Below are 56,734 nucleotides of genomic sequence, written 5' to 3'. Positions count from 1 at the left end.
AGAAGGTGGAAGAACAGTAGGCTCAGGAGTTGTTACTTCAATAGTTAAATAATAAGAATTAGAATATATAAAGACATCAATTGATGATAAATTATCATAATAAAAGCTTTTATTATTAAGGGGAAGAGGACGCTCTTCTCCTTTTAAATTTAATAAAAATCATTCCGATATAAAAATAATGACCTTAGATTTTTTAATTGTAAAATAATAAAAAAAATACTTGTCAAAGTAAAAGAAATGTTGTATAATTTAGAAGTTGTAATGTGGTAACAGCGATGAGGTAAGAGGTTGCCGGACTTCCGGGTAATTCTTCACCGAGCATGTCCTGATCTTGAATCGGGCGACGGAGTTCCTGTGATTGTTCCATGCAATTATTGCATGCAACACCCGGAACAGTTTACAGAACATCCGCTGTTGCACGTAAGAAGTATAGCGTGCGATGAAAAGGAGGGAATATTAATGGTAAAGCAAAAAATCAGAATCAGATTAAAGGCGTTTGATCACAACATATTAGATCAATCAGCTGAGAAGATCGTTCAGACAGCTAAAAGTACAGGAGCTAAAGTAGCTGGTCCAGTACCACTACCTACAGAGAAAGATATAATCACAATCTTGAAAGCTCCACACAAATACAAAGATTCAAGAGAGCAATTTGAAATAAGAACTCATAAAAGACTAATAGATATAATTAGTCCTTCACCTAAAACTGTTGATGCTCTAATGAGACTCGACTTACCAGCTGGTGTTGATATCGAAATAAAATTATAAGCGTACATATAAAGTGCGATGAAACGCATTAGTGCAATTCACTGTGCGTAAGTAATAGATAACTATTACTAACTATTATGATCACTGCTGTGGTCCGCTAATAAGTAGGAGGTGTATTTTCATGAAAAAAGCAATAATGGGTAAAAAACTTGGTATGACTCAAATATTTGATGAAAATAGAAGGGTTGTTCCAGTAACAGTTGTTGAAGCAGGTCCATGTGTTGTTATTCAAATTAAAACTGTAGAAAATGATGGTTATAATGCAATTAAAGTTGGTTTCGGTGACATAAGAGAGAAGTTAGTTAACAAGCCAATGCAAGGACAATTTAAAAAAGCAGGATCACCTTTAAAAAGATTTGTAAAAGAATTCAGATTAGAGGACGTAAGCACTTATGAAGTAGGTCAAGAATTCACGGCAGATATATTTGCTGCTGGAGAAAAAATTGACGTATCAGGAATCTCAAAAGGAAAAGGATTCCAAGGTGTAATTAAAAGATGGAATGCTTCTAGAGGACCTATGAGTCACGGATCTAAGTTCCATAGAGCAGTTGGATCAATGGGAGCATCTTCTGATCCATCAAAAACATTTAAAAACAAACATATGCCAGGTCACATGGGTCATGTTAAAAGAACAGTAATAAATCTTGAAGTAGTTAAAGTAATGCCTGAAAAGAACATTATACTAATTAAAGGTGGAATACCGGGACCAAACAAAGGCACAGTTGTAATAAGAAACGCTGTTAAAGCGTAACCTTAGAGAAAGGAGGATGCAGAATGCTTACATTAGATATATTAAATAAACAAGGACAAAAAGTTGGAGATATTGAGTTGAATGAAAGTTTATTTGGAGTTGAGATCAACACGGATGCTATGCACCAGGTTGTATTAGCACAACTAGCAAATAAAAGACAAGGTACTCAATCATCTAAAACTAGAGCTGAAGTTCGAGGCGGTGGTATTAAACCGTGGAGACAAAAAGGAACTGGTAGAGCAAGACAAGGTTCTATTAGAGCGCCACAATGGATACATGGTGGTATAGTATTTGCTCCAAAGCCAAGAGATTACCGTGTTTCAGTACCAAAGAGTATGAGAAAAGTTGCATTTAAATCTGCTTTATCATGTAAAGTGGTTGCTAATGAAATGATGGTTATAGACAATTTAGATTTTGATTCACCAAACACTAAAGCAATGATAGAAGTTTTAAAAGCTTTTGATGCTAAGAAAACTTTAATAGTTGTTGAAGAATCAAATCAAAACGTTTATAGATCAGCAAGAAACATACCTGGAGTACAAGTATCACCAGTAAATAATTTGAATGTTTATGACATACTTAAGTATGAAAAATTCATAGTTACAAAGGATGCTGTATCTAAAATTGAGGAGGTGTATATATAATGAAGCTAACTAGCCATGATATTATAAGAAAACCAGTAATTACTGAAAAAAGTATGGCTGTAATGGCTGATAAAAAATACACCTTTATAGTTGATATTCATGTTAACAAAACTCAAGTTAAAAAAGCAGTAGAGGAAGTATTTGGAGTTAAGGTTGAAAACGTAAGAACACTAAGAAATCTAGGTAAAACTAAGAGAGTTGGAGTTCACGTTGGAAAAAGAGCCGACTTTAAAAAAGCTATTGTTACTTTAACAACTGAAAGTAAGACAATTGAGTTTTTTGATGGAATATAATTATTAAGCAGGTATTGGCAGAAGCCAGATAAGCGAAAAGAAGGAGGGAAATCAGATGGCGATTAAGAAATTTAGACCTACCACACCTTCGAGAAGAAATATGACTATGGCAGACTTCGTAGAAATAACTACCGATAAGCCACACAAAGCACTTCTTGTAAGTCAAAAAAGATCAGGTGGTAGAAATAATCAAGGTAAAATAACTGTACGTCACCGTGGTGGTGGAGCAAAACAAGCATACAGAATAATAGATTTCAAGAGGAATAAAGATGGTATACCAGCAAAAGTTTCTACAATTGAGTACGATCCAAACAGATCTGCTTATATAGCGCTTGTTGCATATTCCGATGGTGAAAAAAGATACATAATTGCTCCGATTGGATTAAAAGTTGGGGATGTAATTGTATCAGGTGCTGATTCAGACATAAAGGTTGGAAATACTCTTCCAATAATCAACATACCTATCGGTTCTACTATTCATAATATAGAACTACAGGTTGGAAAAGGTGCTCAACTAGTAAGATCTGCAGGTTCTTCTGCTCAGCTTATGGCTAAAGAAGGAGAATATGCTCAAGTTAAACTTCCAAGTGGAGAAGTAAGATACATTAGAGTAAAATGTAGAGCTACAATTGGAATAGTTTCTAACGCAACACACAGTATTGTTAACATAGGTAATGCAGGAAGAAAAAGACACTTAGGCTTTAGACCTACAGTGAGAGGTTCTGTAATGAATCCTAACGATCACCCACACGGTGGTGGAGAAGGTAAATCACCTATAGGCCATGCTAGTCCGATGACTCCTTGGGGTAAACCAGCATTGGGTTATAAAACAAGAAAAACTAAGAAGTACTCTGACAAATTTATTGTTAAGGGAAAAAATAAGAAATAGTTTGGGGAGAATTTAGATTCTCTTCGAAACTATGATTATGTTGTATGAAGGGAGGCCACAAAAGTGAGTAGATCTATTAAAAAAGGACCTTATGTACAAGAGATTCTGTTAAGCAGAATAAACGAGATGAACAAAAACGGCGAGAAAAAAGTAATAAAGACTTGGTCAAGAAGTTCTACTATTTTTCCGCAAATGATAGGGCACACTATCGCAGTACATGATGGAAGAAAACATGTACCAGTTTATGTTTTAGAAGATATGGTAGGACATAAGTTAGGCGAATTTGCGTTAACTAGAACATTCAAAGGACACATTGATAAAGAAAAAACAAGCAGAGTAAGATAGTCTGGGAAGGAGGAAACAATCGATGGAGGCTAAAGCTATAGCTAAATATGTTAGAACGTCCTCAATGAAAATCGGGATTGTTCTTGATTTAATAAGAGGTAAAAATGTAAATGAAGCTTTTGCTATATTACAATACACTCCAAAAAATGCAGCTGAAGTAGTAACTAAAGTACTTAAGTCAGCTGTAGCAAATGCAGAAAATAACTTAAACTTAGATGTTAATAGATTATACGTTGCTAGTGCCTATGCATGTCAAGGTCCAACACTTAAGAGATTTAGACCACGTGCACAAGGAAGAGCTTATAGAATAAGGAAAAGATCTAGCCATATAACTATAATAGTGACAGAAAGATTATAAGAAGGAGGGATATAGCGTGGGACAAAAAGTTAATCCACACGGCTTTAGGGTTGGTGTAATAAAAGATTGGAGTTCTAAGTGGTATGCAGATAAAAAGAACTTTTCAGATAATCTTGTTGAAGATTATAAGATTAGAGAATTTTTAAAAAGCAAACTTTATTCAGCTGGAATTTCTAAAATTGAAATTGAAAGAGCTGCTAAAAGAGTTAAAATTAACATACACACTGCTAAACCAGGAATGGTTATTGGTAGAGGCGGCTCTGGAATTGAAGTTATAAAGCAAGACATGAAAAATCTTGTAGCAGATAAAAACGTTCTAATTAACATAGTAGAAGTTAAGTTTGCTGAAAACAATGCTCAACTAATGGCAGAAAGTATAGCTTCTCAATTAGAGAAGAGAATTTCTTTTAGAAGAGCTATGAAACAAACAATACAAAGAGCTATGAGAACTGGTGTTAAAGGAGTTAAGACTGCTTGTGCAGGAAGACTTGGCGGAGCAGAAATAGCTAGAACAGAACACTATCATGAAGGTACAATTCCACTACAAACTTTGAGAGCTGATATAGACTATGGATTTGCAGAAGCAGATACAGTATACGGCAAAATCGGTGTAAAAGTTTGTGTATATAGAGGAGAAGTGCTTCCTACAAAGAAAATCGTTAAGGAAGAAGTAAACGCGTAGAAGTGTAAGGAAGGAGGAATAAGACATGTTAATGCCTAAGAGAACTAAACATCGTAAGGTTCATCGTGGTAGAATGAGAGGAAAAGCTACAAGAGGAAACTTTATTGCATACGGTGATTATGCATTACAAGCTACAGAATGTGGTTGGATTAAAAGTAATCAAATAGAATCTGCCAGAGTTGCTATCAATAGATATGTAAAAAGAGGGGGAAAGGTTTGGATTAAGATCTTCCCTGATAAGCCTGTAACTGAGAAGCCAGCTGAAACTCGTATGGGTTCCGGTAAAGGATCAGTAGAGTACTGGGTAGCAGTTGTTAAGCCAGGTAGAGTCTTATTTGAAATTTCAGGAGTAACAGAAGAAGCTGCTAGAGAGGCAATGAGACTTGCTTCACACAAACTTCCAATTAAAACTAAGTTTGTAACTAGAAAAGATTTTGAGGAAATGGGTGGTGAAGTCAATGAAGGCTAACGAATTAAAAGAATTAAGAGAAAGTAATCCTCAAGATTTACAAGTGAAGATGTCTGATTTAAAGGCAGAGTTATTTAACCTAAGATTTCAGTTAGCTACAGGACAACTCGAAAACCCTATGAGAATCAAACAAGTAAAAAAATCTATAGCCCAAATTAAGACCATCCTTAGGCAAGAAGAAATAAGGGCTTTTGAACAGTAAAACTGAAAGGAGGTTACTCTTGTGGAAAGAAATAACAGGAAAACGAGAATAGGTAGAGTAGTTTCGGATAAAATGGATAAGACAATAGTTGTTGCAATAGAAACAAAAGTTCGTCATCCATTATACGGAAAAATAATAAATACAACAACAAAATTTAAGGTTCATGATGAAAATAATGAAGCTAAAATTAATGATAAAGTTTCAATTATGGAAACTAGACCATTATCTAAAGATAAAAGATGGAGAATTACTGGAATAGTTGAAAAGGCTAAATAATGTTTCAGTTTAACTACTGAAAGGAGGATATTTGATATGATACAACAGCAAACTAGATTAAAAGTTGCAGACAATTCTGGTGCAAAGGAAATTATGTGCATTAGAGTGTTAGGTGGATCCAAGAGAAAATGGGGAAACATCAGCGATGTTATAGTTGCCAGCGTAAAAAGTGCAACACCAGGCGGAGTTGTTAAAAAAGGTGAAGTTGTTAAGGCAGTTATAGTTAGATCAGCAAAAGGTTTAAGAAGAGCAGATGGAACATACATCAAATTTGATGATAATGCAGCTGTTATTATAAAAGATGACAAGAACCCAAAGGGAACTCGTATATTCGGACCTGTTGCAAGGGAGTTAAGGGATAAAGACTTCAATAAGATCTTATCACTAGCGCCTGAAGTTCTATAAGATAGGAGGTGTCTAAAATGGCAGTTAAAAAAGTGCACGTAAGAAAAAATGATACGGTTATGGTTATTTCAGGTAAAGATAAGGGCAAAATAAGCGAAGTCTTAGCTGTATATCCTAAAACTGGAAAAGTCTTAGTGAAAGATGTTAGTGTAGTTACAAAACATCAAAAGCCAAGCAAACAAAACATGCAAGGTGGAATAACTCACAAAGAAGCAGCTATTAATAGCTCAAAAGTTATGTTATATTGCACAAAATGCAAAAATGTAACTAGAATAAATAATAAAATTTTAGAAGATGGAACTAAGGTTAGAGTATGCAAGAAGTGTGCAGAAACATTTTAATTTCTGAAAGGAGGTTTAACATATGAGTTCAAGACTACAAGAAAAATATGAAAATGAAGTAGTTCAAGCGTTAATGGAAAAGTTCGGATATAAAAATATTATGGAAGTTCCAAAGCTTGAAAAGATAGTTTTAAATATGGGAGTTGGAGAAGCTAAAGATAATTCTAAGGTATTAGATGCAGCTGTTAGTGATATGCAACTTATCGCAGGACAAAAACCAGTTATAACAAGAGCAAAGAAGTCAATAGCTAACTTTAAACTAAGAGAAAACATGCCAATAGGTTGTAAAGTTACATTGAGAAAAACTCAAATGTTCGAATTTGCTGATAAATTAATGAACGTTGCATTACCTAGAGTTAGAGATTTTAGAGGAGCTTCTTCTAAAGCATTTGACGGAAGAGGAAATTATGCTATAGGAGTTAAAGAGCAGCTTATATTCCCTGAAATAGATTATGATAAAATTGATAAAATAAGAGGAATGGATATAATATTCGTTACTACTGCAAAGACAGACGAGGAAGCAAGAGAGTTATTAAGATTCCTTGGAATGCCATTTGCTCAATAATAAGGAGGGAATCACGTGGCACGTAAGGCATTAATAGAAAAATGGAAAAAAGAACCTAAGTTCTCAACTAGAGCTTACACAAGATGCAGACTTTGTGGAAGACCACATTCTGTATTACAAAAATTCGGTATATGCCGTATCTGTTTTAGAGAACTTGCACACAAGGGAGAAATTCCTGGTTGCAGAAAAGCAAGTTGGTAATTAGAACATTCTAATGAAAGGAGGCACGAAAAATGGTTATGACTGACCCAATCGCAGATTTGCTAACGCGTATAAGAAATGCAAATGTTGTTAGACATGAAATAGTAGAAGTTCCTTCTTCAACTATAAAGAAGGAAATTGCAAATATAATGCTTCAAGAAGGATACCTTAAGAATATTGAAGAATATAATGATGGCGTTGTTCCAATGATGAGACTTGCAATGAAGTATGGTCAAAATAAGGAAAGAGTTATCACAGGTCTTAAAAGAATATCAAAACCTGGACTTAGAGTATATTCTAAAAATGAAGATATCCCAAAGGTACTGAACGGACTGGGAGTTGCTATAATATCAACTTCAAAAGGATTAGTTGCAGATAGAGAGGCTAGAAAATTAGGCTTAGGTGGAGAAGTTATTTGCTACATATGGTAGTATAATAATTTTTATAACTGATAAAATTGATTTGTTATCTACATAGTGATAATAGATGATTTATGTAAAAGCAAGATTGTTCTATACTTAGAGAAATATACAGTCTAAATAATCATGAGTTATTTAGTACTTAAAGGAAATATATGAGTCATAACAATAAATAATTGTTATGTGATTAAAAAGAATACAGGAGGTGTAAGTATGTCAAGAATCGGAAGACTTCCAATAGCTATACCTAATGGAGTAACTGTTACAGTTTCACCAACTAATGTTGTGAATGTAAAAGGACCAAAAGGTGAGTTAACTCAAAACATGAGTGTTAAAATGAAGATAGCTATAGAAGACAATATATTGGTAGTTACAAGACCAAGCGATGTTAAAGAGCATAGAGCTCTTCATGGACTTACAAGATCATTAATAAACAACATGATTATTGGCGTAACGGAAGGATACCAAAAAACTCTTGAGTTAGTTGGTGTTGGTTACAGAGCTGCATTAAAGGGAACTAAAGTATCATTAAATCTTGGATATTCACATCCAGTTGAAGTAGATGCAGTTCCAGGAATAGTATTTGAGTTACCTGATCCTAACAAGATAATAGTAAAGGGTATTGATAAACAATTAGTTGGAGCTGTTGCGGCTGAAATAAGAGCTTGGAGAAAACCTGAACCTTATAAAGGAAAAGGAGTTAAATACTCTGATGAAGTTATAAGACGTAAGGAAGGCAAGACAGGTAAATAAAGTAGGAAGGAGTGAATGATGTGTTCAAGAAAGAAGATAGACAAAAAGCAAGAGTTAAGCGTCATCTTAGAGTTCGTAAGAAGATTTCTGGTACAGCTCAAAGACCTAGATTAGCTGTATATAGAAGCGATAAGAACATATATGCTCAAGTAATAGATGATGTTGCACAAATCACATTAGTTTCTGCTTCAAGCATAGATAAAGCTTTCGAACAAAAGTTGGGAAGTAATAAAGAAGCAGCAAAATTAGTAGGAAAAATGATTGCTGAAAGAGCACTTGAAAAAGGAATAGATGAAGTAGTATTTGATAGAGGCGGATATGTTTACCACGGTAGAGTACAAAACCTCGCTGAAGGAGCAAGAGAAGCTGGACTTAAATTCTAAGAGAAGGAGGAAAACACATGAAAATAGATCCTAGCACATTAGACCTTAAAGAAAAAGTAGTTAATATAAATAGAGTTGCTAAGGTTGTTAAAGGTGGAAGAAACTTCAGATTCAGCGCATTAGTTGTTGTTGGAGACGAAAACGGACACGTTGGCGTTGGAATGGGCAAATCTGTAGAAATTCCTGAAGCAATCAGAAAAGGCATAGAAGATGCTAAAAAGAACTTAGTAAAAGTGGCTATGGTTGGAACTACTACTCCACATACTATTGATGGTAAGTTCGGTACTGCAGTTGTACATATAATGCCTGCTGCAGAAGGTACAGGAGTTATTGCTGGTGGTCCAGTAAGAGCAGTTCTAGAATTAGCAGGATTAAAAGATGTTAGAGCTAAATCTTTAGGTTCTAGTAATCCAAGAAATGTTGTTAACGCTACTATCCAAGGTTTAGAACGTTTAAGAACAGCTGAAGACGTTGCTAAATTAAGGGGCAAGACAGTAGAAGAAATTTTAAGATAGGAGGAGATAACCGTGGCTAAAGTTAAATTAACATTAGTAAGAAGCTTAATTGGTAGAAAAAAAGATCATATTGCTACTATTCAAGCTTTAGGATTAAGAGGAATAGGAAAAAATGTTGAGCACGAGGAAACTCCTCAGATCAAAGGTATGATTAACAAAGTTATATATCTATTAAAAGTAGAGCAAATAGAAGAAGTATAAAACGAGGAGGTGTTGACATGAAACTTCATGAGCTAAAACCTGCAGAAGGTTCAAGAAAATCTTCTAAGAGAATTGGTAGAGGTACAGCTTCAGGCTGGGGAAAATCTGCGGGAAAAGGTCAAAAAGGGCAAAACTCTAGATCTGGTGGCGGAACAAGACCAGGATTCGAAGGAGGTCAGATGCCTTTATACAGGAGAATACCTAAAAGAGGTTTTACAAATATTTTTGCAAAAGAATATTCTTGTATAAATGTAGATAGACTGAATATATTCGAGAATGGTACAGAAATTACACCAGAATTGCTATTAGAGATGAGAGTTATTAGAAAAGTATATGATGGAGTTAAAATACTTGGAAATGGTAACTTAGAAAAGAATTTAACTGTAAAAGCATCAAAATTCTCTAAAGCGGCAGCTGAAAAGATTGAAGCAGCTGGAGGAAAAGTTGAGGTGATATAAATGTTATCAACCCTACGTAATGCCTGGAAGATCCCAGATTTAAGAAAGCGAATGATGTTCACACTACTTATGGTTGTAATCATTAGGATGGGTATCTTCATTCCTGTTCCTGGTGTAGATGCTAGCAAGCTTGTAGACCTAACTAGTAATGGAGGCACATTATTTAGTTTTTACGATATGCTTTCAGGTGGTGCATTTCATAAGTTTAGTATTTTTGCAATGGGTGTTGGCCCATACATTAATGCATCGATTATAATGCAATTGCTTGTAATAGCAATTCCGTACTTAGAGCAACTTTCTAAAGAAGGACTTGAAGGACGTAAAAGGATACAAGATTATACGAGATATGCTTCAATAGTACTTGGTGCGTTACAAGCATTTGGTATGTATGCAATTATTTCAGGTACAGGAGCATTCTCAGATAGATCTAGCTTAGCCATATTTTTAGTGGTACTAACGATGACAACTGCATCAACATTTTTGGTGTGGATAGGTGAACAAATCACTGGAAAAGGTATCGGTAATGGTATTTCATTAATAATTTTCATTAATATTATATCTGGGTTACCTTCAACGGTGTATAAAATTTCTGAACTTCAAAAGGCAGGAACCATAAATTTTGTAGAGGTTATAATGTTTATTGTAGTAGCTATAGCATTATTAGTTGCAGTAGTAATAGCAAGTTTGGGTGAACGAAGGATTTCTGTTCAATATGCTGGAAAAGCTGTTGGCAACAAAGTATTTAAAGGGCAATCAACACATATTCCAATTGGTGTAACGGCATCTGGAGTTATCGGTATAATTTTTGCAATGTCAGTGATGACATTCCCGGAAACACTAGCACAACTTAAACCGACATCATCAATTTCTAAGTTTATTGTGGGAAGCCCTTGGAGTATATTTGAAAGAAATAGTTGGAAATATGCCTTGGTGTATTTTGTATTAATAGTATTCTTTACATGGTTTTATACTCAAGTAACGTTTAAACCAGATGAGATGGCTGAAAACATGCATAAATCATCTGGATTTATACCAGGTATTAGACCAGGAGAGCATACTGCAATTTACATCGATAAGGTGTTGACTAAGGTTTCAATACTTGGAGGAACTTTTGCGGCTGTTATAGCAATATTCCCTATTATTATTGAGGGATATACTAACTTTAAGGGAATATACTTTGGAGGAACAATGTTACTAATAATGGTAAATGTTGCGCTTGAAACTTTAAGACAATTAGAATCACAATTAGTAATGCGTCACTACCAGGGATTCCTTAAATAAAAATTTACCAGGAGATGATACTATGAGAATAATCTTGTTAGGTCCTCCGGGAGCCGGAAAAGGAACGCAAGCAAAATCCATAAGTAACAAGTTATCCATACCACATGTATCAACTGGGGATATATTCAGAAAGAATATTTCAGAAAAAACCCCCCTTGGAATCGAAGCTAAGAAACATATTGATAAGGGGCATTTAGTTCCAGATGAATTGACTATAGATATAATCAAGGATAGATTAGATAATGAAGATTGCATTAATGGGTTTTTACTAGACGGCTATCCAAGAACAGTAAATCAAGCTGAAGCCTTAGAAACTTTATTAAAGGGAAAAGGTCATTGCATTGATACTGCACTATTAATAAAGGTTCCTAGAGAATTTATTCTTACAAGAATGACTGGTAGAAGAGTTTGTCTTACCTGCGGTGCTAGCTATCATGTTATATTTAACCCTCCTGAAATGGATGGAAAATGTAACTTGTGTGGAAGTGCTTTGGTGCAAAGAGCTGATGACAGTGAAGTTACTGTAAATGAGCGGTTAGACATATATGATGCTCAAACCGAGCCACTTATAAAGTACTATGGTGACAAAAACTTATTATCAGTGGTTGATGGAACACAAGCAATTAATAGCGTATTTGAAAGTATCTGTGGTATCTTAGGTGAGATTAAGAAGTGATAAACATAAAAAGTGATATGGAAATTGAGTATATGAGAAATGCAGGTAAAGTGGTTGCTGAAGCTCTTGCAATAATTGAACAGGTAATAAAACCTGGAATATCCACTGTGGAAATAGATAATTTAGCTGAAGAGTTCATAATAAAACAGGGTGCTAAGCCATCTTTTAAGGGTTATTTTGGGTTTCCAGCTTCCATATGTACATCAGTTAATGATGAAGTGGTGCATGGAATTCCAACAAACCGGATTTTACTTGAAGGAGACATAATTAGCATAGATTGTGGAGCCATGTTAAATGGTTATCATGGGGATGCTGCTAGAACTTTTCCAGTAGGGGAAGTATCAAAGGAAGCTACAATGCTTATTGAAATCACTAGAAATAGTTTTTTTAAGGGTGTTGAAAAAGCTATAATCGGCAATAGATTATCAGATATATCTGCTGCAATTCAGAATTATTCTGAAGAGCATGGATACTCTGTAGTTAGGGATTTTGTAGGTCATGGAATTGGAAAATCAATGCATGAAGATCCGGAGATTCCTAATTATGGCACTCCAAGTAGAGGTCCTAAGTTAGTTCATGGTATGGTACTTGCAATTGAACCTATGATAAATATAGGGAAGCATTATGTCAAAGTAAAATCTAATGGATGGACAGTAGTAACAAGAGATGGCAGCTTGTCTGCTCATTACGAAAACACTGTTGCTATTTTAAAAAGTGGCCCTGAGATATTAACTTTGAACTAATAGAGGTGAATGATTTGGAGCAAAATAGCCTTGTAGGTAAGGTGGTAAATTCTAAAGCGGGAAGAGATATGCACAGAAGTTTTATTGTTGTAGGAATACTAAATAGTGAATATGTGTATATTTCTGATGGAAAGTTAAGAAAGATTGAAAAACCTAAAAAGAAGAAGGTTAAACATCTAAATTTTACTGACACAGTAGCTGAAGAAATTAGAGGTATAATTTTATCTGAAAAACAGGTTACTAATTCTAAAATTAAAATATTTTTGCAGTCTGCAGATATTGGTAAGGAGGTTTGATTACCTTATGTCAAAAGATGATATAATTGAAATGCAAGGTGTGGTATTAGAAACTTTGCCTAATGCAATATTTCAAGTTGAGCTTGAAAGTGGGCATAAAATACTAGCTCATATTTCAGGTAAGTTAAGAATGAATTTTATAAGAATATTACCAGGCGACAAGGTTACAGTAGAACTTTCTCCATATGATTTGACTCGTGGGAGAATAACTTGGAGAGATAAGTAATAAGGAGGGTTAGCTATGAAAGTAAGACCATCAGTTAAACCTATGTGTGAAAAATGTAAGATTATTAAAAGAAAAGGAAGAGTAATGGTTATCTGTGAAAATCCTAAGCATAAACAAAAACAGGGTTAATAGGTTTTATCTAAAAGTTATATAAATAAATATTAAATATCAAGATTAGTATATTTTAGGTGCGGCTGACAGTAAAATAACGATTTATTTTACTGACCTGAAATTTAATATATTAATAACAAACCGTCATTGCATCATTTTATATGTTACAGATGTTAAAAAAATTATAACAACAAGTACCTAGGAGGTGTAAACAGCAAATGGCAAGAATAGCAGGTATTGACCTACCAAGAGAAAAAAGAATTGAAATAGGTCTAACATATATATTTGGTATAGGATTACCAAAATCACATGAAATTCTTGAAGCTACAGGAGTAAATCCTGACACAAGAGTTAAAGACTTAAGTGAAGAACAAGTTAACGAACTTAGAACATACATCAACAAGAATTTTTTAATTGAAGGTGACTTAAGAAGAAAGGTTGCATTAGATATAAAAAGATTAATGGAAATTGGATGTTATAGAGGAATAAGACATAGAAAAGGTCTTCCAGTAAGAGGACAAAAGACTAAAACTAATGCTAGAACAAGAAAAGGCCCTAAGAAAACAATGGCGGGTAAGAAGAAATAGTAAGGAGGGAATGTAATGGCTCAAAAAGTTAAAAGAAGTAGAAGAAAAAAAGAAAGAAAAAATGTTGAGCACGGTTGTGCACACATAAAGTCTACTTTCAATAATTCCATCGTTACACTTACAGATGCAGCTGGAAATGCTTTATCTTGGGCAAGTGCAGGTGGATTAGGTTTTAGAGGATCAAGAAAGAGTACTCCTTTTGCAGCTCAAATGGCAGCAGAAACTGCTACAAAAGCAGCAATGGAGCATGGATTAAAGAGTGTTGACGTATTCGTTAAAGGACCCGGAGCAGGTAGAGAAGCGGCAATTAGATCACTTCAAGCAGCTGGATTAGAAATAACATTAATTAAAGATGTTACACCGATTCCACATAACGGATGCAGACCACCAAAAAGAAGAAGAGTATAGAAATAGGAGGTGTAATTTGAATGGCAAGATATACTGGAGCTACTTGTAGACTTTGCAGAAGAGAAGGTATGAAGCTAAACCTTAAGGGTGATAGATGCTTTACAGAAAAATGTGCATTTGCAAGAAGAGGCTATGCACCAGGACAACATGGACAGAGTAAGAAAAAAATGTCTAACTATGGATTACAATTAAGAGAAAAACAAAAAGCTAAGAGAATATATGGAGTACTTGAAAGCCAATTTAGAAGATACTATGAAAAAGCTGACAAGTTAAGAGGTATAACAGGTGAACACCTATTAAGACTTCTAGAAGTGAGACTTGATAACGTAGTTTATAGATTAGGTTACGGAAATTCAAGACAAGAAGCAAGACAATTAGTAACTCACGGACATTTCTTAGTAAACGGTAAAAAGGTAGATATTCCTTCTTATAGTTTATCAGTAAATGAAGTGGTATCTGCATGTGAAAAGAGCAGAGCTACTGAGAAGTTTAAGGTTTTCCTTGAAAATCCTAAAACTTTACCAAATTGGTTAGAAGCTAACTTAGAGAAGTTTGAAGGAAAAGTTATAGCACAACCAACTAGGGAAGATATAGATGTCCCTGTTAATGAAACGTTAATCGTAGAGTTATACAGCAGATAATCATTAATATAGAATCAGTTGCCCTCATAATAAGTTGCCAATTAAAAAAAAGGAGGGTTTAGTATGTTAGAAATAGAAAAGCCAAAAATAGAGTGTGTTGAAACTGCTGAAGATGGTTCATATGGTAAGTTTATAATTGAACCATTAGAAAGAGGTTATGGTATAACTTTGGGTAATGCATTAAGAAGGATTCTTCTTTCTTCATTACCGGGAGTTGCTACAAGTGCAGTTAAGATTGATACAGTACTTCACGAATTTTCCACAGTTAAAGGTGTTAAAGAAGATGTTACAGAATTAATTCTAAACATCAAAAGCTTAGCATTAAAAATGACTGGAGAAGGTCCTAGAACAATATATATTGATTCTAAAGGACCAGGAGTTGTTACTGGAGCAGATATCAAAACTGATGGTGATATAGAAGTTGTAAATAGTGATTTACATATAGCAACATTAGATGATAATGCTAAACTATATATGGAACTAACTGTTAACAAAGGTAGAGGATATGTGTCTCAAAGCAAAAATAAGACAGATGAATTACCTATAGCTACTATACCAGTAGACTCAATCTATACTCCAGTTAAAAGAGTAAACTTTACTGTAGAAAACACTAGAGTAGGCCAAGTAACAGATTATGATAAATTAACTATTGAAATTTGGACTAATGGAACAATTAGACCTGATGAAGCTATTGGTTTATCAGCTAAAATTCTTATCGAACACTTTAAGCTGTTTATGACATTAACAGATCATGCTGATAATGTTGAAATAATGGTGGAAAAAGAGGAAGATAAGAAAGAAAAAGTTCTTGAAATGACTATCGAAGAATTGGACCTTTCTGTTAGAAGCTATAATTGCTTAAAAAGAGCTGGAATTAATACAGTTCAGGAACTAACTGAAAGATCAATGGATGATATGATGAAAGTAAGGAATTTAGGAAAAAAATCACTTGAAGAAGTTGAACAAAAACTTCAAGCACTAAGCTTGAACTTAAAGCTAAGTGAAGAGTAAGGAGGTAAACACATGGCTATGTACCGTAAATTAGGACGCTCAACTGACCAAAGAATTGCGATGTTTAGAAGTCTTACAACTAACTTGTTGAAATATGGAAAAATTGAAACTACTGTGACTAGAGCAAAAGAAACTAGAAAGTTTGCTGAAAGAATGATAACTCTTGGTAAAAGAGGCGATCTTCATGCAAGAAGACAAGCGCTTGCGTTCGTTACAGAAGAAACAGTAGTATCAGATTTATTTGAAACTATTGCTCCAAAATACGCTGAGAGAAACGGCGGATATACTAGAATAATCAGAGTGGGTCCAAGAAGAGGCGATGCAGCAGAACTCGCTATAATTGAATTAGTATAGTTTGAGCAGTGGGGATTAAGTGGAACAAACTTAGTCCCCATTTTGCTATTGATATTTATGCTTAATATTCATATTTATTTATATATGTAGGGAGTGACACTTATGGGTGAAAAAATGGTTATATGTAATAAACTTGTTTATAAGTACCCTCAAAGTGAAAATGAACAACCAAAGGTTGCCATAGATGGACTAAATTTAGAGGTAAACAAGGGTGAATTTTTAGTAGTACTAGGTCATAATGGCTCAGGAAAGTCAACTTTTGCTAAACATGTAAATGCATTATTAGTACCTACTCAAGGGGAAGTCTATGTAGATGGACTTCAAACTTCTATAGAAGGCAATCTATGGAGCATTAGGAATGTAGCGGGGATGGTATTCCAAAATCCGGATAACCAAATCGTTGCAACTATTGTGGAAGAGGATGTTGCATTTGGTCCGGAAAACTTAGGAGTAGAACCTAAGGAAATCAGAAGACGAGTGGATGAATCATTAAAAAGTGTACAGATGTATGAGTATAAAAAACACGCTCCACATTTGCTTTCAGGTGGACAAAAACAAAGGGTAGCTATTGCTGGAATTCTTGCTATGATGCCAAAATGCATTGTATTCGATGAACCTACAGCCATGCTGGACCCATTTGGAAGAAAAGAAGTTATCAGAACGATAAAAGAAATAAACAAAACACATGGTATAACAATAATCTTAATAACTCATAACATGGAAGAAGCAATAGAAGCAGATAGAATTGTAGTTATGGATAATGGTAAAATTGTAATGAGTGGAAAGCCTAAAGATATATTTAAAAATGTGCCAGTTATGAAGGAAATAGGTTTAGATGTCCCACAAGTAACAGAACTAGCATATGAACTTAACCAAAATGGTGTTAATATAGAAACAGATATATTAACTATAAATGAGATGGTGGATGCATTATGTCAATTAAAATAGAAAACTTAAATTATATATATATGCCAAAAACTCCTTTTGAAAAGAAAGCTATAGATGATGTTTCTATAGAAATAAAACAAGGAGAATTTGTAGCCCTTATTGGACATACAGGCTCAGGCAAATCTACATTAATACAGCACATAAACGGATTGTTAAAGCCAACTTCAGGTAGAATATTAATAGACGACGTAGATATTACAAAGAAAAATATAAAACTTACGAATATAAGAAAGAAAGTTGGACTAGTATTTCAGTATCCTGAATATCAACTTTTTGAAGAAACTATTGAAAAAGACATTTCTTTTGGACCACAAAATTTAGGTCTAGATAATGATGAAATAAATAGAAGAGTTCAGAGAGCTATGAAAACTGTTGGGATGAACTATGAAGATTATAAGGATAAATCCCCCTTTGAAATAAGTGGTGGTCAAAAGAGAAGAGTGGCTATTGCAGGAGTAGTGGCTATGGAGCCCAATATCTTAATTCTAGATGAACCAACTGCTGGACTTGATCCTAAAGGAAGAGATGATATTCTAAGTAAAATTGTAGAACTATACGAAGAGAATGATATGACTATAATTTTGGTATCCCATAGCATGGAAGATGTGGCTAAGGTTGCAAATAGAGTTATAGTGATGGATAGTGGGAAATGTATACTAGACGGAACACCAAAAGAAATATTCAAGGAAATAGAGCTTTTGGAAAGAGTAGGGCTTGCAGTACCACAGGTGACTTACTTAATTAGAGAATTACGTAATAAAGGGTTTGATATACCTGAAGACATATTTACATTAGAGCGAGCAAAAGAAGAGTTACTTAGATTATTTAAAAGCAACTAGTATAAATTTTTTGTATGAATAAGAAATCATATACAAAATAGCAATATGTGCTTCTTATAATACATTGGAGGAATTTGTATGATAAAGGATATTACAATAGGTCAATACATACCAGGGGAGTCTTTTGTACATAAATTAGATCCAAGATTAAAGATACTAATATCTCTATTATTTATTATTGATCTATTCTTAGTAAATAATTTTAATGGCTATTTATTTGTACTTATATTTATTGTAGTTACAATACTAATAGCTAAATTACCTTTTAAGTATGTCTACAAAGGCTTAAAACCAATTTTTGCAATAGTACTTATTACCGCAGTATTGAATATTTTTATGACTAATGGAGAACATTTAGTTTTTCAGATTGGATTCATAAAGGTTTATAGGGAAGGTTTAATAACCGCAGCATTTATGATAGTTAGATTAGTGTTTTTAATTATTGGAACATCAGTATTAACACTAACTACTTCCCCAATAGAGTTAACTGATGGAATAGAGAATCTCTTGAATCCATTTAAAAGAATAGGTATACCAGCTCATGAATTGGCAATGATGATGACTATTGCATTAAGGTTTATACCTACCCTTATGGATGAGACTGATAAAATTATGAAAGCACAAATGGCAAGAGGTGCTGATTTTGAGTCTGGTAATTTAGTAAAAAGAGCTAAAAGTTTAATTCCTATTTTAGTACCATTATTTATAAGTTCTTTTAGAAGAGCTGATGAGCTGGCAATGGCTATGGAATCAAGATGCTATAAAGGTGGAGAAGGAAGAACTAGAATGAAAGAATTAAACATAACAAGAAGAGATTACCTTGCTAGTTTGGTGTTTGCACTGCTATTTGTTATAACCATTTTTAGCAGAACGTAATAAGATGCTAAAGTACAAAGGAAGTGAATCATTGAGAAATATAAAGCTTACAATGGAATATGATGGAACCAACTATGCAGGATGGCAGAGGCAACCAAGTGCCATAACTATTCAAGGGGTAATTGAAAGGGCCATTGAGGAAATCACAGGAGAAGAAATTGAAATTATAGGTTCTAGCAGAACGGATGCTGGAGTTCATGCAAAAGGGTATGTAGCTAATTTTCATACTAATAGCAAGATATCTATAGAAAAATTTACAGGAGCTATCAATAGTAAGCTTCCCTTAGATATTGTAATTTTACACTCTTCTGATGTACCGTATGAGTTTCATTCAAGGTATAATAGTACAGGAAAGAGATATAGTTATGCTATACTTAATAGGCGTGAAGCAGTTGCAGTTGGTCGTAATTATTTATATCATCACAAATGGACATTAGACACAGAGTCAATGAAAGAAGCTGCTGGGTATTTTATAGGTACCCATGACTTCTCCGCATTTAAAAATCTTGGTAGTTCAGCCAAAACTTCTGTACGGACCATCTCGGAGCTTCAGATTACAAAAGATGAAGATTTGATAAAGATATATATTGCTGCAGATGGATTTCTTTATAATATGGTGAGAATAATAGTGGGTTCACTAATTAGGGTTGGAGAAGGAAAGATTAAGCCTAATGAAATTAAAGATATAATTGAATCAAAACAGCGATCAAAGGCTGGAAAATCCGTTCCACCAGGTGGGCTATGTTTGGAAGAAGTGTTTTATTAAAATAAAAATAATAAAACCGGAATATCCTATGCAAAAACATTGACACACCCGGTAGAATGTATTATAATTATTAATGTTTGTATATGTTATCGTGTAATAAGATCCACTAGCCCCGGATCTTTAGCATAGAAATTAAAATTGTTAAAAGTTCAGGGAGGGAAAATAATGAAATCATACTTAGCAAAACCATTAGAAGTAGAAAGAAATTGGTTCGTTGTAGATGTAGAAGGACTAGTTTTAGGAAGAGCAGCAAGTCAAATAGCAGCAATATTAAGAGGAAAGCATAAGCCAACATTTACACCAAATGTTGATACAGGAGATTTTGTAATAGTAGTTAATGCTGACAAAATCGTTTTAACAGGTAAGAAATTGGACCAAAAGATGTTAAGACATCACTCTTTTTATCCAGGTGGATTAAAAGAAGTTCCATATAGAGTTGCTTTAGTTAAAAGACCTGAGTTCATATTTGAAGAGGCAGTAAGAAGAATGCTTCCAAAAGGACCATTAGGTCGTCAAACAGCTAAGAAATTAACTGTATACAGAGGACCAGAACATAAAAATGCAGCACAAAATCCACAAACATTAGTGCTTAAATACTAATCGAGTTCGAAGGGAGGAAATATAATGGCAAAGGTTCAATATTTAGGAACAGGAAGAAGAAAGAAATCAGTTGCGAGAGTTAGACTTGTACCTGGCGAAGGTAAAATTACTATAAATAAAAGAGACATAACAAACTATTTTGGATTAGAAACATTAATGCTTATAGTTAATCAACCATTAGTATTAACTGGAACTAAAGAAAAGTTTGATATTTTAGTAAATGTTCACGGTGGTGGATATACAGGTCAGGCTGGAGCAATAAGACACGGAATTTCTAGATCTTTACTTAAAGCTGACGAAACACTAAGACCAGAGCTTAAAAAAGCAGGATTTTTAACAAGAGATCCAAGAATGAAAGAAAGAAAGAAATATGGTCTTAAAAAAGCAAGAAAAGCATCTCAATTCTCAAAGAGATAATATTCTTGTATTTAAGAAGGAATATGCACTTATTAAAGGTGCATATTCCTTTTTTATATTATATGAGTTTGTGTACAAAATTATGTAGATAAGTTCAAATCCCATTAATGGAACTATTTTAAAAGAATTACCACAAGTACATCAAAAAGTAAATATAATTTATGTTATGTTTATGTTAAGATTCTTAAAATATATGTTAAATATGATGTAAATTGCTTAACAATTAGGTAGAAGATATAGTATTATTATATGGTAATTTAATATCAATAATAGAGTTAAGTATGGAGGGATTTCATGTATGTTGTAAATATAATTATTGGTCTTTTTGGAGGGTTGGGGTTATTCCTATATGGAATGAAAATGATGGGTGATGGTTTAGAAAATGCTTCGGGTGAAAAACTAAAGAAGATATTCGAGAAAATCACATCTAATCCAATTAAAGGTGTAGCAACAGGGGCTATAATAACAGGAATTATCCAAAGCAGTAGTGCAACTACAGTAATGGTTGTGGGCTTTGTTAATGCAGGGCTTATGAATTTATATCAAGCAGCTGCAGTGATTATGGGAGCAAATGTAGGAACTACGATAACTGCTCAGCTAATTGCATTTAAACTTGATAATATAATACCTATATTTTTAGGAATAGGTTCTCTAACAATATTATTTTCAAAAGGTAAAAAAGGTAAAGAAGCAGGAAACATTATATTAGGATTCGGTATTCTTTTCCTAGGAATGGAATTAATGAAGAATGCTATGTCTCCACTAGCAGATTCACCAGCCTTTGTAACCTTGATAGTTAAGTTAGAGGGAAATACTATACTGGGAATCCTAGTAGGTGCATTGATGACTGCAGTAATACAAAGTTCATCAGCGTCAACAGGTATTTTAGTGGCAATAGCTTCTACTGGGGCACTCCCACTGACAGTTGCAGTGCCAATTTTATTTGGTAATAATATAGGTACTTGTGTAACGGCTTTATTATCCAGCATAGGAACCTCTAAAACAGCAAAAAAAGCAGCTTTAATACACTTGTTTTTTAATATATTTGGTACTATAATTTTTATTCCATTAATTAATCCATTAGTAAGTCTTGTGCAACACTTATCACCTGGAGGAGTTTCCGACATAAAAAGACAAGTTGCAAATGCTCATACTATCTTCAACATTACGAATACAATAATAATGGTTCCATTTATAAAATATCTTGTTTTACTTGTTAATAAATTAATACCAGGCGAAGATGAAATAGAAACTATGGGTGTAAATTATATTGATGAAAGATTGCTAGAAACTCCAGTTATTGCGGTTGGGCAAACAACTAAAGAAGTAGTTAGAATGGCTAACTTAGCAAAAGAAAATGTGGAACTAGCTGTGATGTGTTTTATGAATAATGATGAAAAATCAATAAAAACTGTTTATGATAATGAAAAACTAATTAATTTACTGGAAGGTGAAATTACATCCTTTTTAGTGAAATTATCAAGTACAGAGTTATCAGAACTTCAAACTAATATAGTAACTTCTATGTTCCATGTAGTAAATGACATTGAACGTATAGGGGACCATGCAGAAAACTTAGCAGATTTATCTAGTGAAAAGATTCAAAAGAAACTAGAGTTTTCAAGTGAGGCTAAGGATGAATTAGAAGGCATGTTTAAATACATAGTTAATGCATTGGAAGTAAGCATCGAAAGTTTTGAAAATCAAGACTTAAAAAAGGCAGCATCAATTATGGCAATAGAAGATAGAATCGACAGTTTGGAAAAGGAATTACGCGCTTCACATATACGTAGGCTAAATAGTGGTGGTTGTAATGCTACAGTTGGAGCTGTATTCCTAGATGTTATTAGTAACTTTGAGAGAATAGGAGATCATGCAACCAATATTGCCGAAGTAGTAATAAACAAATAATCATAATTTAAGTTGTAATAATATGCTATGAAAGGGTATCAGCTAAGATTTTTAGTTGGTGCCTTTTTTATTTTACTAAGAATTATATTAATACCTATATTTATACATCTGAAGTAAGAATAGAAATGATAATAAATCACCTAGGAGTTGAATAAGATTAACGATAGAAATAAATAAAGGGTGGGTGCATTGAAATACAGAAATAATAAATTAATAGCAGTAGTAATAGTAATTTTTGCTGGAATGGTCGGTTTGTTGGGGTCAAATTTAAACTTTGCAAAAGAAGCAATGAAAACCAATAAAGAGTTACAAGTAGGGGACAAGATTATACTTATTGATGCTGGTCATGGGGGAATGGATGGTGGAGCAAGTTCCAAAAGTGGTACTACAGAAAAAGATATTAATTTAAGTATAGCAACAAAACTTAAAGAGAGTTTGCAAAAGATAGGATATAAGGTGGTTATGACAAGAGAGGTTGGTACGGAACTCTACTCAACTGATGGAACTATAAGACAAAGGTATAATGAAGATTTAAAAAGAAGATGCGATTTAAAGAAATCTAGTAACTGCGACATGTTAATTAGTATTCATTTAAATCATTTTTCTGAGAGTAAATATTATGGAGCACAAGTATGGTATTCAAGTTATAAAGATAGCATTACGCTTGCAGGTATAACACAGAAAAATCTTAGAGTAGATTTAGACCCTAGCAACAAGAGGGTGCAAAAGCCTGCTAAAAATTCGTATAAGATACTTAGGGAATATGATACTATGCCTGGTATTATTGTTGAATGTGGATTTTTATCAAATTACGAAGAAGAACAAAAATTAAAATCAGAAGAATATCAACAAAAAATTGCAGACACTATAATCAAATCTGTAGGAGAATTTTTTAATAATATTTCAGTGGACTAAAAAATTATAATAAAATAGGTTTTGATAATGGGGAGGGAGGCGTAATATTCTAGGAATATGCCTCCTTATTATTTGAATGGACTTTTTAAGTAAAGCCAATTGTAAATGAGCATATATTAGGGATGACATAACAAGGCTTCTAGAAATTGAAATCAAGAGCAAATAGCAAAAAAACTAAGAATAAGCTAGAATAACAAGTGTAATTTCAGTAAACAACTAAAAATAACAATAAACGATTATAAACCGATGATTGTAATGGATTGGTCCACATGGTATCCTATAGAAGGTAGTGGACTAGTCCATTAATCCAATATGCTTTGGGAGGGATTTTTATTAACATCGAGATAAATAAAAAGAGTGGAGTACCACTTTATATACAAGTAAAAAAACAGATTATGGATGAAATAAAAAAGGGAACTCTCAAGGTTGGAACGAAAATGCCTACAGAAAGAGAATTGTCTCAAGGTTTAAAGGTAAGCAGAAATACTATAAGTACTGCATATAATGATCTAGAGCAAGAAGGTGCTTTAAAATCCTATCAAGGAAAGGGCACTTTTGTAGTTGAAGAAGCTGTATCTTGGGAGAACCATGATATCAAGAAAAAGATAATGAGGTTTGTGGACTGGGGGTTAGAGGAAGCATTAGAAATCGGAATGAACCCAGAAGAGTTTTTAGATATAGTTAAACAAAGGGTAAATGAAAAGAAGCAAATAATGGACAAGATTGTTGCGGTATATGTAGAGTGCAACATAGAACAAGCCATAATGTTTAGTGGTCAGCTTAGTAAGAATAGCAATATGAACGTAATGTATGTAACGGTCAGTGAGTTAGAAAAGATGGATAAGAACACTAAAGACAAGATTGAAAGTGCAGAATTTATAATAACTACATTCAATCACATTAATAAAGTTACAAGGTTAACTGAGGGACTTAATAAGGAGATTTTAGGAGTTGCAATAACTCCAAACTTAGAACCAATAGTTAAAATTGCTAGATATGGTGCAAATACAAAATTCGGATTCATGTGTATCTCTGAAGAATTTATGTTTAAGATAAAGGGAGCATTGGAAAGGGCAGGGTTATCTGAAGTTGATATAACATACTCGAATACTACTGATGAGAATGAGATTAAAGATATAATTGAAAGATCAGATGTTATGATAGTATCTCCAGGTAGGTATAAAGATATTAAAAATTTAAATTCTGATAATAAGGAAATAATTCAATTTTTATATAGTCTTGATGATGGCTCGGTAAAAGCGCTTAGGTCAAAGATTATTGAAATAAAGTTCAATAAATAATATATTAAAAAAAACAACAAACTATTAGGAGGCTTTTTAAAAATGGAAAAAAAGACTTTAATTCTAGGAGTAATAGGATCAGATTGTCATGCTGTTGGAAATAAGATTTTAGATTATGCTTTAACGGAAGCTGGTTTTAATGTTATAAACATAGGCGTGCTATCACCACAAGAGGATTTCATAAATGCAGCCGTGGAAACTAATGCTGATGCTATAATAGTATCTTCATTGTATGGTCACGGAGAAATTGACTGCAGAGGTATGCGAGACAAATGTAATGAAGCAGGCTTAGATGGAATATTCCTTCTTGTAGGTGGAAACATAGTTGTTGGAAAACAAAATTGGGAAGAAGTATACAATAAATTTAAAGCAATGGGATTTGATAGAATATATCCACCAGGAACATCATTAGAAACAACAATAAATGATTTAAGAGAAGGATTAGGTATATCATAAAATTAATTGAGGTGTTGTAAGTGGATGCATATTTACTTATTGATTTTGGAAGTACATACACAAAACTAACTGCTGTAGATTTAGAAAAAGAAGAAATAATTGCTACAGCTAAAGACATAACTACAATTCAAGATGACATAATGATAGGATTTGAAAAAGCCTATTCTAAAATAGAAGAAATACTTAAAGATAAAGAAGTTAACTTTATTAATAAGTTAGCATGCTCCTCAGCCGCAGGAGGCCTTAAAATGATAGCAATTGGTCTAGTTCCAGATTTAACAGCAGAGGCTGCTAAAAGAGCGGCACTTGGAGCAGGGGCTAGAGTATTAAAAGTGTATAGCTATGAATTGACTTTGGATGAAATTGAAGAAATTAAAAGTTCAGACCTAGATATTATATTGCTTGCAGGTGGAACCAATGGTGGCAATAAGGAATGTATAATACACAATGCAAAAATGCTTGCTGATAATAAAGTTAAATTACCAATAGTCGTAGCTGGGAATAAAGTAGCAAGCGATGAAGTAAGAGAAATATTCAATGAAGCTAAAATGTATTTTAGCATTACTGAAAATGTAATGCCAAGTTTAAATGTACTAAATGTAGAGCCAGCCAGAGAAGAAATTAGAAAAGTATTTATGGAAAAGATAATAGATGCTAAGGGACTAAGGAATGCAGAGGATTATGTAAAAGGTATTTTAATGCCAACTCCAGCTGCTGTACTAAAAGCTGCAAGGATATTGAGCCTAGGAAGTGATGAAGAAAAAGGCCTAGGAGATTTAATAATCGTTGATATTGGTGGAGCTACAACAGATGTACATTCTATGGCAGATGGTGAACCTACTAAAGTAGGAGTTAATGTACGTGGACTTGAAGAACCTTTTGCTAAAAGAACCGTTGAAGGGGACCTTGGTATGAGATACTCAGCGGTTTCACTAAGAGAAGCAGCTGGTAGCAGGAAAATGAGAAAATATTTAGGTGATACAGAAAGAAAAATTGATATTGATGCAAATTGTAAGTATAGAATAGAGAATGTAAAAATGGTTCCAACTACAGAGGAAGAAATACATTTTGATGAGGCTATGGCAAAAGTAGCTACAGAGTTATCAATGGAAAGGCATGTAGGGACAATTGAAAGTGCATACACACCAATGGGAGCTATGTATACTCAAATAGGAAAAGATCTTATGGAAGTGAAGTATATGATAGGAACAGGTGGGGTGCTAGTGCATAGCCATAATCCACAAGATATTTTAAAAGCAGGAGCATTTGATGCTGAAAATCCAATGTATTTAAAGCCACGAAATCCAATGTATTTGATTGATAAAACTTATATTTTATCGGCCATGGGATTACTTGCTAAAGATTATCCGGATAAAGCTGTTAGAATTATGAAAAAGTATTTAGTGAAAGTATAATATTAGGAGGCAATTTTAATGGAATTAAGAAATAAAAAATGGACTAATGATGAGTTCTTTGAGGTTAGAAAAGAAGTATTAAACCAATGGTCAACAGGTAGCGAGGTAGATTTAGAAGAAGCCATAGAATACAATAAAAAAATTCCTGACCATAAAAACTTTGCGAAAAAATTAGTTAAAGCTAAAGAAGAAGGTATAACACTTGCACAACCAAGAGCTGGGGTTGCGTTAATTGACAAGCATATCGAATTATTAAACTTTTTAGAACAGGAAGGTGGAGCAGATTTGCTACCATCAACAATAGATAGTTACACAAGACAAAATAGATATGATGAATGCGAAGTAGGAATAAAGGAAAGTATAAAGGCAGGAAGATCTCTACTAAACGGATTTCCAGGAGTTAACCATGGAGTTAAAGGCTGTAGACAAGTTTTTGAAGCAATAAATGTTCCATTAGAATCAAGACATGGTACTCCAGATGGAAGATTATTAGCTGAAATAACTCATGCTTCAGGTTGGACTTCAAATGAAGGCGGCGGTATTTCTTATAATATCCCATATGCTAAAAATGTAACCTTAGCAAAAACAATTTTGGACTGGCAATATTGTGATAGACTTGTTGGTTTTTATGAAGAACAAGGAATATCTATTAATAGAGAACCTTTTGGACCACTAACAGGAACTTTAGTTCCACCAAGTACATCAAATGCCATTGCAATAATCGAAGCTTTACTTGCTGCAGAGCAAGGAGTTAAAAACATTACAGTTGGATATGGTCAGTGCGGAAATTTAATACAAGACGTAGCAGCTATAAGAGCATTAGAAGAGCAGTGTGACGAATACTTAAAAGCTAATGGTTATAAAGATATATATATAACAACGGTTTTACATCAATGGATGGGAGGCTTCCCGGCAGATGAAGCAAAAGCTTTTGGAGTTATATCTACAGGAGCTGCAACAGCTGCACTAGCAGGAGCAACAAAAGTTATAGTTAAAACTACTCATGAAGCTATAGGAATTCCTACAAAAGAAGCGAATGCTCAAGGAATAAAAGCTACAAAGATGACTTTAAACTTATTAAGAGGTCAAAGAATGCCTATGTCTCAAGAGCTTAAAACAGAGATGGAAGTAATAAAAGCTGAGACAAAGTGTATGATAGACATGATATATGAAATAGGAAAAGGAGATCTAGCTACAGGATCAGTTAAAGGCTTTGAAATGGGAATTATTGATGTTCCATTTGCACCAAGTAAATATAATGCTGGTAAAATGATGCCTGCAAGAGATAATAATGGAGCAATAAGATATCTAAAGTTTGGTAACATACCATTTACGCAAGAATTAAAGAATTTTAATATGAAAAAACTCGAAGATAGAGCGAAATTCGAAAATAGAGAAGTAAGCTTCCAAATGACAATAGATGATATATTTGCAGTAGGAAAAGGTGTTCTTATAGGAAGACCAGAAAAGAAATAAATAATTAATAATTATATTAAAAATTATAGAAGGATAGGCTTAACAATTGATAATTGTTAAGTACTTATAAGGAATACAGGAGGCTTAACAATTGATAATTGTTAAGTACTTATAAGGAATACAGGAGGGATAATATGAAAATTATTGATGTGGTATGTTCAACAGGAAGAACAGGATTTTATTTTGACGATCAAAGAGCTATAAAAAAGGGTGCAGCGCATGATGGATTTACATATGTAGGTGAAGCAGTAACAGAAGGATTTACATCTATTAGACAAGCAGGGGAGTCAATATCAGTAATGCTTATACTTGAGGATGGTCAAGTAGCACATGGAGATTGTGCAGCAGTACAATATTCTGGAGCAGGCGGAAGAGATCCATTATTCCTTGCAGAAGATTTTATACCAGTTATAGAAAAAGAAATAGCACCAAAATTAATAGGTAGAGAATTAGAAAGCTTTAAAACACTTGCAGAAGAGTTTGACCACATGTTAGTTAATGGTAAAAGGCTTCATACAGCAATAAGATATGGAGTAACTCAAGCTATTCTTGATGGTGTAGCTAAAGCTAAAAAAGTAACTATGGCAGATATTGTACGTGATGAATATAACACTGGAGTAGACATTAAAAGAATTGATATTTTCACACAATCTGGGGATGATAGATATGATAACGCAGATAAAATGATTATAAAAGGTGCAGACGTAATGCCTCACGCTTTAATAAACCATGTTGCTGATAAATTAGGTAATAAAGGTGAAAAATTACTTGCTTATGTTCAGTGGTTAAGTGCTAGAGTATTAAAATTAAGAACTAGTGAAGATTATAATCCAGTATTCCACATAGATGTATATGGAACAATTGGAGTTGCATTTAACAATGATATAAAAGCTATGGCTGATTATATTGAAACCTTAGGAGAGGCTGCAAAACCATTCCATTTAAGAATTGAAGGACCAATGGACGTTGAGCATAGAGAAAGACAAATGGAAGCATTAAGAGATTTAACAGCTGAAATTGATAATAGAAACATTAACGTAGAACTTGTTGCAGACGAATGGTGCAATACATATGAGGATATAGTATTGTTTGCAGACAATAAAGCAGGCCATATGCTTCAAATAAAAACACCAGATTTAGGTGGAGTTAACAATATAATTGAATCAGTATTATATTGTAAAAAATTAAAAGTAGGAGCATATGTTGGTGGAACATGTAATGAAACTAACAGATCTGCAGAAGTGTGCACAAACATAGCAATTGCTTGTGGAGCAGATCAATGCTTGGCAAAACCAGGTATGGGTGTAGATGAAGGATATATGATTGTTAATAATGAAATGAATAGAGTTGTAGCTTTAGTTAACAGAAGAAAATAAGTTAGGAATAAATTTGGGATGAATATTTAAAGTAGGCGGTTTATGTAAACTGCCTTTTCCCATATTGAAATATTCGAATTGTTGACGGTGCAATGTATTAAGTGATGAATTGCTCAGAAGATGATGATTGAAGGAGGAAATGAATGAGAGAAATAAATATAGCTGAAATAACAAAAACCATAAGGGATTTATGTATAAGTGCTAACTACAATCTTTCTGATGATATAAGAAATCAATTACTAAAGGCTAAGGAGAAGGAAACCTGGGATATAGCCAAAGGTGTTCTAGATAAGATTTTAATAAATGCAGATATAGCAGCAAATGAAAAAATGCCAATGTGCCAAGATACAGGCATGACATGTGTATTCATAGAGATTGGCCAAGATGTTCATATAGTAGGTGGAAGTCTTGAAGATGCTATTAATAAAGGTGTTGCAGCGGGATACGAAGATGGCTTTTTAAGAAAGTCGGTAGTTAAAGACCCAATAGAAAGAGTAAATACAAAAGATAACACTCCAGCAGTTATATATTATGATATAGTTTCAGGAGATAAATTAAAAATAACTGTAGCTCCAAAGGGATTTGGTTCAGAAAATATGAGTCAAATTAAAATGTTAAAACCATCAGATGGTCTTAAAGGAGTTAAAGAGTTTATTTTAAAAGTAGTAAAAGAAGCTGGTCCTAATCCATGTCCACCTATAGTTGTGGGTGTAGGCATAGGAGGAACCTTTGATAAGGCAGCAAATATTGCTAAAAAGGCTGCGGTTAGATCTACTGATAAAGCAAACTCAAATCCTTTCTATGCTGAGCTTGAAAAAGAGCTTACAGAAGAAATAAATAAGCTAGGTATAGGACCACAGGGGTTTGGTGGAAGAACTACAGCCTTAGCTGTTAATATTGAAACCTATCCAACGCATATAGCAGGTCTACCAGTGGCAGTAAATATAAATTGTCATGCTGCAAGACATGCTACTGCAGTGCTTTAATAAGGGGAGGGAAATATTTATGGAGAAAAGAATAAGTACACCACTTACAAAAGATAAAGTTAAAGATTTAAAAGCAGGGGACAGCGTTCTATTATCTGGTGTTATATATACTGCAAGAGATGCAGCTCATAAAAGACTAGTAGATTTAATTGATAATGGAGAAGAACTTCCTATGGATGTTAAAGATTCAGTTATATATTATGTTGGGCCAACTCCAGCAAAGCCTGGAATGGCACTGGGATCTGCAGGACCAACTACTAGCTACAGAATGGATGCTTATGCACCAAAACTTTTAGAAAAAGGTTTAAGTGGAATGATAGGCAAAGGGCTTAGGTCAAAAGAGGTTGTAGATTCCATGGTTAAAAATGGTGCGGTATACTTTGCAGCCATTGGTGGAGCAGGAGCGTTAATAGGAAAATGTGTAAAGAAAGCAGAAATAGTAACTTATGAAGATTTAGGTTCTGAAGCTATAAGAAGACTTGAAGTAGAAGATCTGCCTATAGTTGTTGTAATAGATAGTGAAGGCAACAATCTATATGAGCAAGGTCAAAATGCATATTTAGCAAGTATAAAATAAACTAGAATTAAGTTATAGTGTGAGGTGATACCATGGAAATAAATAAACCATCCAAAGCAGGAACAATGGAATCTAACGATATATATGTAATGCTTATGCCAAATCCTAAGGGTGGTATTGAAATAAATCTTCAAAGTATTGTTATGAAACAATTTGGAGAGGAAATTGAAAGAGTAATACTAGAAACACTTAGGGAATTACAAGTGGAAAATGTTATAGTAAATGCTCAAGATAAAGGTGCATTAAACTATACAGTAAAAGCTAGAATAGAAACTGCTACAAAAAGAGCTCAGTAAGAGGTGAATTGTATGAAAAAGTTGAGAAGAACTATGCTTTTTATGCCTGGGAATAATCCAGGAATGCTTCAAAATGCAGGAATCTTAGGGGCAGACTCAATTATATTAGATTTAGAGGATGCTGTAAGTCTAACAGAAAAAGATAGCGCTAGGATTTTAGTAAGGGAAGCAATAAAGAACATAGATTATATTAATGTAGAAGTAGTAGTTAGGGTAAATCCATTTACTACCGAATTTGCAGGGCAGGATATTGACGTAATTGCAAGGGTTAAACCAGATGCACTTATGATACCAAAAGCTACGGAGGAAGAACTTGCGGCTATTGGTGAAATACTTACAAACATAGAAGCAGAGGAAGGTTTTGAAAAAGGAAGTATAAAACTACTTCCAATAGTTGAAACAGCTTATGGAGTTGAAAATGTTTATAATATAATAAAGTCTTCCGATAGAATCGTGGGAGTGCTACTTGGAGGAGAGGATTTAACTTCTGATTTAGGTATAAAAAGAACAAAAGAAGGCGAAGAAGTATTTTATGCAAGAAATAGAGTAGCAATTGCCTGCAAAGCTATGAAGGTGGATTCTATTGATACCCCATTTACAGATACCAATGATTTTGAGGGTTTAGAAAAAGATACTAGAAAAGCCAAGAGTTTAGGGCTTACAGGGAAAGCTGCAATAAATCCAAGGCAAATTGATACCATTCACGGCGTGTACGCTCCTAGTGGCGAAGAAATAAAGTACGCAAAAAGAGTTCTAGAAGCTATGGAAGAAGCAGAACAAGAAGGTAAGGGCGTATTCTCATTAGACGGTAAGATGGTAGATGCTCCGGTTATAAATAGAGCTAAAAACACAGTAGAGCTTGCAAAGCTTTTAGGTTTAATATAAAATCGACTTTAAAAGTTGTGAAGAAAGCTACTTTAGTGGATTAGTTAATTGAGGTGATAATAATGAAAAATATATTAGGTAGGGAAATACCAGAATATATAGAAGGGTATGGAAAAGTAACTCAATTTGAAGGCGTATTTAAACATGCCGGAATTAAACTAAGAAAAGAAACAAAGTTAAACTCTGTAACACCAAACCATGAAAAGGTTTTGGGTAGTATAGAGGAAGTTTTAAAGAATGTTCAATTAAAGGATGGCATGACAATTTCTTTTCACCATCATTTAAGAAATGGGGATAAGGTATTGAATTTAGTAGTTGAGGCTATTGCAAAGGCAGGAATAAAAGATATTACTTTAGCTGCAAGCTCTTTATTCCCCAATAATGTACCGTTGATTGAGCATATAAAAAATGGGGTCATTACTAAGATTGTGACTAATTATATGTCTGGGCCTGTGGCACAAGAAATTTCTAGGGGTATATTAAAAACACCAGTGACTATGCATACTCATGGCGGACGCGCTAGAGCCATAGAGAGTGGAGATCTGCATATAGATGTAGCATTTATTGCAGCACCAACAGCAGATGAATACGGAAACGTAAGTGGACTATACGGAAAGTCAGCTTGTGGAGCGTTAGGTTATGCAGTAGCAGATGCTGAGTGTGCAGATAAGGTAGTAGCAGTAACAGATAACTTGGTGCCTTATCCAACTTGTCCTATAGAAATAAGCCAAATATATATAGATTATATAGTGAAGGTGGATTCTATCGGTGACCCAGCTGGAATAGTATCAGGTACTACAAAGATTACTAAAGATCCTGTAGGACTTAAAATAGCTAAAATGGCAAAGGATGTTATGGTAGCTTCAGGACTTGTTAAAAATGAAATGTCCTTTCAAACAGGCGCAGGTGGGATTTCACTAGCTGTAGCTGCAGAATTAAGAAAGCATATGAAAGAAAAGGGAATAGTAGGTAGCTTTGCTTCAGGCGGAATAACTGGATATATTGTAGATATGTTTGAAGAAGGATTATTTAGAACTTTATTTGATGTTCAATGTTTTGATTTACAGGCAGTAAGATCCTATGTAGGAACCCATAAACATCAAAGAATGTCTGCTTCTATGTATGGAAACCCAGATAACAAAGGTGCAGTTGTAAATAACTTAGACATAGTTATCTTAGGGGCTACAGAAATAGATACTAATTTTAATGTTAATGTAACTACAGGATCAGATGGTGCTATAATGGGTGGGTCTGGAGGCCATAGTGACACGGCAGCGGGAGCTAAGCTTACAATAATAGTTACACAATTAATGAAGGCAAGACTTCCAATTATTAAGGAAAGTGTAACTACAATAACAACCCCAGGCGAAAGTATCGATGTTATTGTAACAGAAAGAGGCATAGCGGTTAATCCTAAAAGAACAGATATACTTGAAAAATTAAGAAATACAAATCTTCCAATAATGACTATTGAAGAATTAAAAGCAATAGCTGAAAAAATGACGGGTAAACCAAAAGCTATTGAGCTCTCAGATGAAATAGTTGCAGTTATAGAATATAGGGATGGGTCAGTAATTGATGTAGTTAGAAGACCCTTATAAGAACTTATAAGACGTTATAAGACACAAAACAAAGCTGAAAATAAAACTTTCCAGCTTTGTTTTATATGCATAAGGGCATATTTTGGGGCGAATCGGAAGCCTTCATAAGGGGGATTGCCATGTATGGATTTAATGTTGAAAAGATTAACCTAAAGCATGAAGATGAGGTAAAAGAAGTAAGGGACTTTTTACAAACATTTCATCTAGAACTTGATGATAATGTTGATTATACAGTAGTAATTAGAGAAAATCAGGAGATTAAAGCCACCTGCTCTAAGTCTCAAAATGTGTTTAAATGTTTTGCAGTTTCAGATGAGTTAAGAGGCGAAGGTGTAGCAGCAACACTAATGGGAGCAGTATCAGATAAGCTTTTTGATGAAGGGATTTATCATAGTTTTATATTTACTAAGATAGAAAACATTCATATATTCACATCTCTTGGCTATAAAATTATACATGAAATAGAGAATGTGGCTCTACTAGAGAGCGGAATATATGATATAGAAAAATACTTAAAGGACATACAAAGGGAATACAACATAGATATAAGTGCTAAAAAGTCAGCTTTAGTTATGAATTGTAATCCTTTCACACTAGGACATAGGTATTTAATAGAAGAGGCTGCAAGGCAAAGTGACCAGGTTCTAGTATTTATAGTTGAAGAAGATAAATCCTCATTTCCATTTATTCATAGATATGCAATGGTTAAAGAAGGTGTTTCTCACTTAAAAAATGTTCGAGTGATTAAAGGCGGAGAATATATCATTTCACGAGCTACCTTTCCATCTTATTTTTTAAGAAAAGAGGATGAAATATTACGAGCCTATACTACATTAGATGCATCAATCTTTGGAAGATATTTTTGCAAGTCATTAAATATAACCAAAAGATTTATAGGAGAAGAGCCTTATTGCAAAGTTACCAATGCTTATAATGAGTCCTTAAAAGATATTTTACCTACATATGGGGTAGAAGTTATAGAGATACAAAGAAAATCATATAAGTCAGATGTTATTAGTGCTTCTAAGGTTAGAAAGTTAATCAAAGAAGGACAAATATCAGAAATAGAGAACATAGTGCCTAGCTCAACTTGGAAGTTTTTAAATACTACACAAGGAAAGGAGATAATGGAGAAAATAAAATCCAGCGATTCTCCACACTAAAAACATATGTATACAGCAGAAGATATATTGTTAGAAAGAGAAAGAAGAATTGAATATCAAGAAGAACTAGTTAAGCAATATAAAATGCCAATGCTAGTTATTAGGGTTAACTATCCAGGACTTGATAAAGATAATTCCTTGTCACAAGGTATAATTAAGGTCATGGAGCAAGAGATTTCTGAAATATTAACTGATTCTATTCATTACAAAAAAAGTATAAGAGCTGCGGAAGGTCCTATTGTGATTATGTGCATAAAGAAGACTGCAAGGGATATTAAAGCAGTGACTCTTAATATAGAAAGCAATCATATTTTAGGAAGATGCGTGGACATAGATGTATATGATGACAGAGGAATAGGCATTAGCCGCTTAGAGCTTGGATTAGCTATGAGGAAATGTTTTATTTGTGATGATATTGCTCATAATTGTGTACGAGGTAGAAAACATAGCTTAGATGAAGTTGAAGGCTTTATAAAAAGAAAATTTGCAGAATATATGGAGAGGTCCTATGAAGAATAAGTATTTAATATCACATGAAGCTTTTGTTATAGCAGGGTATGCAATTGAAGCAATGCTATGTGAAGTAGCTGCATATCCATCACCGGGGTTAGTATCCTCTGTCTCAAGAGGAGCCCATAGAGACATGGATCACTATACTTTTATTAAAAGCACATCTATTTTAAGCAAGTATATGGTGCTATTTGCTGAGGAAGGATACTCAAATAAGACTCCTGGTGAGATATTTAAGGCTATTAGGTCAATAGGAATAGAGGCAGAGAATGAAATGTTTGAGGGCACCAATGGTGTAAATACTCACAAAGGTATGATTTTTCTTTTAGGCATAAGTTGTGCTGCTGTAACAAAAGCCATTTACCATAAGATAAGTTTTTCTGAAATTCAAGGAATAATAAAGCAAATGACCAAGGGACTTGTTCAGGAAGAACTATCTTCTATGGATAAAGAAAAAGCTACAAGTCACGGAGAAAAATTATTTTTAAAGCATAAAATAGAAGGAATAAGAGGTCAAGTAGAGAGAGGCATTCCCTTGGTATTTGATTATTCCCTTGAAGTATATAAAGAAAATAAAGATCTGGAGTTAAACGATAGATTAATACATACACTCCTATGCATTATGAAATATTGTGAGGATTCTAATATTATTCACAGACATTCAATGGATACACTAAAAAATGTGCAGCAAAAGGCCCAAAAAATAGTCTCTTTAGGTGGAATGACTACAGAAATAGGGAAAGAAGCAATAGAGACTCTGAACAAAGAATTTATTAAAGATTATATAAGCCCAGGAGGATCAGCAGATCTTTTAGCTGTAACTGTATTCTTTAACTCTGTGGAGGAATACATGAATACTTTATAACAACCGTGCATTATTTTTGTGGATTAATTGAATTCTTAATTTAAGTTGGGGATAACTTTAGGGGAAATAATTTAAATAACTTTATAATGAAATAAAGTTATTTGTAGTAATGTAATTCACCTAAGATCTACTGGATGGATACACTTGTGCCATAAGGAATAGAAGTATATATATATTTAGCATCGTCAATGGCAAGCCTTATACAACCATGAGATAGAGGTGTTCCAAGTCTACCATCTTGTATATTCTCATTATTATCAAGGAGTACAGTATGAAATAGATAATTACCATAAAACTGTGTATAGTAATTGCAAATAGTATTTGATCCTGCCCTAAACATTGGACCTTTATCTTTAATTGTAAAATCACCTTTTACAGTGGGGGTAGAGGCTTTTCCAGTTGAACATATAAAGGATTTATCTAAAACCCATTTATCCTCTGACTTTGTAAAAATGTTTACCCGCTGATTTGATAAATCTACTTTAATATAATAGTTTGTTTTGCTAGTAGCCTTTGGAGAATTTATTGATGATTCTAGCTCGCTAACAGACTTATAATTATTTAATGCAATTGTAGATGTAGTATTTTTACTGCTTGAAACTGAGGCTATCTTGGTGTTAAATCCTATATTTTTATCTGGGGGGATATTAAGCTTTTCTAGAGTTTTTGGACCAACGGCGCCGTCGATACCTAAGTTGCAGCGATATTGAAAGTTTAATATGGAATCATAAGTAAGGGCACTAAATAAGCCATCTTCCTCTAGCTTATAGCCATATTCATTTAACTTATGTTGGATGTATTTTACAGCGTCACCATTGTCACCAATTTTAAGCACAACATCTGGAACCTTAACCACAACAGTTTTTTCAGGTAGTGGTTTTTTAATTTCAGGTGTTTTTTCTATTGATTTTAATTGTTCGGATTCTTCTTTATTCTCCTCTGTTTTGCTTTTAGGTAAGCTACTAGTAAATTGTTTTACTAAAGGAAAAAGTTTAGCTTGATTTTCTTTAATAGGAAAAGCTATAAAGTCTATTTTCAAAATATTTATGCTTTTAGATAATGAAGTTGATTCTTTCACATGCTTATTATATAAAGAGAAACAAGTTAAAAGTAATAAAACTATTAGTAGATAAACTAAACTTTTTTTACCCATAGAACTCCCTTTTATTAATTGATATCAATGCCATAATATGAAATAGATTAAGTTTTGTTACAGATTATATATTAAAGCTAGAGCTTGAAATTTATGAATATCAAAAGTGAGGAAAAAAGTTAAATCCTATGTTATAATTGAAATACTCATAATATAGGAAATAAAAGGTGAAATCATGGATAAGGCAGGAAAAATATATGTAAAAGCAATGAATAAGTATAACGATGGGTATATAGACAAGGCCTTAGAACTTTGTGAAAAAAGTATTTCTATAAATAGTGCAAATTCTGCTGCTTTAAATTTAAAGGGTATTTTATACTATCTAAAAGGCGATTTAGACAATGCTAAAAAGATGTGGAATATAAGTTACAAAAGGAATAACGATGAAGTGTCAAAAAAATACCTAAGAGATGCTATAAAGGATAAAGAAAAGTTGCAACTTTACATTAATGCTTTAGAGCTTATAAAGCAACTTAATATATCTGAAGCACTAGAAATATTAAAGCAGTGTGGAAACAGTCACTTTAACTTTATTAATGTGAATAATAATATAAGTCTTTGCTATATAAAACAAGGTGAGTATGACAAAGCACTAAACCACATAAATGAGGTTTTGAAAGTAGATAAAAGAAATACCCAAGCCAGTACGAACAAAAAAACATTAATAGAGTATGGCAACTTGAAAAAAGAAATGAACTACAAAAAAATACTTATAGTTACTGCTAGTATATTTTTAATAACATCTATACTGTTTATAGGTAAGATATATATGCATACCGTAAAAGATATTTCAATAGCAGGTATAGAAAAGATACAAAGTGGAATAAACCGAGTTAGGGGTAAAAATAAGGGAGAAACCAAGAGTTTAGAAAACATAGAAATTAATAAACTTGAAGGAGTTAAAAAAGATGCTAAAGTAGAAAATCAGGATACAGGCAAGAAGGAAGTGAAACCTTCAGAAAATAAAGCTGATGAAACATCAAAGTTCCCACAAGAATTATTTACTGAAAGTATAAAAAGTAAGAACATGGAGCAAATAAATGAGTATATAAACAAGTGGCAAAATGCAGATCTTACAATGAACCAAAAGTTACTTGTAATAAAAGGTCAAGAAATTATTAAAAGTGATGGAGTACAATATTTTTATGAAAAAGGAACAAGTTATATAAAGGAAAATAACTTTGTTGAAGCTCAAAAATATCTGTTGTATGCATTACCATATTCTAAAGATAATTATTTGCAAGAACATATTATCTATATGTTAGCAGTAAACTATAAAGCTAACTCTGACTTTGAAAATGCGATTAAGTACTATGAGATGAGTTTAAAACAATTTCCTAGTGGAACTTATGCTGAGGAAGTTCTGTACAATTTAATTATTATAAATAAGGATGTTAACAAAGACAAGGCAAAGGCTTATGCACAAATGCTTACAAAACAGTTTCCAAATTCACAATATAATAATACTATAGTTAAAGATATATTAAAGTAATAAGGCATCTTCAAGTTTTACTTTGGGTATACTATTTTTAAATAGTAGAGCTGATACTTATAATTTATAGCACTAATCAAAAGGCAGATTTACCATGATGGTAATTCAAAATATTATTGACTAGTCACATAATAAGGTATACAATAATAATATAAATATACCCTTATGGGGTATAATAACTGGAGGTAATAATATGATTAAAGAAGTTAATGATAAAAGTTTTGACACTGAAATTGCAGGCTCTGACAGTATAGTAGTAGTAGATTTTTGGGCACCTTGGTGTGGACCTTGTAAAATGTTAACCCCAGTAATGGAAGAGTTATCAAAGGAAATGGGAGATAAAGTTAAGTTTGTAAAGGTTAATGTAGATGATAATCCATTAATATCATCAAAGTATAGAATTGCAAGCATCCCAACAGTTGTAGTATTTAGTAAAGATACTGTAAAAGAAACTATGGTAGGATTCAGACCTAAAGCAGACTTAAAGAAAATAATTGAAAGACATTTATAAGATTAAAAGAATAAGCATAAGTACTTATTCTACATGCAGTTTTATAAGTTAGTCATAAAGCTAAATGCAGTAATTTGGAGATAGTTTATTTAAATTTTATAATTTAAATAAGTATCTCCATTTTAGAAGCCAAATAAATTTAGTTATAACAGTGAGAACAGGATTAAGAGTAAATATTATTTCCACTACAAAAAAGGTAAGGGGCGATATCATGAGTGAAAGATATGACATAGCAATAATTGGAACAGGACCAGCAGGTCTTGAAGCAACAATTAATGCTAAGATTAGAAATAAAAATATAATACTCTTCGGTAATAAGGATTTAAGTGCAAAACTAATAAAAGCACCCAAGATAAACAACTTTTTAGGATTTCATGACATTACGGGAAAGGAACTTAAAGATCGTTTTTCACATCATATTGATGCTATGGGGATAGGTATTGTGAATGAAAAAATAAATAATATATACGCCATGGGAGATTATTTTGCTTTGATGGTAAACGAAAAGATGTATGAGGCTAAAACAATAATTTTAGCTACAGGCATAGAATACGCTAAAGCATTAAAAGGGGAAGAAGAGTTTTTAGGAAAGGGTGTAGGATACTGTGCTACATGTGATGCACCATTGTATAAAGGAAAGACTGTTACTATAGTTGGTTATAATAAAGAAAGTGAAGAAGAAACCAATTATGTAAGTGAACTAAGTGGCAAAACCTATTTTATTCCTATGTACAAAGGAGAATACAAGCTAAATCCAAATGTAGAGATAATAAAGAGTAAGCCTTTAGAAATAGTTGGTAATGACAGGGTAACTAAGCTTATATTAGAAAAAGCCGAGATAATTACGGATGGAATTTTCATGTTAAGAGATAGTGTATCACCAGGACAACTAGTGCCAGGCCTTGAAATAGAGGAAGGGCATATAAAAGTAGACAGAAATATGAAGACAAATATTGAGGGTTGCTTTGCTGCAGGAGATTGTACGGGAAAGCCATACCAGTTTATTAAATCTGCTGGTGAAGGATTAGTTGCTGCGGCTAGTGCTGTTTCTTATTTGGATAATATGTAGGATTCAAAATAAAGAAGTATAATAATTTGTTACTTGTTTATTAAATAAGTGTAATAAATAAAATTAGGCAACTAATTTAAGTTAGTTGCCTGGACTGTAGTATATAACTACAGTTTTTTAATTTACTACAAAGAAAACATGGTTTCCTATAGTTTTTATATTAGCCTTTTTTATATCCTTCATCCATTGAGAGGTTGCTATTTCGGGGTTGTAAAAGAAAACAGCTTTGTTTGTGGGATCATTACCTTTTAATGCTTCTAATACAGCGCCGTAACTATCCGAATCTGGGATGAAGTCTTGTTTACCATTGTGAATTACCTTCCCTTTTCTAACACAAGAAAATGCATTTTTCTGATTAATAACACCAGAAATGGATTTAGGAAAACTGCCTTCGCAAGCTCTGTTTAGTATAACAGATGCCACTGCAAGCTTACCAGTATATGGCTCACCACAGCTCTCCGCGTATACAACTTGAGCCATTAAATAAACATCCTCATCTGTAACATAAAGTGAACCATTCGACTGATTAAATACCGCTACTGCCTCAAGTTGATTTTTGTATAAGTCTTTAGTCTCAGATGAATTTGGATACAGGTTTTCTCCATTTACTGTTAGGTTAGGAAACACTAAAAAAAGAGTTAGCATATAAGCTAAAAAAGATGATTTTTTCATATTATCTCTCCTTTTGCCTACGGAGTTAGCTGACGGGTTCGGAAAAGGTTTAACCTACACAATTTAGTGATTCACCCCAAATGCTTGGTTCCTCCGTGTTTTATTAAACTTAGGCTAATAATAGTGTGACCAACAGTTTGAAAATAATACACTAACTTTAATTATTATATAAATATATATAAATATATATAATAATTTATATTTATTTACTATCTATTTTTTAATTCGGTAAAGGCTTTTATAAAACTATTGTAGCTATTTTCTACGTCTATAAAGCGTGAATTAGAATAAGTATATAAAGCATCGACTACAGAGGAATCTACCACTACACTTAAGGATTGAACTTTCTCACTTGATAATGCAAGTCTAAAATCTCTCAAATAATCTTCGTGCATACCTAATAACATTTTGAAGGCTTCATAAGTAGGAATAGCTAAAGGTGGTATAGATAGAGTTTTAAAGTTGGTTTGGATAGAACTTAACTTTATAAAATTATTATCCACTATAGATAACAGTTCATCGTAGGATATTTCCTTTTTTCGCGCCTTTATCACAGAAGGGTAATAATTAGTTTTAGCATCTAAAAAGTTTCTAGATAAGTCATCAATTTTATTAATAAACTCTTGATTTTGTTGCATCTTAATATTTGTTTCTTTTCTTATCATTACGGCACTAGAACTATAATTAAGCACGTTTTCAATAAAAGTTAAACTTGTCTTTGGCAATTCTATTTTAAGGCTTTCAATATCTACTAAAGAATAGAGATCCATACAATCATTTCTATAAGTCTTAAGGTTAGCCATGGATGTTTCTACATCATTACCAGAAGGGTTATTTAAAATAGCTAATGATTGTCTATATATTAATAGATTCTTACCTAAACCTAACTTAAGATTTTCATAATCTTTTTTATATTTTGCACTAGGCTCTATAATTGTTAAAGAATCACGTAAGTTAGATAAATCTTTAATTATATTAGGTAATTGCTCTTTAGCATAATCAACATCTATTGTTTGATTACTATTAAATTGGGATACATTAGTATTAACTTCGTTAATACTGTTAATGTTAGTTGCTAAGCTGGTTTCGTAGGAATCATAGACCTTGTTTATGGATGAGTAGTAGCTAGCTAAAAAAATGCCTATAGAGGTCATAATAATAGATATAAAAAGTATAATTTTAAATAGATTCCTTTTGCCATTAGTATCTACAACTTTTTCTTCACTCAAAAAACTCACTCCTTATTATTTGCCTTATATTCTTATATTAACATAGTATATAAATTATTCTAGTTAAATTAATAGGGGGCACTTAAATTTAACTTATATTATATACTAATAAGCTAAATCATGGTGTATAATTATAGATATAAGTTTTAGTAGGGAGTGTGAGATTTATGGATGTACTTAAGTTAATGCTGGGGACAATTAGAAATATAAGTTTATTTTCAATCTTGGATATAATAGTGGTAGCGTTTATATTCTATAAACTTTACATGTTAATTAAGGAAACAAGGGCTGAGCAATTATTAAAAGGAATAGTTCTTATTTTTATACTTATTCCGATAAGCCATTTTTCTAATTTGACAATGTTAAATTGGATTTTAAACAAGACAATAACAATTGGGGTTTTAACTATCGTGATAATATTCCAGCCGGAAATAAGAAGAGCTTTAGAACATCTCGGAAGCACTGCTTTTACAGATAAGCACATATTTGAAAATGAAGAGGTAATGGAAAAAATTATAACCGAAATTGTTAATGCGGTTGAGAATCTATCAAAAAGTAAAACGGGGGCATTAATAGTAATAGAACAAAAAACAGGCATTGCAGAAATAATTAAAACGGGAACTACTTTGGATGCTGTAATATCAGCTGCCTTATTAGAAAACATATTTGTAGTTAACACACCACTTCATGATGGTGCCACAGTAATAAGAAATAATAGGATAATTGCAGCGGGGTGTTTTCTGCCTTTAACAGATAGTGATAGAATAAGCAAGAAGCTAGGAACAAGGCATAGGGCGGCAATAGGCATAACGGAAAGCTCGGATGCACTAACAATAATTGTGTCAGAAGAAACAGGAACTATATCTCTTGCAGTTAATGGTAGACTAGTAAGGAATTATGATAGAGATAAGCTTAAGAAAGTTCTAGTCCAAATAATAAGGAACAGACAAAGCAAAAAAATAACTGTTAAGGAGAGAATAAAGTCATGGATAAAGCCGGAAAACAACAATTTATAATTAAGATTTGCTGTGTGATAGCTGCCTTTGTACTATGGCTTTTTATAACAAGTACTGAGAATCCAGTTAATGCTTATTGGCTTAAACACATTCCTGTACAGCTTATGAATACAGATGTGTTAACAAGTTCAAATCTAATTTTAGTCCCAGGACAGGAGTTTACTATAGATATAAATATTAAAGGAGCAAGTACCAGCATACTTATGGCAAAGACAGCTGAAGATTTTACAATAGTTGCGGATTTAAGTGCATATGCTCTTAAAAGTGGAGAACAAAAGATACCAATTGAAATAAGAAGAAGCCCTGACAATATAAATGTTGTAAATAGTGATAATCTTTTTATAAAAGTAAACTTAGATGAACGCATGGAAGTTAAGTTGCCTATAAAAGTAAGCGTAACTGGAAAACCTAAAGAGGGATTCTATGCTTCGCCAGCAATCCTATCGCAGACAAGTGCTACAGTGATAGGTGGGGCAAAACTTATAAATGCAGTAAAACAGATATTAGTAGAAGAAGATATAAGAGGCCTTGAATCAGAAGTTACAAAAAACTATAGGCTTAAACCAGTAGATGCAGAGGGAAAAGAAGTAAAGGATGTTACTATGGTTCCATCGCATATAGATATTAAAATCCCTATAAAAAAGACTAAATCTTTAGGAGTTAGCGTAAAAACTAAGGAAAACTTAAATCCTAAATTTATAATGACAAGTATAAAGGTTATACCAGAAAGAATTGATGTAACAGGAAGTGCACAAGCTCTTAATTTAGCAAGCAATTTAAGCACAGAGACTATTGATTTAAGTGAAGTTAGCAAAAATACCACTGTAGAGGCAAAAGTAATACTCCCAGACGGGTTAAGTTTTGTAGATCCTAATTATAATGGTGTGGTTAAGGTTGAAATTAGTTTAAGTACTATTATTATAAAGGACTTAAGCTTGGACATAAAATATATTAATTTAAGTGAAAAGTACAACGTTAAGTTAGAAAAACTCAAAAGTGCTATATCAGTCTCAGGTACTCAAGCAATAATTGATAATTTAGATTTGAAAAAATTTAGTGCTACAGTAGATTTAGCGAATTTAGAAGAAGGTGATCACACTATTAAGGTGTCAGTCACTAGTCCGGAAGGGGTAAGTTTAATATCACAAGAACTAGAAAACATATTAGTAACTATTACGAAAAAGCAAACGGAGGGAACTACAACCAATGACAATAAGACTGAATAACATAGTCCAAGATATTGAAGAAAGTATAGATGAACTAAAAACAAAAGCAGCAAGAAAAGTGGGGATTTCAGAAAGTGAAATAAAAACATTTAGAATAGCTAAAGAATCCATAGATGCCAGGAAAAAAAATAATATTAAATTTAATTATGCTCTTCTTATTGATGCAGATAATGAATCAAAGATTGTGGCAAGAGCAAATGATAAAGATGTTAAAATTGAAGAAGTTAGGTATGACGCTAAATTTGAATTTGGAACTAAAGATATGAATCATAGACCTATAATAGTAGGAATGGGACCAGCAGGAATGTTTGCTGGTCTTCTTATGGCACAAAAGGGATATATGCCTTTAATTATCGAAAGAGGAGAAAAGGTAGAACTTAGGACAAAAAGTATAAGAAAGTTTTGGACTAGAGCAGTTTTAAATTCAGAATCTAATGTGCAATTTGGAGAAGGCGGAGCGGGAACATTTTCAGATGGAAAACTAACAACAAGAATAAAAGATACTAGATGTGACTACATATTAGAGGAATTTGTTAAAGCTGGTGCACCTGAGGAGATACTATATGTAGGGAAGCCTCACATAGGAACAGATATACTAAAGGAAGTTGTGAAGAACATTAGAGAAACTATTATTAAACTAGGCGGAGAAGTAAGATTCAGTAGCAAACTTGAAGATATAAATATTAAAGATAAGAAAATAAAAAGTGTAATAGTTAATGGCGAAGAGATACCTTGTGATAGTTTAATCTTAGCACCCGGTCATAGCGCTCGTGATACCTATGAAATGTTATATAAAAAAGGTGTATTTATGTCTAGCAAGCCATTTGCAGTGGGAGTACGAATAGAACATCCTCAAGACATGATTAATGAAAATCAATATGGAAGATATGCAAACCATGAAAGGTTAAGAGGCGCAGACTACAAACTTACATATACAAGTGAAAAATCTGGCAGAGCGGCATATAGTTTTTGCATGTGCCCAGGTGGAGAAGTAGTAGGAGCATCTTCGGAACCAGGCTGCCTTGCAATAAATGGTATGAGTGAATATAAGCGAGATAAAAATAATGCAAACTCAGCCATAGTGGTTTCTGTAGGTCCTAAGGATTTCGCCTCTGATAATCCACTCTCAGGTATAGAATTTCAAAGACATTATGAATCACTAGCATACAAACTTGGAGGGTCAAATTACAATGCACCAGTACAATTGGTTGGGGATTTCCTTGAAGGAAATACTAGTAATAAGCTAGGAAGTATAAAACCAAGTTATACACCCGGCTATAAGTTTGCTAACCTTACTGAGTGTTTACCAACATATGTAGCAGATACTATTAAAGAAGCTTTACCTAAGTTCGACTACAGAATTAGTGGGTTTGCAAGAAAGGATGCAATTATGACAGGTGTTGAAACAAGAACATCAGCACCAGTAAGAATTGATAGAAAAGAAAATTTAGAAAGTATATCTTTAGAGGGACTATACCCAGCGGGAGAAGGAGCTGGATATGCAGGGGGGATAATATCTGCAGCCGTAGATGGATTAAAAGTTGCAGAAGCTATAATGAAAGAATGGAAACATTCATAATATATTTTCTTAAGTATTGAATTTCATATACTATATTTGTTAAAATGAAAGCAAGAACAAAACACATATCAAGTACAAGTAGTAATAAATGGTCGTTATTTAATAGAGAGACAATAGGGGGAGATGTTTAAATGAGTACAAAAGGATATATTTTAGCAATAAATCCCGGTTCTACATCAACTAAATTATCAATATTCAAAGATGAACATTGTGTAATTACATCAAATTTGACCCATAGCTCTGATGAGATTAAGAAATTCGACAAGATTTATGACCAAAAGGATATGAGGACTGCTTTAATATTACAGTGGCTGCAGGAAGAAAATATAGCTCTTGAAGATTTAATTGCAGTAGTGGGCAGAGGTGGATTATTAAGGCCAATGCCAGGTGGTACATATAGCATTACACCAAAAATGTTAGAGGATTTAAAAATCGGATATCAAGCACAACACGCATCTAATTTAGGTGGAGTTATAGCACATGAAATTGCAAAAAGAGTTAATATACCAGCGTTAATAGTAGATCCAGTAGCGGTAGATGAGATATTAGATGTAGCAAGAATATCAGGACTACCAGAAATTCAAAGACGCTCTTTAGTTCATGCGTTAAATATAAAAGCAGTAACAAGAAGAGTTTGTACTAAGTTAAATATGGAATTTGAAAATAGTTCTTTTGTAGTTGCACATATTGGTGGTGGAATATCTGTGTCTCCAATTAAAAATGGAAGAATCTTAGATGTAAACAATGCCAATGAAGAAGGTCCTTTTTCTCCAGAACGAACAGGAGGACTTCCAGTAGGAGATTTGGCGAAGCTTGCTTTTAGTGGAGAATATACTCTTCCTCAGTTAAAGAAAAAGTTAACAGGAGAAGGTGGACTTGTAGCTTATCTAAATACAAATGATGGACGGATTGTAGATAAGATGATAGAAGATGGGGATGCTAAGGCAGAACTTATTTTCAAGGCTATGGCATATCAAATTGCTAAGGAAATAGGTGCTATGGCAACAGTTCTTTCTGGGAAAATTGATGCTATAATCCTTACTGGGGGGGTTGCATACAATAAGAGAATGACTACATGGATAAGTGAAATGGTGAGCTTTATAGCTCCGGTTGAATTGGTGCCAGGGGAAGATGAAATGCTTGCTTTAGCACAGGGAGCACTTAGAATAGTAAATGGAGAAGAAAAAGCCAAAATATACGAAGAAGAAACAAAGTAAGGAATATGGGGAGGTAAATCTTATGATTAAAACGTTTGAGGAAGTATTAAGTACTGTAAAGTCACAGGCTATGAAAACGGTAGCAGTAGCAGTTGCTCAAGATGAACCAGTACTTGAAGCAATACGCGATGCTAAGAAAAATGGGGTAGCAAATGCGATTCTCGTAGGAGATAAAGAAGAAATAATTTCTATTGCAAGTAAAATAGGTATGAATATAGGTGAGTTTGAAATTATAGACGAAAAGGATGCAAGCAAAGCATCTATAACTGCAGTTAAACTTGTATCTTCAGGTAGAGCTGATATGATGATGAAGGGTTTAGTTGACACTGCTACATTCTTAAGAGCTGTACTAAACAAAGAAGTAGGACTTAGAACTGGAAAACAAATGTCTCATGTAGCGGTATTTGAAATACCAGGATATGATAGATTAATATTTTTAACAGATGCTGCTTTTAATATGTATCCAGAATTAAAAGAAAAGGTAGATATAATAAATAATTCAGTAGCAGTAGCAAAAGCTTGTGGCGTTGAACTTCCTAAAGTTGCAGTAGTTTGTGCAGTAGAAGTTGTAAACCAAAGTATGCCAGCAACACTTGATGCTGCAATGCTTTCAAAAATGAATGAGAGAGGTCAAATAAAGGGATGTATCATTGATGGACCTTTAGGCCTTGATAATGCATTATCAGAAGAAGCAGCAAAACATAAAAAACTAGATGGTCCTGTAGCAGGTAAAGCAGATATTCTTTTAATGGCTAATATTGAAGCAGCTAACGCTATGTATAAATGTTTAACTTATACTACGCAGGCTAATAGTGGTGGATTACTGGTGGGGACATCTGCACCTGTAATAGTAACATCTAGAGCAGATTCACCAGAGACGAAGTTAAATTCTATAGCGCTTGCAGCTTTAGTTGCAGAGTATAACAAATAAGAATGCTAATTGAATAAATATGTGTCTTACAGCATAAAGGGGGAACAATATGTCATATAAATTGTTAATGATTAATCCAGGTTCAACTTCTACTAAAATAGGTGTGTATGAAGATGAGAAAGAAGTTTTAGTAGAAACCTTAAGACATTCATCAGAGGAGATAAGTAGTTTTGAAAGCATATTTGAGCAGTTTAGCTTCAGAAAAGAAGTTATATTAAATGTACTTAAAGAAAAGAACTTTGATATAAATACATTGGATGCAGTAGTAGGTAGAGGAGGACTTTTAAAATCTATCGAGGGTGGTACATACGCTGTAAATGAAGCTATGCTTTCTGATCTGAAAATTGGAGTACAAGGACAGCATGCTTCAAATTTAGGTGGAATAATAGCAAATGAAATTGGAAAATCACTAGATATACCAGCATTTATTGTTGATCCAGTTGTTGTGGATGAAATGATTGATGTGGCTAGAATATCAGGTATGCCAGAAATAGAAAGAAAGAGTATTTTCCATGCTCTAAATCAAAAGGCAGTAGCTAAAAGATATGCAGTTGAAATAGGGAAAAAATATGAAGAAATTAACTTGATAGTTGCACACATGGGTGGTGGAGTTTCAGTAGGCGCACACATGAATGGAAGAGTAGTTGATGTGAACAATGCACTAGATGGAGAGGGTCCATTTTCACCAGAAAGATCAGGTGGATTACCAGTTGGCGATTTAGCTAAAATGTGCTTTAGTGGAGAATATACATTAGAGGACATAAAGAAAAAGATAAATGGAAAAGGTGGATTTGTTGCTTATCTTAATACTAACGATGCCAAGGCTGTAGGTGAAAATGTAGAAGCTGGTGACGAGAAATCTAAGTTGATTTTTGAAGCTATGGGATATCAAGTAGCTAAGGAAATTGGTAAATGTGCAGCAGTTTTATCAGGGAAGGTAGATGCTATAATTTTAACTGGTGGCATAGCTTATGGAAAACTTATGGTTAAGTACATAAAAGAAAGAGTTGAATTCATATGCCCTGTAGTAGTTTATCCAGGAGAAGATGAGTTATTAGCACTAGCTGAAGGTGGACTTAGAGTATTACGTGGTGAGGAAAAAGCAAAAGAATATAAATAGTAAATTATAATGAAAAATCACTTTTATAATTTATTTATTGTATTATAGAAGTGATTTATTAAGGCAAACTTATGAAAGGAAAGATGATATTATGAGTAGAATTAGGGCATTTACAGGTCACTTCGGTAGTGGAAAGACAGAAATCGCAATAAATTATGCAATAAATCTTGCAAAGGCAGGAAAGAAAGTTGTCATTGTTGACTTAGATATTGTAAATCCTTATTTTTGTGTAAGAGACGTGAGGAAGCAATTAGAGGACTATGGAATAAGAGTTATAGCATCAAGCCCAGAATTAGTTAACGCAGAGCTTATGGTAGTTCCAGCAGAGATAATAGCAGCTTTTAATGACAAAAGTTATGAGGTTGTATTGGATATAGGTGGTGATGACTCAGGTTCAATAGCCCTAGGACAATACAATAGATTTTTTAAAGAAGAACCTTATGATATGTTTTTTGTCATAAATACCAATAGGCCATTTACATCAAATACTACAGATATAAAGGAATACATTAAAGCAATAGAAAGAGCCTCAAGACTTACGGTTACTCATTTGATATCTAATACTAACTTGTCCTACGAGACTGTGCAACAGCATATAATAGATGGAGACAAAGTTGTAGCCTCACTATCTAAGGAATTAAACCTACCACACGCATATACTGTTTGTAGCAATGAATTAGTGGGAGAACTTAGTGGAAAATTACAAGGTGATATTTTTGGTATAGATACATATATGTTGCCACCTTGGAGATAGAAAGAAAATAATCAAGTAATTAACTTCATTGACAGTTTGGACTGCAAGAGTTAAAATTAATAAGTAAACGTTTAAATTTTATAAATTCGGATTTTTGAGGAGGTTTAAACATGCCAAGAGTAGATTTTAGAGAAGACAGATGCAAAGGGTGTGGACATTGTATAATTGTGTGCCCTAAGAAAATCATAAGTTTTTCAGATAAGCTAAATATTAAAGGGTATCATCCAGCTATGGTAACAGACGAGAAGATGAAAGAATGTATCGGATGTGCATCTTGTGGAAAAATGTGTCCCGACTTAGTAATAACAGTTCAAAAGTAAAGAATAGGAGGATGGACTTATGGGAGAAAAAGTGTTAATGAAAGGTAATGAAGCTATAGGAGAAGCAGCTATTAGAGCTAACTGTCAAGGCTTCTTTGGATATCCAATAACACCTCAAACTGAGATATCTGCATATTTATCAAGAAAAATGCCTAAAATTCAAAGAGTTTTCTTGCAAGCAGAAAGTGAAATCGCAGCTATAAATATGGTATATGGAGCAGCAGGTACAGGAGTAAGATGTATGACATCTTCGAGTTCACCAGGAATAAGTTTAAAAGCAGAAGGAATATCTTATATAGCTGGAGCTGAGCTTCCATGCGTTATTGTAAATATAGTTAGAGGTGGTCCAGGCTTAGGTAGTATTCAACCAGCTCAATCAGATTACTTCCAAGCAACAAAAGGTGGAGCTCATGGTGATTTTAATATGCCTGTATATGCACCTGCATCAGTACAAGAAATGGTTGATTTAGTTCAAGATGCATTTGATACTGCAGATATGTATAGGACTCCTGTAATGGTAATGGGAGACGGAATGCTAGGACAAATGATGGAGCCAGTAGAATTTAAAGAAAGAGCTCCTAAAGCATTACCAGAAAAAACTTGGGCAGCTAATGGGCTTAATGGTAGAGAAAAACATAATGTTATAAATTCACTATACCTTCAATCAGAAAAATTGGAGCAACATAATATAAAATTACAAGAAAAGTATGCACAAATAAAGAAAAATGAAACAAGATATGAATTATTTAATTGTGATGGAGAAGTTGATTTAATAATGGTTGCATACGGAACTACATCTAGAATATGCAAAAGCGTTATTAAAATGGCCAAGCACGAAGGTATAAAATTAGGATTAATAAGACCAATTACACTTTGGCCTTTCCCACTTGAAGCTTTTGATAAAACAATAAATAACACAAAACATGGATATATATCAGTAGAAATGAGTTGTGGACAAATGATTGAAGATGTTAGGCTTTCAGTTGAAGGAAGACAACCAGTACATTTCTACGGAAGAACAGGTGGAATGGTTCCTCATCCTGATGATATACTATCTAAAGTAAGAGAAATAGTAGGGGGTACAAAATAATGGCAATAGTATTTGAACCAACAAAAGCATTATTAGATGTTCCTACGCATTATTGTCCAGGATGTTCTCATGGATTAGTTCATAGATTAGTAGGAGAAGTTCTTGAAGAGTTAAATATAGTAGACAAAACTATAGGAGTAGCACCAGTTGGATGTTCAGTTTTAGCATATGACTATTTTGCTTGTGACATGTTCCAAGCAGCGCATGGAAGAGCACCAGCGGTTGCTACAGGAATTAAAAGAGTTAAGCCTGATTCTGTGGTATTCACATACCAAGGGGATGGAGATCTTGCAGCAATAGGTACAGCTGAAATAGTACATGCAGCAACAAGAGGCGAAAATATGGTTACTATATTCATAAATAACTGTATTTATGGCATGACAGGTGGCCAAATGGCACCAACTACACTTCCAGGTCAAGTTACAGAAACTTCACCTTATGGAAGAGATGTAAAAGTGCAAGGATATCCTATTAGAGTATCAGAAATGATAGCAACTTTAGATGGAGCTTGTTACGTAGAAAGAGTATCAGCAGATACTGTTCCTAATGTTACAAAAACTAAAAAAGCAATTAAAAAGGCTTTCCAAAATGCAATTGATGGAAAAGGATTCTCACTAGTTGAGGTATTGTCAATATGCCCAACTAACTGGGGACTATCACCTCAGGAGTCTATGGTATGGCTTAGAGATAATATGATGCCATTCTATACTCTAGGTGTTAAAAAAGACACAACTGCGGAGGTAAAATAATATGGCAACACAAGAAAGTATATTTGCAGGATTTGGTGGTCAAGGTACACTTTCAATGGGAAAATTTTTAGCATATGCAGGTATGGATAATGACATGAACGTTTCATGGTTGCCATCTTACGGCCCAGAAATGCGTGGAGGTACGGCTAACTGCGCAGTTATACTTTCAGATGAACCAGTAGGTTCTCCTATTGTTAACAAGCCAGGGGTACTTGTAGTTATGAACAGACCTTCTCTTGATAAGTTTGAAGATAGTGTAGCTAAAGGTGGAATATTAATAATGGATTCTGACCTTGTAGACAGAATGCCTTCAAGAGATGACATCGAAGTAATAAGCATTCCAGCTCAAACAGAAGCTGCAAACCTTGGAAGCAAACAGATTGCAAACATGGTACTTCTAGGAGCTTTAGTAAAGAGAACTGAAATAGTATCAATGGAAGCAATACTATTATCTTTAAAGGATCATGGTAAAGAAAAATTCTTTGAAATAAATAAAAAAGCACTTGAGATAGGCGCTTCATATATTAAATAATTTAAAAAACATCCTGTGATTTCATATGTAATCATAGGATGTTTTCTAAATTAATGATAGTGAACTTTATGATAGATTTAAAACAGGCTCTTTATGAATCTGTGAGCATAGGCCCATTAAATATAAGTAATGATTATAATTGATAATATATATATTATTTGGTATTATATATATTATAAGAATCTATTTGGGGGTGTAAAGGAATGCTAAAAACTCAAAATACTCTGTGCAAAGTCTGTAGTATGACATATGGCGACAATTTGCATAGGGGTAATAAGATATAGTCGTCTTTATAATTAAAGGTCATACATATATACAGGCTTTGCCTCTTTAATTTAGAATATAAATTTAAGGAGATGAGCTTTATGGCATATGTAAAGGCAGAAGCAATTTTACCAGATAGTTTACTAAGAGAAATTCAAAAATATATTCAAGGGCAATATGTATATATTCCCTCTGAAAACACAGAACGAAAAAAATGGGGAGAAAAATCAGGAAATCGAGAGTATATACAAAATAGAAATGATGATATACGCAAAAAACATGAAAGTGGGTATCTAATCTTAGATTTGGCAGAAGAATTTTTTCTTTCCATTGATAGTATTAAAAAGATTGTATATACAAGAAAATAAATATGAAAAGCTGCCACTCTAATGAATGGTGGCTTTTTATATGTAAAGAATAATATACAATTGTTTTTTATATATTATTTTAGTACGCATCTATATTAAAATAGCTATGGGAGTAGTATTTTAAGAAAAAATTGCAGTGATAAAATGGAGTTAGATATTGAGAAATTATATAGAAAAATTTCTAACTTAAAGCTTGTTGCTTGTAACGAACCTTTAATACTAATTATGAATAGATATGAGGAGGAAATAAAATAATGAATATAAACTTTGAAGAATTTAAAGATGAAATTGATACACTTGTAGAATTTTTAACATCGGAAACTTGGGAGTTTTATGGAACACCGAACCCAAAACCAGAAAGAATTAGAGCAAGCTATGAAAATGGATATTATACTGGGGATGGTTGCAAAACATTTTGGGTTGTTTTAGACCAGGATATAAAGGTCGGAATGATAAGAATTTATGACTTGGAAGATGGTGACCCTTTATTTGATATAAGAATTTTAAGTAAATATAAGGGTATGGGAATTGGCTCAATTACAGTAAATTGGCTTGTTTCTTATGTGTTTAATAATTTTTCTGATAAAGAAAGAATAGAAGCTGATACAAGGCAAGATAATTATGCTATGAGATGTGTATTTCATAAGTGTGGGTTTGTTAAAGAAGCACACCATCGAAAAGCATGGGTAGGTAATGATGGAATACCATATGATGCAATTGCTTATGGAATTACAAGGGAAGATTGGGAAAATGAGAAGAGTACACCAGTAAATTGGAATGATTTTAAGTATTAAGAGAGGAGAATCCTAAGATAATTAGGGTTCTCCTCTCTTTTTTATTGTTAACTATAAATATAAAAAAATTTGTATATTTTATGTTTACAGTAGAACAATGTTATGTTACACTATAAATATAGTAAATCATAATTAAACTTAATTATCTAATTATGGCATGCAAGGAGGGGTTATATGGATATAGATTTAATATCAAAAAAAGAATTATTGGAACTAACTGATGTTTCTTACGGTCAGCTGTATAGGTGGAAAAGGAAAAGCCTTATACCAGAAGAATGGTTCATAAAAAAATCCAGCTACACAGGGCAAGAGACTTATTTTCCTAAGGAGAAGATATTAGACAGAATAGAAAAAATTAAGGATATGAAAGATGATGTATCTTTAGATAACTTAGCACAAATGTTTTCACCACAACTAGCAGATGTATTTTTAAATGAAGAAGAGCTATTAAATAAGAACATTGTTAGGTCACAAACATTAATTATGTATAAAGATATCTATGGAGATATAAAAACCTTTTCTTTTAAAAAAATATTATATATTTCATTATTAGAAAAAAGCTTAGTATCTGGGAATGTATCCTTAGAGGAAGGCAAACTTATAATAGAGACTTTAGAAGAAAATTATAAATCTCTAGAAGGCAAAAACTGTGAGATAATTCTTTTAAGAAAATTTGGGATGGCGGTATGTTTTTTGATTACACTTCCTAATGAGATTTATATAGAAAACAGTGCAAAGATGGTATTAAGGCTTAATATATCGCAAAGTATCGAAGAACTAAAAATTAAGATTTAAGGAGGATTAACATGGAAAAAAACATTATTGGAGATATAAAAATATCAGGATCAGGGAGCTCTTGTGGAGGGAAGTGTAATGAAGTAAGTATAAGTGGGTCAGGAAAAATAAACGGAGATTTAGAATGCGTAGAATTTAAAACTAGTGGTTCGTCAAAAGTTACAGGAGCTCTAAAAGCTGAGACTATAAAAGTTAGCGGATCAGCGAATATTGAAGGCGATATTGAAGTAGGAGAAATGAAGGTAAGTGGATCTGCTCATGTACTAGGTCAAGTTAAAGGTCAAAGTATAAAAATAAGCGGCTCAATTCATGTAGGGGAAAGCCTATATGGAGAAGAAGTTAATATATCAGGATCATTACATGTAGGAAAAGATTGTGAAGTAGAACGCTTTAAGGCTAGTGGTAATTTTAAAATACAAGGGTTATTAAATGCAGGAGAAGTGAATATAAGCCTTGGTGGCAAAAGCAGTGTAAAAGAAATTGGTGGGGAGCATATTGAAGTAAAGGTTAGTAGTATTGAAAATTTCTTTTTAAAAAAAGTAATTGATAATATTTTTAATACAAAAGGCGAACTAACAACTGAGTTAATCGAAGGTGATGAAATATACCTTGAGAATACAAATGCAAAGATTGTAAGGGGAAATAATGTGACTATAGGTGACGGCTGTAATATAGGCCTTATAGAGTATAGTGGTGAAATTAATATTTCAAGTGAATCAATAGTTAAAGAACAAAAGAAGATATAAACTAATTTTATAGGTACAGAACTACATGAAACAAGTGCTATATTAATAATATTAATATGAACATTAAAATAATCAATATATTATAGGAAAATGTTGATTATTTTAATTTTTATATTGACTATTTTAATTAATCAGAATATAATGAATACAAAGGAAGAAGGTGGGAATAAGTGGCATATAAAGTATTAAGCAAATGTCCAGTTTGTAGCTCTAGATTAAAAGCAACTAGACTAAAATGCGATAGTTGTAATACGGTTGTTGAGAATGAGTTTGAATTATCTAAGTTTGATTATTTAAACAGTGAGCAATTAAGTTTCATCGAAGTATTTTTAAAATCCAGGGGAAACATTAAGGATGTAGAGAAAGAACTAGGTATATCATATCCAACAGTTAGAGCAAAACTCGATGAGGTTATCATTTCACTTGGTTATACAGTGGCAAAACAAAAACCTTCTACTGATAAAAAAGAAGTAGTAGATATGTTAGAAAAAGGTGAAATTACAGCGGATGAAGCATTAAGAATGCTAAGCGGAAAATAAAATAAATGAAATGATCAATGTTAAAATAGAGTAGTCACGGAAACTAATATGAAAAACTTGAGTTTCTATAAAGTAATTATAGTGTCCTAGGTTTTATGCTCGGAGAGCAGTTGGGGAGAAAAATAGGCATAGCAAAC

Annotated in this window: 76 protein-coding genes and 1 riboswitch (1 of these 77 cut by a window edge); of the genes, 73 read left to right on the top strand and 3 right to left on the bottom strand. The window is 33.2% G+C overall.

Annotation, left to right across the window (positions count from 1 at the left end):
- The 54 genes from tuf to citG form a co-directional block, all read left to right on the top strand.
- On the top strand, positions 1–52 hold the 3' end of the coding sequence (gene tuf / locus LGK97_RS11025; protein ID WP_226259824.1) for an elongation factor Tu. 1,142 nt of this gene lie to the left of the window's left edge; the window shows 52 of its 1,194 coding nt (coding positions 1,143–1,194); its start codon lies off the left edge, out of view; the stop codon is at positions 50–52.
- Positions 53–459: 407 nt separating this feature from the next.
- Entirely contained in the window at positions 460–768 is a 309-nt protein-coding gene (gene rpsJ / locus LGK97_RS11020; protein ID WP_226259823.1) for a 30S ribosomal protein S10, read from the top strand.
- Positions 769–889: 121 nt separating this feature from the next.
- Positions 890–1,519, top strand: coding sequence for a 50S ribosomal protein L3 (rplC, locus tag LGK97_RS11015; protein WP_226259822.1), 630 nt, complete (start codon positions 890–892; stop codon positions 1,517–1,519).
- Between the two features lie 23 nt (positions 1,520–1,542).
- On the top strand, positions 1,543–2,163 hold the full coding sequence (gene rplD / locus LGK97_RS11010) for a 50S ribosomal protein L4 (RefSeq protein WP_226259821.1): 621 nt from the start codon (positions 1,543–1,545) through the stop codon (positions 2,161–2,163).
- Entirely contained in the window at positions 2,163–2,456 is a 294-nt protein-coding gene (gene rplW / locus LGK97_RS11005; RefSeq protein ID WP_226259820.1) for a 50S ribosomal protein L23, read from the top strand. Before rplD ends, rplW begins: the two co-directional genes overlap by 1 nt.
- 55 nt (positions 2,457–2,511) lie before the next feature.
- The gene (gene rplB, locus LGK97_RS11000; protein WP_226259819.1) at positions 2,512–3,345 is read left to right on the top strand and encodes a 50S ribosomal protein L2; all 834 of its coding nucleotides are present in this window, start codon (positions 2,512–2,514) and stop codon (positions 3,343–3,345) included.
- Between the two features lie 63 nt (positions 3,346–3,408).
- Positions 3,409–3,690 (top strand): 30S ribosomal protein S19, encoded by a 282-nt coding sequence (rpsS, locus tag LGK97_RS10995; RefSeq protein ID WP_226259818.1) that lies wholly within the window; start codon positions 3,409–3,411, stop codon positions 3,688–3,690.
- A 22-nt stretch (positions 3,691–3,712) separates the two neighbouring features.
- Entirely contained in the window at positions 3,713–4,048 is a 336-nt protein-coding gene (gene rplV, locus LGK97_RS10990; protein WP_226259817.1) for a 50S ribosomal protein L22, read from the top strand.
- Positions 4,049–4,064: 16 nt separating this feature from the next.
- Positions 4,065–4,730, top strand: a complete 666-nt coding sequence (gene rpsC / locus LGK97_RS10985; protein WP_226259816.1) for a 30S ribosomal protein S3 — start codon at positions 4,065–4,067, stop codon at positions 4,728–4,730.
- 25 nt (positions 4,731–4,755) lie between these two features.
- On the top strand, positions 4,756–5,199 hold the full coding sequence (rplP, locus tag LGK97_RS10980; RefSeq protein ID WP_226259815.1) for a 50S ribosomal protein L16: 444 nt from the start codon (positions 4,756–4,758) through the stop codon (positions 5,197–5,199).
- Positions 5,189–5,401, top strand: a complete 213-nt coding sequence (gene rpmC, locus LGK97_RS10975) for a 50S ribosomal protein L29 (RefSeq protein ID WP_226259814.1) — start codon at positions 5,189–5,191, stop codon at positions 5,399–5,401. Before rplP ends, rpmC begins: the two co-directional genes overlap by 11 nt.
- A gap of 21 nt (positions 5,402–5,422) precedes the next feature.
- Positions 5,423–5,677 (top strand): 30S ribosomal protein S17, encoded by a 255-nt coding sequence (gene rpsQ / locus LGK97_RS10970; protein WP_226259813.1) that lies wholly within the window; start codon positions 5,423–5,425, stop codon positions 5,675–5,677.
- Between the two features lie 36 nt (positions 5,678–5,713).
- On the top strand, positions 5,714–6,082 hold the full coding sequence (gene rplN / locus LGK97_RS10965) for a 50S ribosomal protein L14 (RefSeq protein ID WP_226259812.1): 369 nt from the start codon (positions 5,714–5,716) through the stop codon (positions 6,080–6,082).
- Positions 6,083–6,099: 17 nt separating this feature from the next.
- A complete protein-coding gene (rplX, locus tag LGK97_RS10960) occupies positions 6,100–6,423 on the top strand; it encodes a 50S ribosomal protein L24 (RefSeq protein ID WP_226259811.1) in 324 nt (107 codons plus the stop codon).
- Between the two features lie 22 nt (positions 6,424–6,445).
- Positions 6,446–6,988: a 50S ribosomal protein L5 gene (rplE, locus tag LGK97_RS10955; RefSeq protein WP_164959251.1), complete on the top strand. Its 543-nt coding sequence runs from the start codon at positions 6,446–6,448 to the stop codon at positions 6,986–6,988.
- 15 nt (positions 6,989–7,003) lie between these two features.
- Complete coding sequence (locus LGK97_RS10950) at positions 7,004–7,189, top strand: type Z 30S ribosomal protein S14 (protein ID WP_125002882.1); 186 nt, start codon at positions 7,004–7,006, stop codon at positions 7,187–7,189.
- Between the two features lie 32 nt (positions 7,190–7,221).
- On the top strand, positions 7,222–7,620 hold the full coding sequence (rpsH, locus tag LGK97_RS10945) for a 30S ribosomal protein S8 (protein WP_226259810.1): 399 nt from the start codon (positions 7,222–7,224) through the stop codon (positions 7,618–7,620).
- 201 nt (positions 7,621–7,821) lie between these two features.
- Entirely contained in the window at positions 7,822–8,361 is a 540-nt protein-coding gene (gene rplF / locus LGK97_RS10940) for a 50S ribosomal protein L6 (protein WP_226259809.1), read from the top strand.
- 20 nt (positions 8,362–8,381) lie between these two features.
- A complete protein-coding gene (rplR, locus tag LGK97_RS10935; protein ID WP_226259808.1) occupies positions 8,382–8,744 on the top strand; it encodes a 50S ribosomal protein L18 in 363 nt (120 codons plus the stop codon).
- 17 nt (positions 8,745–8,761) lie between these two features.
- Positions 8,762–9,259, top strand: coding sequence for a 30S ribosomal protein S5 (rpsE, locus tag LGK97_RS10930; RefSeq protein ID WP_226259807.1), 498 nt, complete (start codon positions 8,762–8,764; stop codon positions 9,257–9,259).
- A gap of 12 nt (positions 9,260–9,271) precedes the next feature.
- A complete protein-coding gene (gene rpmD / locus LGK97_RS10925) occupies positions 9,272–9,460 on the top strand; it encodes a 50S ribosomal protein L30 (RefSeq protein WP_226259806.1) in 189 nt (62 codons plus the stop codon).
- Between the two features lie 17 nt (positions 9,461–9,477).
- Positions 9,478–9,918, top strand: coding sequence for a 50S ribosomal protein L15 (rplO, locus tag LGK97_RS10920; RefSeq protein WP_226259805.1), 441 nt, complete (start codon positions 9,478–9,480; stop codon positions 9,916–9,918).
- On the top strand, positions 9,919–11,199 hold the full coding sequence (gene secY / locus LGK97_RS10915) for a preprotein translocase subunit SecY (protein ID WP_226259804.1): 1,281 nt from the start codon (positions 9,919–9,921) through the stop codon (positions 11,197–11,199). It abuts the gene before it with no gap.
- Between the two features lie 22 nt (positions 11,200–11,221).
- Positions 11,222–11,875, top strand: coding sequence for an adenylate kinase (locus tag LGK97_RS10910; protein WP_226259803.1), 654 nt, complete (start codon positions 11,222–11,224; stop codon positions 11,873–11,875).
- Positions 11,872–12,618, top strand: a complete 747-nt coding sequence (map, locus tag LGK97_RS10905) for a type I methionyl aminopeptidase (RefSeq protein ID WP_226259802.1) — start codon at positions 11,872–11,874, stop codon at positions 12,616–12,618. Before LGK97_RS10910 ends, map begins: the two co-directional genes overlap by 4 nt.
- Before the next feature lie 14 nt (positions 12,619–12,632).
- Complete coding sequence (locus tag LGK97_RS10900; protein WP_226259801.1) at positions 12,633–12,914, top strand: KOW domain-containing RNA-binding protein; 282 nt, start codon at positions 12,633–12,635, stop codon at positions 12,912–12,914.
- A 7-nt stretch (positions 12,915–12,921) separates the two neighbouring features.
- Positions 12,922–13,140 carry a translation initiation factor IF-1 gene (gene infA / locus LGK97_RS10895; RefSeq protein ID WP_125002904.1) on the top strand — a complete coding sequence of 73 codons (219 nt, stop codon included), beginning with the start codon at positions 12,922–12,924 and terminating at the stop codon, positions 13,138–13,140.
- Between the two features lie 15 nt (positions 13,141–13,155).
- Positions 13,156–13,269, top strand: a complete 114-nt coding sequence (gene rpmJ / locus LGK97_RS10890) for a 50S ribosomal protein L36 (RefSeq protein ID WP_007062395.1) — start codon at positions 13,156–13,158, stop codon at positions 13,267–13,269.
- A 200-nt stretch (positions 13,270–13,469) separates the two neighbouring features.
- The gene (gene rpsM / locus LGK97_RS10885; RefSeq protein WP_226259800.1) at positions 13,470–13,838 is read left to right on the top strand and encodes a 30S ribosomal protein S13; all 369 of its coding nucleotides are present in this window, start codon (positions 13,470–13,472) and stop codon (positions 13,836–13,838) included.
- Between the two features lie 15 nt (positions 13,839–13,853).
- Positions 13,854–14,246, top strand: a complete 393-nt coding sequence (gene rpsK, locus LGK97_RS10880; RefSeq protein ID WP_226259799.1) for a 30S ribosomal protein S11 — start codon at positions 13,854–13,856, stop codon at positions 14,244–14,246.
- Between the two features lie 20 nt (positions 14,247–14,266).
- The gene (gene rpsD, locus LGK97_RS10875; protein ID WP_226259798.1) at positions 14,267–14,887 is read left to right on the top strand and encodes a 30S ribosomal protein S4; all 621 of its coding nucleotides are present in this window, start codon (positions 14,267–14,269) and stop codon (positions 14,885–14,887) included.
- 63 nt (positions 14,888–14,950) lie between these two features.
- The gene (locus tag LGK97_RS10870) at positions 14,951–15,898 is read left to right on the top strand and encodes a DNA-directed RNA polymerase subunit alpha (protein ID WP_226259797.1); all 948 of its coding nucleotides are present in this window, start codon (positions 14,951–14,953) and stop codon (positions 15,896–15,898) included.
- Between the two features lie 12 nt (positions 15,899–15,910).
- Positions 15,911–16,252: a 50S ribosomal protein L17 gene (rplQ, locus tag LGK97_RS10865; RefSeq protein ID WP_226259796.1), complete on the top strand. Its 342-nt coding sequence runs from the start codon at positions 15,911–15,913 to the stop codon at positions 16,250–16,252.
- Between the two features lie 102 nt (positions 16,253–16,354).
- Positions 16,355–17,200, top strand: a complete 846-nt coding sequence (locus LGK97_RS10860) for an energy-coupling factor transporter ATPase (protein ID WP_226259795.1) — start codon at positions 16,355–16,357, stop codon at positions 17,198–17,200.
- Positions 17,185–18,039 carry an energy-coupling factor transporter ATPase gene (locus LGK97_RS10855; protein WP_226259794.1) on the top strand — a complete coding sequence of 285 codons (855 nt, stop codon included), beginning with the start codon at positions 17,185–17,187 and terminating at the stop codon, positions 18,037–18,039. The genes LGK97_RS10860 and LGK97_RS10855 overlap by 16 nt, the downstream gene beginning before the upstream one ends.
- A 78-nt stretch (positions 18,040–18,117) precedes the next feature.
- A complete protein-coding gene (locus tag LGK97_RS10850) occupies positions 18,118–18,915 on the top strand; it encodes an energy-coupling factor transporter transmembrane component T family protein (RefSeq protein ID WP_226259793.1) in 798 nt (265 codons plus the stop codon).
- Positions 18,916–18,946: 31 nt separating this feature from the next.
- Positions 18,947–19,681 carry a tRNA pseudouridine(38-40) synthase TruA gene (gene truA, locus LGK97_RS10845; RefSeq protein ID WP_226259792.1) on the top strand — a complete coding sequence of 245 codons (735 nt, stop codon included), beginning with the start codon at positions 18,947–18,949 and terminating at the stop codon, positions 19,679–19,681.
- Between the two features lie 165 nt (positions 19,682–19,846).
- Positions 19,847–20,281, top strand: a complete 435-nt coding sequence (rplM, locus tag LGK97_RS10840) for a 50S ribosomal protein L13 (RefSeq protein WP_226259791.1) — start codon at positions 19,847–19,849, stop codon at positions 20,279–20,281.
- A gap of 24 nt (positions 20,282–20,305) precedes the next feature.
- The gene (gene rpsI / locus LGK97_RS10835) at positions 20,306–20,698 is read left to right on the top strand and encodes a 30S ribosomal protein S9 (RefSeq protein ID WP_226259790.1); all 393 of its coding nucleotides are present in this window, start codon (positions 20,306–20,308) and stop codon (positions 20,696–20,698) included.
- 294 nt (positions 20,699–20,992) lie between these two features.
- A complete protein-coding gene (locus LGK97_RS10830; protein WP_226259789.1) occupies positions 20,993–22,609 on the top strand; it encodes a Na/Pi cotransporter family protein in 1,617 nt (538 codons plus the stop codon).
- A 189-nt stretch (positions 22,610–22,798) separates the two neighbouring features.
- Complete coding sequence (gene cwlD / locus LGK97_RS10825) at positions 22,799–23,524, top strand: N-acetylmuramoyl-L-alanine amidase CwlD (RefSeq protein WP_226259788.1); 726 nt, start codon at positions 22,799–22,801, stop codon at positions 23,522–23,524.
- A 317-nt stretch (positions 23,525–23,841) separates the two neighbouring features.
- Positions 23,842–24,825 (top strand): GntR family transcriptional regulator, encoded by a 984-nt coding sequence (locus LGK97_RS10820; protein ID WP_264175018.1) that lies wholly within the window; start codon positions 23,842–23,844, stop codon positions 24,823–24,825.
- Between the two features lie 42 nt (positions 24,826–24,867).
- Entirely contained in the window at positions 24,868–25,281 is a 414-nt protein-coding gene (gene glmS, locus LGK97_RS10815; protein ID WP_226259787.1) for a methylaspartate mutase subunit S, read from the top strand.
- 20 nt (positions 25,282–25,301) lie between these two features.
- The gene (gene glmL, locus LGK97_RS10810) at positions 25,302–26,696 is read left to right on the top strand and encodes a methylaspartate mutase accessory protein GlmL (protein ID WP_226259786.1); all 1,395 of its coding nucleotides are present in this window, start codon (positions 25,302–25,304) and stop codon (positions 26,694–26,696) included.
- An 18-nt stretch (positions 26,697–26,714) separates the two neighbouring features.
- On the top strand, positions 26,715–28,172 hold the full coding sequence (locus LGK97_RS10805) for a methylaspartate mutase subunit E (RefSeq protein WP_226259785.1): 1,458 nt from the start codon (positions 26,715–26,717) through the stop codon (positions 28,170–28,172).
- Positions 28,173–28,306: 134 nt separating this feature from the next.
- Positions 28,307–29,548 (top strand): methylaspartate ammonia-lyase, encoded by a 1,242-nt coding sequence (locus LGK97_RS10800; protein WP_226259784.1) that lies wholly within the window; start codon positions 28,307–28,309, stop codon positions 29,546–29,548.
- 143 nt (positions 29,549–29,691) lie between these two features.
- Complete coding sequence (locus LGK97_RS10795) at positions 29,692–30,534, top strand: fumarate hydratase (RefSeq protein WP_226259783.1); 843 nt, start codon at positions 29,692–29,694, stop codon at positions 30,532–30,534.
- A gap of 19 nt (positions 30,535–30,553) precedes the next feature.
- The gene (locus LGK97_RS10790; protein ID WP_226259782.1) at positions 30,554–31,111 is read left to right on the top strand and encodes a Fe-S-containing hydro-lyase; all 558 of its coding nucleotides are present in this window, start codon (positions 30,554–30,556) and stop codon (positions 31,109–31,111) included.
- Positions 31,112–31,143: 32 nt separating this feature from the next.
- A complete protein-coding gene (gene citD / locus LGK97_RS10785; protein WP_226259781.1) occupies positions 31,144–31,407 on the top strand; it encodes a citrate lyase acyl carrier protein in 264 nt (87 codons plus the stop codon).
- A 12-nt stretch (positions 31,408–31,419) separates the two neighbouring features.
- Complete coding sequence (locus LGK97_RS10780; protein ID WP_226259780.1) at positions 31,420–32,292, top strand: HpcH/HpaI aldolase/citrate lyase family protein; 873 nt, start codon at positions 31,420–31,422, stop codon at positions 32,290–32,292.
- Positions 32,293–32,354: 62 nt separating this feature from the next.
- On the top strand, positions 32,355–33,893 hold the full coding sequence (gene citF, locus LGK97_RS10775) for a citrate lyase subunit alpha (protein ID WP_226259779.1): 1,539 nt from the start codon (positions 32,355–32,357) through the stop codon (positions 33,891–33,893).
- Between the two features lie 119 nt (positions 33,894–34,012).
- Positions 34,013–35,056 (top strand): [citrate (pro-3S)-lyase] ligase, encoded by a 1,044-nt coding sequence (citC, locus tag LGK97_RS10770; protein WP_226259778.1) that lies wholly within the window; start codon positions 34,013–34,015, stop codon positions 35,054–35,056.
- A gap of 6 nt (positions 35,057–35,062) precedes the next feature.
- Positions 35,063–35,575, top strand: coding sequence for a citrate lyase holo-[acyl-carrier protein] synthase (gene citX / locus LGK97_RS10765; protein ID WP_226259777.1), 513 nt, complete (start codon positions 35,063–35,065; stop codon positions 35,573–35,575).
- Complete coding sequence (gene citG / locus LGK97_RS10760) at positions 35,565–36,431, top strand: triphosphoribosyl-dephospho-CoA synthase CitG (protein ID WP_226259776.1); 867 nt, start codon at positions 35,565–35,567, stop codon at positions 36,429–36,431. The genes citX and citG overlap by 11 nt, the downstream gene beginning before the upstream one ends.
- 127 nt (positions 36,432–36,558) lie before the next feature.
- Here the strand turns inward: citG and LGK97_RS10755 are convergent, their stop codons facing one another.
- Positions 36,559–37,584, bottom strand: coding sequence for a L,D-transpeptidase family protein (locus LGK97_RS10755; protein WP_226259775.1), 1,026 nt, complete (start codon positions 37,582–37,584; stop codon positions 36,559–36,561).
- A gap of 175 nt (positions 37,585–37,759) precedes the next feature.
- Here LGK97_RS10755 and LGK97_RS10750 point away from each other — a divergent pair, with 175 nt between their 5' ends.
- The 3 genes from LGK97_RS10750 to LGK97_RS10740 all read left to right on the top strand — a co-directional run bounded on the left by LGK97_RS10750 (position 37,760) and on the right by LGK97_RS10740 (position 40,656).
- Positions 37,760–39,076, top strand: a complete 1,317-nt coding sequence (locus LGK97_RS10750) for a tetratricopeptide repeat protein (protein ID WP_226259774.1) — start codon at positions 37,760–37,762, stop codon at positions 39,074–39,076.
- 193 nt (positions 39,077–39,269) lie between these two features.
- Complete coding sequence (gene trxA / locus LGK97_RS10745) at positions 39,270–39,587, top strand: thioredoxin (RefSeq protein WP_226259773.1); 318 nt, start codon at positions 39,270–39,272, stop codon at positions 39,585–39,587.
- Between the two features lie 211 nt (positions 39,588–39,798).
- Positions 39,799–40,656: an NAD(P)/FAD-dependent oxidoreductase gene (locus LGK97_RS10740; protein ID WP_226259772.1), complete on the top strand. Its 858-nt coding sequence runs from the start codon at positions 39,799–39,801 to the stop codon at positions 40,654–40,656.
- Positions 40,657–40,773: 117 nt separating this feature from the next.
- On the opposite strand, the gene LGK97_RS10735 is transcribed toward LGK97_RS10740, so the two are convergent.
- Positions 40,774–41,328, bottom strand: coding sequence for a cell wall hydrolase (locus LGK97_RS10735; protein WP_226259771.1), 555 nt, complete (start codon positions 41,326–41,328; stop codon positions 40,774–40,776).
- Positions 41,329–41,454: riboswitch (cyclic di-AMP (ydaO/yuaA leader) on the bottom strand. It abuts the gene before it with no gap.
- Between the two features lie 83 nt (positions 41,455–41,537).
- The gene (locus LGK97_RS10730) at positions 41,538–42,557 is read right to left on the bottom strand and encodes a hypothetical protein (protein WP_226259770.1); all 1,020 of its coding nucleotides are present in this window, start codon (positions 42,555–42,557) and stop codon (positions 41,538–41,540) included.
- A 167-nt stretch (positions 42,558–42,724) separates the two neighbouring features.
- Between LGK97_RS10730 and cdaA the strand changes: the two genes are divergently transcribed.
- The 16 genes from cdaA (at position 42,725) to LGK97_RS10650 (ending at position 56,597) form a co-directional block, all read left to right on the top strand.
- Positions 42,725–43,573 carry a diadenylate cyclase CdaA gene (gene cdaA, locus LGK97_RS10725; RefSeq protein WP_226259769.1) on the top strand — a complete coding sequence of 283 codons (849 nt, stop codon included), beginning with the start codon at positions 42,725–42,727 and terminating at the stop codon, positions 43,571–43,573.
- Complete coding sequence (locus LGK97_RS10720) at positions 43,543–44,799, top strand: YbbR-like domain-containing protein (protein ID WP_226259768.1); 1,257 nt, start codon at positions 43,543–43,545, stop codon at positions 44,797–44,799. Before cdaA ends, LGK97_RS10720 begins: the two co-directional genes overlap by 31 nt.
- Positions 44,780–46,378 carry an NAD(P)/FAD-dependent oxidoreductase gene (locus LGK97_RS10715; protein WP_226259767.1) on the top strand — a complete coding sequence of 533 codons (1,599 nt, stop codon included), beginning with the start codon at positions 44,780–44,782 and terminating at the stop codon, positions 46,376–46,378. The genes LGK97_RS10720 and LGK97_RS10715 overlap by 20 nt, the downstream gene beginning before the upstream one ends.
- Before the next feature lie 131 nt (positions 46,379–46,509).
- Entirely contained in the window at positions 46,510–47,595 is a 1,086-nt protein-coding gene (buk, locus tag LGK97_RS10710) for a butyrate kinase (RefSeq protein ID WP_226259766.1), read from the top strand.
- 22 nt (positions 47,596–47,617) lie between these two features.
- Positions 47,618–48,526: a phosphate butyryltransferase gene (ptb, locus tag LGK97_RS10705; RefSeq protein WP_264175017.1), complete on the top strand. Its 909-nt coding sequence runs from the start codon at positions 47,618–47,620 to the stop codon at positions 48,524–48,526.
- A gap of 49 nt (positions 48,527–48,575) precedes the next feature.
- On the top strand, positions 48,576–49,646 hold the full coding sequence (buk, locus tag LGK97_RS10700) for a butyrate kinase (protein WP_226259764.1): 1,071 nt from the start codon (positions 48,576–48,578) through the stop codon (positions 49,644–49,646).
- 91 nt (positions 49,647–49,737) lie between these two features.
- Positions 49,738–50,400 carry an ATP-binding protein gene (locus tag LGK97_RS10695; protein ID WP_226259763.1) on the top strand — a complete coding sequence of 221 codons (663 nt, stop codon included), beginning with the start codon at positions 49,738–49,740 and terminating at the stop codon, positions 50,398–50,400.
- Positions 50,401–50,510: 110 nt separating this feature from the next.
- Entirely contained in the window at positions 50,511–50,720 is a 210-nt protein-coding gene (locus LGK97_RS10690) for a ferredoxin family protein (protein ID WP_226259762.1), read from the top strand.
- A 19-nt stretch (positions 50,721–50,739) separates the two neighbouring features.
- Positions 50,740–51,810 carry a 3-methyl-2-oxobutanoate dehydrogenase subunit VorB gene (locus LGK97_RS10685; protein WP_226259761.1) on the top strand — a complete coding sequence of 357 codons (1,071 nt, stop codon included), beginning with the start codon at positions 50,740–50,742 and terminating at the stop codon, positions 51,808–51,810.
- Positions 51,810–52,559, top strand: coding sequence for a thiamine pyrophosphate-dependent enzyme (locus tag LGK97_RS10680; protein ID WP_226259760.1), 750 nt, complete (start codon positions 51,810–51,812; stop codon positions 52,557–52,559). Before LGK97_RS10685 ends, LGK97_RS10680 begins: the two co-directional genes overlap by 1 nt.
- Position 52,560: 1 nt before the next feature.
- Complete coding sequence (locus LGK97_RS10675) at positions 52,561–53,091, top strand: 2-oxoacid:acceptor oxidoreductase family protein (RefSeq protein ID WP_226259759.1); 531 nt, start codon at positions 52,561–52,563, stop codon at positions 53,089–53,091.
- Positions 53,092–53,456: 365 nt separating this feature from the next.
- Positions 53,457–53,723 carry a CD3324 family protein gene (locus LGK97_RS10670; protein WP_226259758.1) on the top strand — a complete coding sequence of 89 codons (267 nt, stop codon included), beginning with the start codon at positions 53,457–53,459 and terminating at the stop codon, positions 53,721–53,723.
- Between the two features lie 254 nt (positions 53,724–53,977).
- Positions 53,978–54,517 carry a GNAT family N-acetyltransferase gene (locus tag LGK97_RS10665; protein ID WP_226259757.1) on the top strand — a complete coding sequence of 180 codons (540 nt, stop codon included), beginning with the start codon at positions 53,978–53,980 and terminating at the stop codon, positions 54,515–54,517.
- Positions 54,518–54,691: 174 nt separating this feature from the next.
- Complete coding sequence (locus LGK97_RS10660) at positions 54,692–55,312, top strand: YhbD family protein (RefSeq protein ID WP_226259756.1); 621 nt, start codon at positions 54,692–54,694, stop codon at positions 55,310–55,312.
- 11 nt (positions 55,313–55,323) lie between these two features.
- Positions 55,324–56,058, top strand: coding sequence for a polymer-forming cytoskeletal protein (locus LGK97_RS10655; RefSeq protein WP_226259755.1), 735 nt, complete (start codon positions 55,324–55,326; stop codon positions 56,056–56,058).
- A 170-nt stretch (positions 56,059–56,228) separates the two neighbouring features.
- Positions 56,229–56,597: a DUF2089 domain-containing protein gene (locus LGK97_RS10650; protein ID WP_226259754.1), complete on the top strand. Its 369-nt coding sequence runs from the start codon at positions 56,229–56,231 to the stop codon at positions 56,595–56,597.
- Positions 56,598–56,734 lie beyond the last annotated feature (137 nt).

The organism is Clostridium sp. CS001, from assembly GCF_020443565.1.
Lineage (GTDB): Bacteria > Bacillota > Clostridia > Clostridiales > Clostridiaceae > Clostridium_AD.
The sequence above is the reverse complement of the archived record's forward strand: the minus strand, read 5'-3'. Positions and strand labels throughout refer to the sequence as shown.

Coding starts and splice junctions, on each gene's coding strand:
- LGK97_RS10670 (WP_226259758.1), top strand. CDS start 53,457: ATGGCATATGTAAAGGCAGAAGCAATTTTACCAGATAGTTTACTAAGA.
- cdaA (WP_226259769.1), top strand. CDS start 42,725: ATGGATGTACTTAAGTTAATGCTGGGGACAATTAGAAATATAAGTTTA.
- rplB (WP_226259819.1), top strand. CDS start 2,512: ATGGCGATTAAGAAATTTAGACCTACCACACCTTCGAGAAGAAATATG.
- rpsI (WP_226259790.1), top strand. CDS start 20,306: ATGGCAAAGGTTCAATATTTAGGAACAGGAAGAAGAAAGAAATCAGTT.
- rplQ (WP_226259796.1), top strand. CDS start 15,911: ATGGCTATGTACCGTAAATTAGGACGCTCAACTGACCAAAGAATTGCG.
- glmS (WP_226259787.1), top strand. CDS start 24,868: ATGGAAAAAAAGACTTTAATTCTAGGAGTAATAGGATCAGATTGTCAT.
- rpsJ (WP_226259823.1), top strand. CDS start 460: ATGGTAAAGCAAAAAATCAGAATCAGATTAAAGGCGTTTGATCACAAC.
- LGK97_RS10750 (WP_226259774.1), top strand. CDS start 37,760: ATGGATAAGGCAGGAAAAATATATGTAAAAGCAATGAATAAGTATAAC.
- LGK97_RS10655 (WP_226259755.1), top strand. CDS start 55,324: ATGGAAAAAAACATTATTGGAGATATAAAAATATCAGGATCAGGGAGC.
- LGK97_RS10860 (WP_226259795.1), top strand. CDS start 16,355: ATGGGTGAAAAAATGGTTATATGTAATAAACTTGTTTATAAGTACCCT.
- LGK97_RS10735 (WP_226259771.1), bottom strand. CDS start 41,328: ATGAAAAAATCATCTTTTTTAGCTTATATGCTAACTCTTTTTTTAGTG.
- rpsE (WP_226259807.1), top strand. CDS start 8,762: ATGAAAATAGATCCTAGCACATTAGACCTTAAAGAAAAAGTAGTTAAT.
- LGK97_RS10830 (WP_226259789.1), top strand. CDS start 20,993: ATGTATGTTGTAAATATAATTATTGGTCTTTTTGGAGGGTTGGGGTTA.
- citC (WP_226259778.1), top strand. CDS start 34,013: ATGTATGGATTTAATGTTGAAAAGATTAACCTAAAGCATGAAGATGAG.
- buk (WP_226259766.1), top strand. CDS start 46,510: ATGAGTACAAAAGGATATATTTTAGCAATAAATCCCGGTTCTACATCA.
- citD (WP_226259781.1), top strand. CDS start 31,144: ATGGAAATAAATAAACCATCCAAAGCAGGAACAATGGAATCTAACGAT.
- rpmC (WP_226259814.1), top strand. CDS start 5,189: ATGAAGGCTAACGAATTAAAAGAATTAAGAGAAAGTAATCCTCAAGAT.
- citX (WP_226259777.1), top strand. CDS start 35,063: ATGTATACAGCAGAAGATATATTGTTAGAAAGAGAAAGAAGAATTGAA.
- citF (WP_226259779.1), top strand. CDS start 32,355: ATGAAAAATATATTAGGTAGGGAAATACCAGAATATATAGAAGGGTAT.
- LGK97_RS10685 (WP_226259761.1), top strand. CDS start 50,740: ATGGGAGAAAAAGTGTTAATGAAAGGTAATGAAGCTATAGGAGAAGCA.
- LGK97_RS10800 (WP_226259784.1), top strand. CDS start 28,307: ATGAAAATTATTGATGTGGTATGTTCAACAGGAAGAACAGGATTTTAT.
- rplP (WP_226259815.1), top strand. CDS start 4,756: ATGTTAATGCCTAAGAGAACTAAACATCGTAAGGTTCATCGTGGTAGA.
- rplC (WP_226259822.1), top strand. CDS start 890: ATGAAAAAAGCAATAATGGGTAAAAAACTTGGTATGACTCAAATATTT.
- rpmJ (WP_007062395.1), top strand. CDS start 13,156: ATGAAAGTAAGACCATCAGTTAAACCTATGTGTGAAAAATGTAAGATT.
- LGK97_RS10740 (WP_226259772.1), top strand. CDS start 39,799: ATGAGTGAAAGATATGACATAGCAATAATTGGAACAGGACCAGCAGGT.
- rpsM (WP_226259800.1), top strand. CDS start 13,470: ATGGCAAGAATAGCAGGTATTGACCTACCAAGAGAAAAAAGAATTGAA.
- rpsD (WP_226259798.1), top strand. CDS start 14,267: ATGGCAAGATATACTGGAGCTACTTGTAGACTTTGCAGAAGAGAAGGT.
- LGK97_RS10680 (WP_226259760.1), top strand. CDS start 51,810: ATGGCAATAGTATTTGAACCAACAAAAGCATTATTAGATGTTCCTACG.
- rplW (WP_226259820.1), top strand. CDS start 2,163: ATGAAGCTAACTAGCCATGATATTATAAGAAAACCAGTAATTACTGAA.
- LGK97_RS10660 (WP_226259756.1), top strand. CDS start 54,692: ATGGATATAGATTTAATATCAAAAAAAGAATTATTGGAACTAACTGAT.
- LGK97_RS10675 (WP_226259759.1), top strand. CDS start 52,561: ATGGCAACACAAGAAAGTATATTTGCAGGATTTGGTGGTCAAGGTACA.
- ptb (WP_264175017.1), top strand. CDS start 47,618: ATGATTAAAACGTTTGAGGAAGTATTAAGTACTGTAAAGTCACAGGCT.
- LGK97_RS10790 (WP_226259782.1), top strand. CDS start 30,554: ATGGAGAAAAGAATAAGTACACCACTTACAAAAGATAAAGTTAAAGAT.
- buk (WP_226259764.1), top strand. CDS start 48,576: ATGTCATATAAATTGTTAATGATTAATCCAGGTTCAACTTCTACTAAA.
- rplE (WP_164959251.1), top strand. CDS start 6,446: ATGAGTTCAAGACTACAAGAAAAATATGAAAATGAAGTAGTTCAAGCG.
- infA (WP_125002904.1), top strand. CDS start 12,922: ATGTCAAAAGATGATATAATTGAAATGCAAGGTGTGGTATTAGAAACT.
- LGK97_RS10715 (WP_226259767.1), top strand. CDS start 44,780: ATGACAATAAGACTGAATAACATAGTCCAAGATATTGAAGAAAGTATA.
- rplN (WP_226259812.1), top strand. CDS start 5,714: ATGATACAACAGCAAACTAGATTAAAAGTTGCAGACAATTCTGGTGCA.
- rplD (WP_226259821.1), top strand. CDS start 1,543: ATGCTTACATTAGATATATTAAATAAACAAGGACAAAAAGTTGGAGAT.
- rplO (WP_226259805.1), top strand. CDS start 9,478: ATGAAACTTCATGAGCTAAAACCTGCAGAAGGTTCAAGAAAATCTTCT.
- LGK97_RS10695 (WP_226259763.1), top strand. CDS start 49,738: ATGAGTAGAATTAGGGCATTTACAGGTCACTTCGGTAGTGGAAAGACA.
- rpsK (WP_226259799.1), top strand. CDS start 13,854: ATGGCTCAAAAAGTTAAAAGAAGTAGAAGAAAAAAAGAAAGAAAAAAT.
- LGK97_RS10870 (WP_226259797.1), top strand. CDS start 14,951: ATGTTAGAAATAGAAAAGCCAAAAATAGAGTGTGTTGAAACTGCTGAA.
- rplV (WP_226259817.1), top strand. CDS start 3,713: ATGGAGGCTAAAGCTATAGCTAAATATGTTAGAACGTCCTCAATGAAA.
- LGK97_RS10665 (WP_226259757.1), top strand. CDS start 53,978: ATGAATATAAACTTTGAAGAATTTAAAGATGAAATTGATACACTTGTA.
- rplX (WP_226259811.1), top strand. CDS start 6,100: ATGGCAGTTAAAAAAGTGCACGTAAGAAAAAATGATACGGTTATGGTT.
- citG (WP_226259776.1), top strand. CDS start 35,565: ATGAAGAATAAGTATTTAATATCACATGAAGCTTTTGTTATAGCAGGG.
- secY (WP_226259804.1), top strand. CDS start 9,919: ATGTTATCAACCCTACGTAATGCCTGGAAGATCCCAGATTTAAGAAAG.
- rplM (WP_226259791.1), top strand. CDS start 19,847: ATGAAATCATACTTAGCAAAACCATTAGAAGTAGAAAGAAATTGGTTC.
- rplF (WP_226259809.1), top strand. CDS start 7,822: ATGTCAAGAATCGGAAGACTTCCAATAGCTATACCTAATGGAGTAACT.
- rpsH (WP_226259810.1), top strand. CDS start 7,222: ATGGTTATGACTGACCCAATCGCAGATTTGCTAACGCGTATAAGAAAT.
- LGK97_RS10805 (WP_226259785.1), top strand. CDS start 26,715: ATGGAATTAAGAAATAAAAAATGGACTAATGATGAGTTCTTTGAGGTT.
- trxA (WP_226259773.1), top strand. CDS start 39,270: ATGATTAAAGAAGTTAATGATAAAAGTTTTGACACTGAAATTGCAGGC.
- LGK97_RS10850 (WP_226259793.1), top strand. CDS start 18,118: ATGATAAAGGATATTACAATAGGTCAATACATACCAGGGGAGTCTTTT.
- LGK97_RS10910 (WP_226259803.1), top strand. CDS start 11,222: ATGAGAATAATCTTGTTAGGTCCTCCGGGAGCCGGAAAAGGAACGCAA.
- LGK97_RS10720 (WP_226259768.1), top strand. CDS start 43,543: ATGGATAAAGCCGGAAAACAACAATTTATAATTAAGATTTGCTGTGTG.
- LGK97_RS10855 (WP_226259794.1), top strand. CDS start 17,185: ATGTCAATTAAAATAGAAAACTTAAATTATATATATATGCCAAAAACT.
- LGK97_RS10755 (WP_226259775.1), bottom strand. CDS start 37,584: ATGGGTAAAAAAAGTTTAGTTTATCTACTAATAGTTTTATTACTTTTA.
- LGK97_RS10690 (WP_226259762.1), top strand. CDS start 50,511: ATGCCAAGAGTAGATTTTAGAGAAGACAGATGCAAAGGGTGTGGACAT.
- LGK97_RS10780 (WP_226259780.1), top strand. CDS start 31,420: ATGAAAAAGTTGAGAAGAACTATGCTTTTTATGCCTGGGAATAATCCA.
- LGK97_RS10795 (WP_226259783.1), top strand. CDS start 29,692: ATGAGAGAAATAAATATAGCTGAAATAACAAAAACCATAAGGGATTTA.